Raw genomic sequence first — 57,671 nt, 5'->3', positions numbered from 1 at the left:
ACGACGCGGCGGCTTGACCCCCGGGCGGGCCTCCGCAACAGGGGGGAAGCCATCCGGCGGGCGTCGGCCCAGGCGCCACCGTCCGTCCCGGAATCGGCGGAGGGAGCTCGCCGCCGCGCCCGCCGTCGGGCCGGGGCCAGAGGGATGAGGCGGCCGCGGTAGAGGGCGAACACCGACTGCTTGAGGCGTCGCAAGCGAGTGCTGATCCCGTACCCTGTGACGCCCGCCACCCGGGGCGGCTGACCAGCGAGAACGAGGATCGTCCAGGTCCCTGTTCCCGCTCCGGTCAAAGACGCCTTCGGGTGGGCCGGCGCGCTAGGTCGCACTCGCATGCCCACGCCGAGCGGCGGTCGGGCGGGCCGTACGGGGCGGTCAGTCAGCCGCCCTGTATGCGCCGAGGTGGGAACGGTGCCGATCCACGATTCCCTCGATGATCCTCATCAGGCGGTCTCCCGTCTGATCGATGCTTCCGTTCTGTGTGCTGACCTGCGCCCCTTCGAGTACGAAGGTGATCTCCGCCGCGGCCTGTTCGGGATCGGGCATCTGGGCTTCGGCGCACATGCCGATCAGCCTGCGGATCTGGTGGGCCTTGTGGTCCTCGATCACCTGCCGTGCCGGATGAAGGCGGTCGGGCAGCTCGGCGAGGGAGTTGATGAACGGGCAGCCCCTGTACGAGATCGCCGACAGCCCATCGGCGATGAAGCGGGCCAGGCCCAGAATCTGCTCCTCGGGCCGGTCGGGGTGTTCGGTTTCCACGCGGTCGAAGGCCGCCTGATAATCGGCGGCGACGATCCGCAGCCACTCCGCGACCAGTGCGTCCTTCGTCTCGAAGTGCCGGTAGATCGCCATTTTGGTGGTCTCGGCCCTGTCGGCGATCGCCTGGACCCCCACCTGCCGGATTCCTTCTCTCTGGAAGAGCTCTTCTGCCGCGTCCAGGATGCGCTCACGAGGCGGCAGCTTCGCCACTCTGCCCGGCCTGCTGAGGGGCGGTGCCATGACTGCTCCGTCACTCCGATCGTGGGGTTCGCGACCCCTACGGTACCAGCCATACTCCTTCGATACCGGTGGGTATCATTCGGAACTCGACGGTATCGGTCTTGTCAGGGAGCGACAGTGAAAGTTTCTGAATACGTGAGCTTCGACGCGGTCGGGCTGGCGGAGCTGGTGGCCAGGGGCGAGGCGCACCCCGCCGAACCTGAGGCAGCCGCACGCGAGGCTGTACAGGCAGTCGATCCGCGGATCAACGCCGTCGTGGAGAACTGGGCGCCCGACGACGAACCCGTCCCCGGCAGCGCGCCCCTGGCCGGCGTCCCTTTTCTGATCAAAGACATCGCGGTGGCCATGGTCGGCAGGCGAATGGAGCTGGGAAGCCGTCTGGCGGCCGGTAACGTCGTCGGCTCCGACTCCTCATTGATGCTGCGCTTCCGCCGCGCCGGCCTCGTGACGTTCGGGCGCACCGCGACACCGGAGATGGCCTACGGCATCTCGACGGAATCAGTGTTGTACGGGGCGACCCGCAACCCGTGGGACCTGGAGCGGAGCGCGGGCGGGTCCAGTGGAGGCGGGGCCGCCGCTGTCGCCGCGGGGGTGGTCCCGGTCGCCCACGGCACCGACGCCGCCGGATCGCTCCGTGTCCCCGCCGCCTGCAACGGCCTCTTCGGCATCAAACCCACCCGTGGCCGGGTGTCCATGGGGCCCGGCGTCGACGAGGTCTTCAACGGCCTGGCCGTGCACGGCTGCGTCAGCCGTGCCGTACGCGACAGTGCGGTACTGCTCGACCGGATGCGCGGCCCGGAACCGGGCGACCCCTACTTCACCCAGCAGCCTTCACGGCCGTACGCGGAGGAAGTCACCCGTCATCCGGGCCCGTTGCGCATCGGTGTCCTCGCTCAGGCGTGGGGCGGACGCCGCACCACCGCACCGGTGTCCGACGCCCTCTCCCGCACCGTGCGGTTGCTTGAATCCCTCGGTCACCAGGTGGAGGAGGCCGAGGTCGACCTCGGTGCCGACTGGGAGGAATTCGTCCTGGCCAATGCCCGGCTCATGACGGTGAACCTCACCACCCTGGTCGATGAGCTGGCCGCCGCCTTCGGCCGTCCCATCGGCTCCTCGACCCTTGAGCCCGCGACCCTCGCCGGCTACCACTACGGGCAGCGGGTCGGCGGCGCGCAATTCCTCACCGCTCTCGCGATGCGGAACCGGGTCGCGCGAAGCCTGGCGCGGTACTTCGACGCGTACGACATCTCCTCACGCCGACCCTGCCGGAGCCCCCCTTGTCCCTGGGCACTCATACCGAAGGGGTGGAGACGCTGGACGGCCTCGGCTGGATCGAGCGCATCAATGACCTGTCGCCGTTCACCATGCCGTTCAACGTGGCAGGCACGCCCGCCATGTCCGTACCTGTGACGGCCGACGCCAGGACGGGGGGAGTGTCCAATGGACGGCTGATCCGATGATCGAGGAGACGCCTGATGAGCGAGACCATCGCTGAGCACGAGGCCGTGGAGGAGCCGGTCGTCGAGTCGGCTGTGGAGGCGGTGTCGGACGAGCAGCTGGTCGCGATGCTGGTCGAGCGTGCTCGCTCCGAAGGACTGCAGCTGACCGGCGAGGGCGGGCTGCTGCAGCAGCTGGCCAAGAGGGTCCTGGAGTCCGCGCTGGAGGGTGAGATCACCGATCACGTCGGCTATGACAAGCACGACGTGACGGGCAGGAACAGTGGCAACAGCCGCAACGGCACCCGGTCGAAGACCGTACTCACCGATGTCGGTCCGGTGGAGGTGAAGGTTCCCCGCGACACGGCCGGCACCTTCGAGCCGCAGCTCGTAAAGAAGCGTCAACGGTGCCTGAGCGGTGTGGACGAGATGGTGCTCTCGCTGTCCGCGAAGGGACTCACGCACGGCGAGATATCGGCTCATCTGGCCGAGGTGTACGGCGCTGAGGTGTTCAAGCAGACCATCAGCACGATCACCGACAAGGTGATGGAGGGCATGGCCGAATGGCAGGCCCGGCCGCTCGATCGTGTCTGCCCGGTGGTCTTCGTGGACGCGATCAACGTGAAGATCCGGGTTCTGTCGACGATCTTGTGATGTGGACGGTCGAGGCTCACCGTGTGAGCAGGACGCGTTTGCGAAGGAGATCGAGGCTGGCCCTGCCGGACATCTGGCGTTTCAGCATCTTCAGCCGGTTGATGTTGCCCTCGACGGCGCCGGAACTGTGCGACAGAGACAGCCCGTTGCGGACCGCGTCGAAGTCGCGGCGGAGGTTGCGGGCGAAGCCCGCAAGCGGAGCCAGGCTGTCCCGTTCGACGTCGGTGATCCACTCTTCGAGGCGGTCGCCGTGGCGGCCGGTCATCATCGCGGCGAACTTCCTGATGTGAAGAGTGAGCCGGTCGAGTTCTGGATCGCGCTCACGCAGCCGGTGCAGCTTGTCGGCGTCCTCGTCCCGCAGGCGCTCGGGGTGGGTCGTCATCCAGGAGGTGACCTCGCGGACCGACGGAGGCTTCGGTCCCGTGTCGGGTGCGTGTCCGCGCCCGGTCCGGTAACGCCGCAGACGCCGCTGAACAGCCAGTTCGCCGCCGGGATAGCCGAGTTGCTGGATTTCGCGGCAGAGCTGGGCGGCGTTTCTGACGCCCTCATTCCACCGCCGGTGCAAGTAACCGACGTACGGGTCGACGACATGCGCTCGCTGGAGGCTCTTGGCCACGAGATCGTCGGCGGAACGGGCACTGACCAATTTACGAACGGTGGCCTGGTGCAGCCCGAGCTTCCGGCCGATCGCCGCCTTCGACATCCCCTGCTGCCACAGCTCATCGGCGGCAGCATGCTGCTCACGCAGCCGGACCACGACCTTCAGCTCTTTCGGCGGCTGGACCACCTCAGGCATCACCTCCATGTGGTCGGGGCCGGAGGCCGAGCCGGGAGACAGTTCGGCCAGGCGGGAGCGGTGGGCGCCGACCGTCTTCTCGACGGCCTGGCCGAGGTTGGCCCACAGGTGGTAGCGGTCCGCGACCTGTTCGGCCTGCGGCGCCCCGATCCGAGCGCCCTCCGAGTATCCGCTGGAACGGTCCCGGCAAATGACCTCCACCTCGGGGTGATCGCGGAGCCAGGCGGCCACGCCCTCGCCTTCGCGGCCGTCGTAGAGGTGTAGCGGCCGGTGGGTGGTCATGTCGATCAGTACCGTGCCGTAGTGGCGCCCCTTGCGGAAGGCGAAGTCGTCGACGCCAAAGGATCTCCACCTTGCCGATCTCCGGCTCGGGCAGGGCCCTGACCAGCCGCAACAGCGTGTCCTTTCCTATGATGAGGCCGACCGCGGACGCCAGTCGGGCTCCTGCCCGGCCGGCCAGGGCCAGCCCGACCTGCGTCAACACTTCGCGCAGCAGCGGGGTATGCCGACTGTGCGGGGTGGTCAGTCCCAGGACCTGCTCGGCGAACGTCACCGCCGTGCAGGCAGGATTCTCGCAGCGGAAGCGGCGCACGCACCGCTCGATCACGACACCGAGCCCGCCCACGGCGATATCACGCAGCCGGCGTACGTACCGGCCATGCACCCGGGCCGAGCTCTGACCGCACCGACAAGAACCAGTCGCCGACCGCACCCGCGTTCTCAGCACTACCTGGTCCGGCCCCCGCCCGCCCTCCTCGATCAGCAACGCGGACAGGTACGGAAACAGCTCCAGGAGCACATTACGAGAGCACGCAATGCATGATCGCGAACAGGCCGAGCAATGTACTCAGCCGTCCACATCACAAGATCGTCGACAGAACCGAGATCCGTGACGGCAAGGTCGCCAGCCGTCCGATCTACGTCGCCATGGCCGTCACCGTCGACGGCACCCGCGACATCCTCGGCACCTGGGCCGGCGACGGCGGCGAAGGCGCCAAGCACTGGCTCCAGGTCTTCACCGAGCTGAAGAACCGCGGCGTCGAGGACGTCCTCATACTCGTCTGCGACGGCCTGAAGGGCCTGCCGGACGCGGTCGAGACCGTCTGGCCCCGAACTGTCGTCCAGACCTGCATCGTTCACTTGATCCGCAACAGCATCCGGTACTGCGCCCGCCAGGACTGGGACAAGGTCGCCAAGGACCTGAAGCCCGTCTGCACCACACCGAGCGAGGCCGCCGCGACGACACGGTTCCTGGAGTTCTCCGAGAAGTGGGCCACCAAGTATCCGGCCGTGGTCAAGCTGTGGTCCGACGCCTGGGCCGAGATGGTGCCCTTCCTGTCGTCCGACGTCGAGATCCGCAAGGCCATTTGCTCGACGAATGCGATCGAGAGCGTGAACGCCCGCATCCGCAAGGCCGTCCGGGCCCGCGGCCACTTCCCGTCGGAGGGCCCCGCGTTGAAATGCGTCTGCATGGCACTGATGAGCCTGGACCCGACCGGCAAGGGCCGACGCCGCTGGACGATGCGCTGGAAGACGCCGCTGAACGCCTTCCAGATCGCCTTCGAAGGCCGACTCACCCTCACCAGCCACTGACCCTCAACAACCAAGATCAGCCGTCGATTGGACACTCCCACGCGTCGTCGAACTCGAACGGGACATCCGCGGCTGGATCAACGAATGGAACAAGAACCCCAAGCCGTTCGTCTGGACGAAGACCGCCGACGACATCCTCGACACCCTCACCGCATACCGCACACGAATTAACGACTCAGGACACTAGGCCGTGTATCGAAAGTAGATCTTGAGCCGTGAATGATCATGGTTTATGGGGCGGGGTGATCTCACGGATAAACAATGGGCGGTGTTGGAGCCGTTGTTGCCGAAGAGCACGCGGGCGGGGAGGCCGCCCGTCTGGTCCCGGCGACAGCTGATCGACGGCATACGCTTCCGAGTCCGGACCGGCGTGCCGTGGCGGGACGTGCCCGTCGAGTACGGGCCGTGGGGCCGTGTCTACGACCTGTTTCGCCGATGGCAGCGGGACGGCGCCTGGCACCGCATCCTCACCCGGCTTCAGTCCGCGAAGGGCGCGATCAGGTGGGACCTGAGCGTCGACTCCACGGTGTGTCGCGCTCAACAGCATGCGGCCGGAGCCCGTAAGCAGGGCGACCTGCAGAAGGAACCCCCGGGGGCGCCTTCGCCGAGCCCGGTGATCACGGGCTGGGACGCTCGCGCGGCGGTTTCACGACCAAGCTGCACCTGGCCGTCGAACAGGGCCAAAAGCCCCTGGCGATCGTGATCACGGCCGGCCAGCGCGGCGGTTCGCCGCAGTTCGAGCCGGTGCTTGAGAAGGTCCGGGTGCCCCGCATCGGACCAGGTCGGCCACGCGTCCGACCCGATCGGGTCCGTGCCGACAAAGCGTACGCCTCCCGCCAGAACCGGGCCTATCTACGCCGCCGCGGGATCCGCTGCACCATCCCTGACAAGGCCGACCAGGCACGCAACCGCCGAAAGCTCGGCTCCCGCGGTGGCCGGCCGCAGCGCTTCGACCCGGTCGACTACCGCGAGCGTCGTGCGGTCGAGTGCGGGATCGACCGACTTAAGAGGAACCGTGCCGTCGCTACGAGATACGACAAGCTTGCGGTCCGCTACGAGGCAACCGTTCTCATCACGGCCATCAACGAATGGCTGTGACCACTCAGACAGCGCGTTGCATGCACACCAATTGATCCCGCTCATCCCATGAGTCGGTGACGGTGAAGCCGAGTCGTTCGTACAGGGCAATGGCCCCGGTCCGCCATTCCCACACTGAGAGCCGGACGGTGTCCACGCCGTTCTCCGCAGCATGGGCGAGCGCAGCGCCGAGCAAGGCGGACGCAATGCCCTGGCCACGGAATTCAGTGTCGGTCCAGAGCCTCTTGATCTCTGGTGGCTCGTTGGCCGGGGAGGTCAGCACCAAACAGCCCACAGCGGCATCCCGCAGGAGAGCCACCAGCACGATGTCACCGGCAAACGCGGTCCCAGGGTCGGTGATCTCTGCTCGGTAGCGATCCGGCAACCTGTCCACATGGGCAACCGGTTCCCCCTTCTCAGCCTCAGTCCGCAGGTGGTAGGCCGCCAGCAAGGCGGCCAGGCCGTCCTCGATCGGAGGAGTCTGGCCTGGCCAGCGGACGATGGCAACCTCGCGGTGATCAGTCATGACACCAGGATCACACGACAGAGACCACGTTCCGTGGGAGCCCCGGAGGAGCACTTCCGACACACGCCCTAGCGTGTCGGCCATGTGGACGGAGGACTGGTTGATCGACACCTGATCGTCGGCCAACGCGGAACCCCGCTTGCCGTCACGCCAACTGGCGGGAACCGGCACGACGTCACCCAGCTCCTGCCGCTGCTCAAGGGTCACCGTCCGGGACGTCCGGTGGCGGGGTGCCAGGCGTGCCCGTCCTTCGCTCCGGCTCACCGAGTGCGAACGCGTTCGTTACGATCGATGTTATGAGTGGAAGAAGAGAGCCGGTCAGTCGCCGGGATCGTCCGGCGAAGCCGCCCCTGTCCCGCCGCTGGATCGTGGAGACGGCCGTACGGATCATGCGGACGCAGGGGCTGGAGAAGGTCACCATGCGCCGCCTGGCGCAGGAGCTGGACACCGGTCCGGCCTCCTTGTACGTCTACGTCGCCAACACCGCCGAGCTGCACGCGGCCGTGCTGGACGCGCTGCTCGGCGAGGTGGACCTGAGCGGCCGGGGCGGCGGCGACGACTGGCGGGGGCAGCTCCGCGCGGTCATGACGTCGTACACCCTGGTGCTGTTCCAGCACCCGCAGCTCGCCCGGTCCGCGCTGGTGGCCCGGCCGAGCGGCGAGAACTACCTGCGGCTGGTGGACCGCGTCCTGGACCTGCTCGCCCGCAGCGGCGCACCCCGGGCCCAGGTCGCCTGGGGGGTGGACAAACTGCTCCAGGAAGCCACGGCCACCGCCGCGGAACAGTCGGCCCACGACCACGACCCCGCCGCCGAGGACGACTGGAACGCCACCGTGCGCGCACTGCGCGCCGTCGACGCGGCCACGCACCCGGCGATCACCGCCCACATGCCGGACCTGGTCGGCGGCGCGGTCCGGGACCGGATGCGCTGGGCCTTCGACGTCCTCGTCAACGGGATCACGGGCACTGCGGTGCCTCACCAGGTCGACTGACCCCGTGCGGGGCCCGGTGCGCGCCGGACTCACCGGGCCGTGACGGCATGCACGGGCTGGGAAGAATTTGTTCGCTACGAACATGTTCGTTACGGTGGAAGTGGCCGGAGAGACCGCCGCGACACCCGTGCGCGGCACGTTCCCGCCGTGCCGGCAGCCGCCCGCCCGGCGCGTATCCGCGCCCCCTTCCGTCAGAGGTCCACCATGAGCACCCCCCACTTCCCCGTCGCGATCATCGGCGGTGGCCTCGGTGGTCTGACCACCGCCCGCGTCCTGCACGTCCACGGCATCGAGTCGGCGATCTTCGACCTGGAGGCCGGCCCGGAGGCCCGCACCCAGGGCGGCATGCTCGACATCCACGTGGAGAACGGGCAGCAGGCCCTGCGTGCCGCCGGCCTGTACGACGACTTCCTCAAGCTCGTCCACGAGGGCGGCCAGGCGATGCGCCTGCTCGGCCCCGACGGCACCGTCCACGTCTCCAGCGAGGACGACGGCGACGGTGACCGCCCCGAGGTCGACCGCGGCGACCTGCGCGACCTGCTGCTGGGTTCTCTGCCCGAGGGCACGGTCCGCTGGGGCCACAAGGCCACCGCCGCCCGGCCGCTGGGCGACGGCCGCCACGAGGTGACGTTCGCCGACGGCTCGGTCATCACCACCGACCTCCTCATCGGCGCCGACGGCGCCTGGTCCCGCGTCCGGACGCTGCTCTCCGAGGCCAAGCCTGCCTACGGGGCCACGCTTCACACCCCGCGAGCCCCCGGAGCGGGACCTGACCGCCTATGTCACCAAAGGCGTCGACGCCGCGCTGACCCGCTACCGCGCGCGGGTGAGGGTGCACAAACCGGCTACCGAACTGGTGCAATGGCTGACCCCGGCCACAGTGGTCGAAGCCGTCGACGACCAGACCTGTCTGGTCCACGTCGGCGCGGAGAATCCGCACATGCTCGCCGCGCACATCCTGGTCATCGACGCCGACTTCGAAGTCGACGGGCCTCCGGAACTGCTCGACGCCCTCCGCACGATCGGCAACCGCTGCCACGCGACGCGACAGTGGCGATGAGAGGGCAGCGGCTCGCCGACGTGCTCGCTGCGCTGGAGGAGGGCAACACAGACCGCCCGGCTCGTAGCCCCTCGCGGGCCCGAAGTCCCAGAGGAGTCCCAGAGATGGCGCCGCACCCCTCCCTGACCCGCTGAGCCACGGGTCGGGCGGGGTGCGGCGGCATCCTCGCATCAGATGTCGCGGAAGATCTCGATCTGCGCGCCGACCGAGTTGAGGCGCTCAGCGAGGTCCTCGTAGCCGCGGTTGATGACGTAGACGTTGCGCAGGACCGAGGTCCCCTCGGCGGCCATCATGGCGAGCAGGACCACCACCGCGGGGCGCAGTGCCGGCGGGCACATCATCTCGGCGGCGCGCCAGCGGGTGGGGCCTTCGACCAGGACGCGGTGCGGGTCGAGGAGTTGGAGGCGCCCGCCGAGGCGGTTGAGGTCGGTCAGGTAGATCGCCCGGTTGTCGTAGACCCAGTCGTGGATCAGGGTCTGGCCCTGGGCCATCGCCGCGATCGCCGCGAAGAACGGCACGTTGTCGATGTTGAGGCCGGGGAACGGCATCGGGTGGATCTTGTCGATCGGCGCCTCCAGCTTCGACGGGCGCACCGTCAGGTCGACCAGCCTGGTGCGGCCGTTGTCCGCCGCGTACTCGGGCGTCGTGTCGTGGTCGAGGCCCATCTCCTCGAGGACCGCGAGCTCGATCTCCAGGAACTCGATCGGGACCCGGCGGATCGTCAGCTGCGACTCCGTGACGACCGCCGCGGCGATCAGGCTCATCGCCTCGACCGGGTCCTCGGAGGGCGAGTAGTCGACGTCGGTGTCGATGGACGGCACACCGTGCACCGTGAGCGTCGTGGTGCCGATGCCGTCGACCCGCACGCCCAGCGCTTCGAGGAAGAAGCAGAGGTCCTGGACCATGTAGTTCGAGGAGGCGTTGCGGATGACCGTGACGCCGTCGTGGCGCGCGGCGGCGAGCAGCGCGTTCTCGGTGACGGTGTCGCCGCGCTCGGTCAGGACGATCGGCCGGCTCGGGGCGACCGTGCGGTCCACCTGCGCGTGGTACAGCCCCTCGGTCGCGGCGATGTCGAGGCCGAAGCGGCGCAGCGCGATCATGTGCGGCTCGATCGTGCGCGTGCCGAGGTCGCAGCCGCCGGCGTACGGCAGCCGGAAGGAGTCCATGCGGTGCAGCAGCGGCCCCATGAACATGATGATGGAGCGGGTGCGGCGGGCCGCGTCGGCGTCGATGGCCTCCATGTCGAGGTCGGCGGGCGGCACGATCTCCAGGTCGACGCCGTCGTTGATCCAGCGGGTCCGCACGCCGATGGAGTTGAGGACTTCCAGGAGCCGGTAGACCTCCTCGATCCTGGCGACCCGGCGCAGCACCGTGCGGCCCTTGTTGAGGAGGGAGCCGCACAGGAGGGCGACACAGGCGTTCTTGGACGTCTTGACGTCGATGGAGCCGGAGAGCCTGCGGCCGCCGACCACCCGCAGGTGCATGGGGCCCGAGTAGCCCAGGGAGACGATCTCACTGTCGAGGGCCTCACCGATACGGGCGATCATCTCAAGGCTGATGTTCTGATTGCCGCGCTCGATGCGATTGACCGCGCTCTGGCTGGTTGCGAGTGCTTCGGCCAGCTGTGTCTGCGTCCAGCCCCGGTGCTGCCTGGCGTCGCGGATGAGCTTGCCGATGCGTACGAGGTAGTCGTCTGCCATAGATGAAAGGCTATATCACCTATGAGATAAGTGCCGACTCGGGGTGGTCCGTTCGGGTGAGGCGTCGTGTCGGCGCCGCCGTACGGGCGCGCGGCCACGGAACAGGGATACCGGAACCCGCCCCGCCGACCGATCATCGACCCGCGCGTGTCGCCGCCGCAACCGGAAGCGGAACCTGGAGCGGAGGGGCGGGGGAGTGGCGGCAGGGCGTGCTGCCGGCGGCGGCCGGGGGCGGCCGGGGGCGGGCGCTGCTGCCCCGCCCCGTGGCTCCCGCGCCCCGGTCCCGCTCAGTGGCCCCTGTGCCGTTTCGTCGTGGTCTTCCGCCAGCCGAAGGGGCCCGGCAGGTCCATCGACGTCGTGCTCCTGCCGGTGCTGCTGTGCGTGTGGTGCGGCCCGTGGTCGCCGCCGCCCGTGGTGAAGGACCATGAGCGGCGGTTGATGTTGAGGCGTACCCCCGGGAGGATGCGGAAGCTCTTGCGGAACGTGATCGGCATGGCGTACCCCTCTCTTCCTTCGTGGTATCCGTGTTGCCCCGGCGGCCAGGACCATGCCCCGCCGCGCGCGGCGGGGGTGACGAGCCGTCACCGCACGGCGGCCGTGAGCGGTAACACGATCGTCACGCCCCCGTGCCGCGAAGCCGCCGCACCGGAGGTTCGATGGCTTTGGTCTAGTCCAAGTTATTGACGTGCCGGAGGACGTGCCCGATTCTGAGCTGCGTTCGCAGATTCGCGCTGCGTTCTCCGGCCCCCTCCACCTCACCGGGAGATCGCCCATGAAGCGTCTACGTGCCCTCCTCGGCGGCGCGGCAGCGGTCGCGCTCGCCGGCGCGGGCCTCGCCGTGGCGTCGCCGACCGCCTTCGGCTCGGCCGGCGCCGTCCACACCGCCGCGCACAGTGGCGCGGCGTCCACCGCCAAGGCCGCCGCGCTCAGCGACAGGTGGTACGCCGCCGCCCCTTATCTGATGCCTCTCGACAACACCCCGCCGAGCGCCACCGAGATCATGGACGCCTCCGGGCTCAAGGCGTTCCAGCTGGCGTTCATCCTCGCCCCCAACGGTGGTGGCTGCTCGCCCACATGGGGCGGCACCGCGCCCGTGTCGAGTGACACCTCCGTCGCCTCGACCATCAGCGCCATCCGGGCCAAGGGCGGCGACGTCTCCGTCTCCATCGGCGGCTACGGCGGTACGAAGCTGGGCCAGGCGTGCTCCGACGCCGCGTCCACGGCCGCCGCGTACCAGCAGGTCATCGACAAGTACCAGCTGCACGCCATCGACTTCGACCTGGAGGAGCCGGAGTACGAGAACACCGCGGCCGTCTCCCACGAGATCGGCGCCGCCAAGATCCTCCAGCAGAACAACCCCGGTCTCTACGTCTCCGTGACCACGGCCGGCACCGCGGCGGGCACCGGCTGGTTCGGCCAGCAGATGCTCAACGAGGCCAAGTCGCAGGGCTTCACGCCCAACAACTTCTCCATCATGCCCTTCGACGGCGGCTTCAACGGGGCGGCCTCGCAGACCTCGGCCCTCACCGCCTTCAACAAGCTGCTCCAGACCACCTTCGGCTGGAACGAGTCCACCGCGTACGCGCACGAGGGCTTCTCCGGCATGAACGGCCGCAGCGACACGGGCGAGATCTTCACCCAGTCCGACTTCCAGACCGTGCTGGACTACGCGACCGGCCACGGCATGGACCGCTTCACCTTCTGGTCCCTCAACCGCGACCGGCAGTGCTCGCCGCCCGACAACAACGGCACCACCTCGGGCGCCTGTTCGAGTGTGCCCCAGTCGGCCTGGGACTTCGCCAAGTACTCGGTGAAGTTCGCGGGCGCCACCCCGCCGAGCACCACGCCCACCGACCCGCCGACCGACCCGACGGGCCCCAGCGACCCGAGCGGCTGCGCCGCCGCCGCGTGGAACGCCGCCACCGCCTACACCGCGGGCAACGAGGTCTCGTACGGCGGCCACGCCTGGAAGGCCAAGTGGTGGACGCAGAACGAGAAGCCGGGCAGCACCGGCGAGTGGGGCGCCTGGGAGGACGAGGGCGCCTGCTGACGGCGGCGGCGCCCGGCGCCGCCCCCCTGGCACGGCGGCGCGGCCCGGCGCTCCGGCCGTGCCGCCGTGCGGGATGCAGCCGCCGTGCCGGAAGCCACCGCCGCGTCGCACCGCCGTGCCGGGGGGCTCGCCTCGGCCGTGCCGGGGGCCGGCCCGTGGGGGCAGGCAGGCCCGGCCGGGTGGCCGCGGCCCGCCCGCGTCAGACCGGTTGCGTCAGCGCCGCGAGCAGCGCGCCGACCTGCCCGGTCTCGACCAGGAAGCCGTCGTGCCCGTGCGCCGACGTGATCACCCGCGGCGGCCGGGCGCCCCGGATTCCCTCGGCCAACTCCCGCTGCTGGTACAGCGGGTAGAGGCGGTCCGAGTCGACGCCCGCCACCACGGTACGGGCCGTCACCCGCCGCAGCGCGGCCCGCGTGCCGCCGCGTCCCCGCCCCACGTCGTGCCCGTTCATGGCCTTCGTCAGCACCACGTACGACGCCGCGTCGAAGCGGCGCACCAGGCGGTCGGCGTGGTGGTCGAGATAGGACTCCACCTGGTACCTGCCGCCGCGGTACGGGTCCTCGGCGCCCTGCGGCAGCCGGCCGAACCGCTCCTGGAACTCCGCCTCGCTGCGGTAGGTCACCTGGGCGAGCCGCCGGGCGAGCCCGAGCCCGGTGTGCGGCCCCCGGCCCGGAGCCGCACCGTGGTAGTCGCCGCCGTGCCAGTGCGGATCGGCCCTGATGGCCCCCAACTGGACGCGGGCCCAGGCGATCTGCTCCGCGCTCGCCGCGGCAGGACACGCGAGCACCAGCAGCGACCGCACGCTCTCGGGGCGGGACACGGCCCACTCCAGCGCGCGCATGCCGCCCATCGAACCGCCGACCACGAGCGCCCACCTGCGGATGCCGAGCGCCCAGGCCAACTCCGCCTCGGCCGCGACCTGGTCACGCTGTGTCAGGTCAGGGAAGGCCGAGCCCCAGACCCGGCCGTCCGGCCGGAGCGACGCCGGGCCCGTGGTGCCCTGGCAACCGCCGAGCACATTGGGCGCCACGACATGGAACCTGTCGGTGTCCAGCGCGCGACCGGGGCCGATCAGGCCGTCCCACCACCCCGCCGTGGGATGGCCGGGCCCGGCAGGGCCCGCCGCATGGCTGTCGCCGGTCAGCGCGTGCAGGACCAGCACCGCGTTGGAGGCGTCGGCGGCGAGGCGCCCCCAGGTCTCGTACGCGATCCGCACGCCCGGCAGTTCGCCGCCGGACTCCAGCGGCAGGGGCCGCTCCAGCGCGTGCCAGCGACGCCGCCCCGGCGGGTCCCCCGCCCGCCAGGCCCCGGAGGCCGGCGGCGGGTCCGCCGGCCGGGGGCCGCTCAGGAGGCGCCCTTCCCCGCGCCCGTGCCCTTCGCGGCGCGGAACCCGGCCTCCAGATCGGCCTTCAGATCGGCGAGGTGCTCGATCCCGACCGACAGCCGCACCAGCCCAGGAGCGGTGCCCGTGGCCCTCAACTGCTCCTCGTCCAGCTGGCTGTGGGTGGTGGACGCGGGATGGATGACGAGGCTGCGCACGTCCCCGATGTTCGCCAGATGGCTGAAGAGTTCGAGGCCGTCCACGAACCGCTTGCCCGCCTCGATGCCGTCGCGCAGCTCGAACGCCACCACCGCGCCCGCGCCGTTCGGCAGGTAGCGCAGGCCCGCCTCGTACCACCGGTTGGACGGCAGCCCGGGATAGTGCACCACCGCGACCTCGTCGCGCCCCTCCAGCCACTCGGCGAGCGCCTGCGCGTTGGCCGAGTGCCGCTCGATGCGCAGGCTCAGCGTCTCCACGCCCTGGAGCAGCAGGAACGCCGAGTGCGGCGAGAGCGCGGGGCCCACGTCGCGCAACAGCTGCACCCGCAGCTTCACCGCGAACGCGCCGGGGCCGAGGTCGGGCCAGTACCGCAGCCCGTGGTAGCTGGGGTCCGGCTCGTTGAAGTCGGGGAAGCGGCCCGGCTCTGCGCCGAAGTCGAAGGTGCCGCCGTCGACCACCACGCCCGCGATGGTGGTGCCGTGCCCGCCGAGGAACTTCGTCGCCGAGTGCACGACGAGGTCGGCGCCGTGCTCGACCGGCCGCAGCAGGTACGGAGTCGGCACCGTGTTGTCCACGATCAGCGGCACCCCCGCGGCGTGCGCCGCGTCGGCGACCGCGCGCACGTCCAGGACGTTGCCGCGCGGGTTGCCGAGTGTCTCCGCGAACAGGGCCTTCGTGCGCGGCCCGATCGCGGCCCGCCACGCGTCGATGTCGTCCGGGTCGTCGACGAACGTCACGTCGATCCCGAACTTCGGCAGCGTGTGCCGGAAGAGGTTGTACGTGCCCCCGTACAGCGAGGTGCTGGAGACGATGTGGTCCCCGGCGCGCGCCACCGTCAGGATCGCCAGCGTCTCCGCCGCCTGCCCGGACGCCAGCGCCACCGCGGCGACACCGCCCTCCAGCGCGGCGACGCGCTGCTCGAAGACGTCCTGCGTGGGGTTGTGCAGCCGGGTGTAGATGTTCCCGGGCTCGGCGAGCGAGAACAGGTCCGCGGCGTGCCGGGTGTCGCGGAAGACGTACGAGGACGTCTGGTAGATCGGGACGGCGCGGGCGCCGGTGGCCGGGTCGGGCGCGGCGCCCGCGTGCACCTGCTTTGTCTCGAACGACCAGGCGGAGGTGTCGGGCCCGGCCGCGGCCCCCTCGGGGACGTCGGCGGCTGCGGGTTCGGTGGACCGGGTCATGGTTCTCCCTTGTGCGGACGGGGGTACGGGGGTACGGGGAAGCAGCCCCGGGGGCGCGCACCGGCGGGGCGGTGGAGGACGTCGGGGCCCGCGGGACGCGCGGTGCGGCGGACGGCCGCCGGACGCGCGGGCAGGGCGACGCACGGCGGCGGGGCACCCGGCCGGTGCGACGCACGGCCGTAGGCACCGGGCGGGCAGGGGGCCGCCCTCATGGCGGACCGTGCCTGCCTGCCCGCCGTCAGCCGTCCGTGGTCAGCCGTCCGTGGCGCGGCGCCCGCGGGGACCGGGGCAGCGGCCCCAGGAGCGCGGTGTCAGCGCGCGGCGGGACACCCTGCGCTGCTGACACGCATGTAGTCCACGTGTCGACGGATCACCAGCACGGCCATGGCGCCAGCACACCACGGACCCTTTCCACCGGGCCAGCGTCCCGCCGTGACAAGTGTGTGAACTCGCCTGGCCGTACGCCCCACTTCACGCCCGAGCGGGTCCCGTGCGCGCTCTGCCCGGCTTGACACCGGTGGGGGCCGCGTCTGTAATCACGGACGTGGTGACGTCTGACACGAGCGTGGCGGCGGCGCCGCCACGGTGCCCGGTCCCCGGGCACGAGCAGAGCAAGGTCGTCCTCGGCGGACGGTACGGTACGCCGGGGCGGCGGCGGCAGCTCTATGTCTGCAACATGCCCAAGCCCGGCTCCACGGCCTCCTCCCACCGCTTCTCCGCGCCGCTGACCGTCCCGTATCCGGGGGCCGAGCCGACCGGGACGCAGACGGAGGAGGAACGGGCCAAGGAGGCCGAGGAGCTGCGCACCGCGCGCAAGTACCAGTTCACGGCGTACGACATCGCTTCGGGCCTCGTCCTGGTCAGCCGCGGCACGAGTTACGCCCAGGCGGGCCACGACGTGCGCGAGCGGGCGGCCCGCCGCTGGGACCCGGCCGCCGCGGGCGACGCGGCGCGTAGGCACGGCACCCTCGTCTCCGACTGGGTCGAGGTCTACGCGGAGGCGCTCTGGCGGGCCCAGGCACCCTGCCAGGACGCCTGGCCCGACACGGTCCTCGTCGGTGTGCTGCCGCTGCTCGCGCCAGGGCCTGGCGGGCGTGGGGGCGCGCCCGCACTGGCGTTCTCCGTCTTCGTCGCCCTCACCCACCAGCCCGGCGCCCGGCCCGCGATCTTCGCGATCCGCCTGTCGACCGGCACGGGCGCCGTCCACTGGGCCTCGTTCCTGCGGGAGTTGGACCGGGAGCGCGCCGGGGCGCCGGCCCGGATCGTGGGCGACGGCTCGCCCGCGCTCGCTACCGCCGTGCGGCGGGTGTGGCCCGCAGGGGAGGGCGCGCCCCGTCCCGCCCTCTGGTACGACGAGCACCTGCTGCGCGAGGAGGCCAGGCGCATCTGCCAGGACCGCGGCCTCGACCGCAGGGAGGGCCGCCTGTGGCAGGCGCTCCAGCGGGGCTGGCGCGCCCGCGTCGACTGGGACCGCTTCGCCGCGGAGGTGCGCCGCCACGCCGTCCCCGAGCTGGACCGCTGGCTCGCCGTCGCCGGGCCCGTGATGGAGCGCCAGCTCGCGGAGCGGGACCGGGGCAGGCCCGTGTCCCGCCGCCCGGTACGCGCCGCGCTCGCCGAGCTCGAACGGCGGCTCGGCGCCCGCCGCGCCGCCTTCGGCAACCGGGCGCGCACCGAACGGCTGCTGCGGCTGATGGCACTCGACGTCTCCGGCATGGCGCGGGTGCACGCCTGGACCGACCTGATCTGCGTCTGGCTCGAACGCTCGGGCGGGCGTCCCACCTCTTCGCAGCGCCGCATCGCCGACCGCGGCGGACGGTCCTCGCTGCGCTCCCGGGCCGGTACGGGCGGTGCCCCCCATCACCCTGCTCCCTGAGGGAGTTGGGACACCCTTCACGGCCGGGCCGCCGGGCGCGCAGCCGCACCGTGCTGTCCAGGGGCGGCGCGGGAAGGGGCTCTCACCGTCATGTCAATGAAATGCGATGCCTGTTGACACCCGGAAAGGCCCCCGCGCATACTCGTTCGCATGAACCCGGTTGCTGACCTTCTCGTGCGGCGACGGTACCTGGACTTCGTTCTCTACAGCGGGGCCGTCTGTCGCTGACCGCGCACGCCCGGCGCGCACCTGCGCGCCGCGGCCCGATCCCCTACCGCCGCGGCGGACCGCTGGGATCCTGGACCTTCGAAGCGTCCCGCGCATCCGGCGACCACGGCTCCCGCGGGCGCCCGCGCGCCGCTGACCGGGCCTTCAACGACCGCCGTACGGCCGGGAATCACCCTTCACCGTGCGGTACAGCTCCGTGCCCTCACGCCTCCGTGCGGACGGCGGCCACCGCCCCTGCCCGTACCCACCGCGTCCCGCACGCCGCCCCTGCCGGCGCCCCACCGCACACACCGGTGGCGGGCGCCGCGCCAGGCGGTGCGGTCCCCGCCGCATCTTTCCGTGCCCTTCCCGTGCCCTTCCCGTGCCCGCGTACCCGGGTGACCGGCCCGCTCCGGGCCCCGGCCCCTCCCACCATCCGACCCCCGTCCGCCGCAGCGCCCGAGCAACGGAGGATTTCCCGTGCCCGCTTCAGCCGAGACCCCGAGGGGCTCGCGGAGCAGCCGTGTCCGCAGGCTGGTACTGCCCCTGGTCTCCATCGCGGCCGGCCTCGCGGTGTGGCAGCTCGTGATCACCGTCTTCAGCCCCAACCCGCTCGCCGTGGTCGGCCCGGCCCAGATCGCCAGGGACGCCGCCGGCCTGTTCGGCGCGGGCACGCTCGGGCCCGACATCGGTCTCAGCCTCGCCCAACTGCTCATCGGCCTCGCGATCGCCACAGCGGTGGGGGTGCCCGCAGGACTGCTGCTCGGCACCAGCCGCCCGCTCGCCGCCGCGCTCGGGCCCTGGGTGACCGCGCTCTACACGATCCCCGTGATCGCGGTGGCGCCGCTGGTCATCGTCGGCCTCGGCTTCGGCTTCACCGCCAAGGTCGCGATCGTCGCGGCCTCGGGGTTCTTCCCCCTCGTCATCAACACCCAGGCGGGCGCGGCCTCCGTCGTCGGCGGCGGACTGCGGGACGTGACCCGCGCGTTCCGCGCCAACTCCTTCGAGACGCTGTGCTTCCTCACCCTCCCCGGCACCACGCCCCACATCCTCACCGGGCTGCGACTGGCCATCGGCCGCGCCCTGATCGCGCTCGTCGCCGCGGACCTGTTCGGCTCCACCTCGGGCCTCGGCTACCTCATCATCTCCGGCCAGCAGAACCTCAAGACCGACGACGTCTACGTCGGTGTGGTCACGCTCAGTGTGATCGGCATCGTCCTCACCGCACTCGTCGCGTTCTTCGAACGCCGCGTGAACGAGGCCCGTACCGCCCGGACGGAGCAGGCATGAACACACTGGACGAACCGACCGCCGCCGCGGAACCGGTCATCGAGGTGCGCGGGGCGCACGCACACTACAGGACCGCCTCCGGGCCCCTGCCCGTGCTCGACGGTGTGGACCTGACCGTCGGACGGGGCGAGGTGCTCGCGGTCGTGGGCCCGAGCGGCTGTGGCAAGACCACACTGCTCAAGTCCCTCCAAGGCCTCGCCGCGCTCGACCGGGGCAGTGTCACACTCCAGGGGCGGCCGCCCGACGCGGGCAGCACCGACACCGGATACGTGTTCCAGCAGCCCTCGCTGTTCCCCTGGTGGAGTGTGCGCAAGAACATCGAGTTCGGGCTGCGGCTGCGGGCGCACAGCGGCCGGCCGAGCGCAGCGCGGCGCCGGGCGCGCGCCGACGAACTGCTCGAACTCGTGGGCCTCACCGGCTTCCACGACTTCAGGCCCGCCGCGCTCTCCGGCGGCATGCAGCAGCGGGTCAACCTCGCCCGCGCGCTCGCCACCGACCCGGTGGCCCTGCTGCTCGACGAACCGTTCAGCGCCGTGGACACCCTCACCCGCGAACGGCTCCAGCGCGTACTGTCCGAAACCCTGCACGCCCTCGGCACCGCGGCCGTCATCGTCACCCACGACATCCACGAGGCGGTGTTCCTCGGCGACCGCGTCGCGGTGATGAGCGAACGGCCAGGACGCATCGTGGAGACCTTCGAGGTCGACGGGAAGCGCCCGCGCACCGGGGAGTTCCAGCACGGCGAGTACCTCGCCGCCGTCAGCGCCCGTGTCTACCAGCGCCTACGGAGCGGTGACGAGCGGGCCAGCGCCTCCGAACTCGCCACGACCCGGGGACCGGTGGCCGCGCGGTCGCCGGAGCCCCGCCTACCTCTGAGAAAAGGCACCGCCGATGCGTGAACCGCATGCACCCGACGCAACGCCCCCACGGGCCGCCCGCCTCCCCGGCGGACCACGTGCCCGCGGCGCCCTCGCCCTCGCCGCGGCGGGCGCGTTGTCCGCCCTGCTCGCCGGCTGCGGTTCGGGCTCCGCCGCCTCGGACCATACCGGCGCGAAGGGCTCCGCGACCCGCCTCACGGTGCCCACGGCTTCCGTCTCCGCGGCCCAGGGAGCCTTCCAGTACACCCTGAAGAAGGGCTTCTTCCGGGGGAACGGGCTCTCCGTCACCACCCCGCTCTCCGCCGAGGGCCAGCTCAAGGCGGCCTTCGTGGCGGGCTCCGTCGCCTTCGACCAGCTCGCCGGCGGCGACGTGCTCGACCTGTACGCCAAACACGTGCCGATCACCACGATCGGCTGCGTCGCGAAGAACAACGGCTACTACGTCTACGCCCGCAAGGGGACCTCCTCGCTCGCCGCGCTCAAGGGCAGCACCGTCGGCGTGCCCTCGCTCGGCGGCGCGCCGCAGGTCGCCCTCCAGGCGTACCTGCGCTCCAAGGGACTCGCCCCTGACGCCGTGAAGTTCGTTGCGCTGGGCTCGATCCCCAATGTGCTCACCGCGCTCACGAGCGGGAAGGTCGACAGCGGCCTGCTCTCCACGCCCTTCAACTTCCGCGCGGACAAGGCGGGTCTGGCCAAGCTCGGCTACGCGCTCGGACCGCCGAGCCCCTACGTGGTCTCCACCGACTGGGCGAAGAAGAACCCCGAGGCGGTGACCGCGATCCTCAAGAGCCTGGCCGAGGGCGCCTGGTCGTACCAGACGCACAAGGCCGACGGGGTGAAGACGCTGGGCGCGTTCCTCCACCTCGACCCCGCCGAGCCGGCCGACGCGGCCACACTCGGCAAGAGCTTCGACGCCTACCTGCCACCGGTCCAGGCACCCGTCGGCCGGTGCGACACGGCGGACTTCGCACCGTACGTTCGCTACCAACCGGCCGCACAACAGGCCGCGTTGAAGAACCTCACCCCGCTCGTCGACAACTCCTACGTCAACGCCCTCGCCAAGCAGGGCTTCTACCAGGGCCTGCAGAAGACGTACGGCCCGCTGCCCAAGAACACCACCGTCGCGCAGGTCCTGCGCTGACGCCCGCGCCACCCGCGCGGTGCACGGCGCGCGGCGCACCCCACCCGTCCACCGGTTCAAAGGAAGGCCAGCCACCATGGCACTCAAGAAGATCGTCAGTGAGACGTCGAGCCCCGTCTTCTCCCTGCCCTACTTCGTCGCACGCGACGAGGGCTACTTCGCCGAGGAGGGGCTGGATGTCGAGCTGGTGCGCAAGGGCCGGCGCGAGGCGGTGCTCAAGCCCGTCGAGGACCACACCCTGATCTCCGCGTTCAGCGGCAACTCCGCCTTCGAGGCCGGTGACGCGTCCCTCTACCGCGCCTGCGAGTGGGGGCAGATCCGCCGCTCGTACGACAGCGAGGCGGGCGGCCAGGTCGTCAGCAAGCGCGCCGCGATCGGCAGCCAGGCCATCTTCGTCAGGCCCGACGACCCGGCCAACCACCCGCAGGACCTGGCGGGCCGCACCGTCGGGGTCAACTTCCACCACGGGTCCCACTACATCGGCATCCAGACCCTGGAGGGCTTCCTCAGGAAGGAGGAGATCAACATCGTCCATGTCGGCGGCCCGAAGGAGCGGTTCGAGGCGCTGCGCGACGGCAAGGTCGCGGCGGCCGCCGTGATGGAGCCGTGGATCACGGTCGCGGAGAAGCTCGGCTACAAGCTGATCGCCGAGGCGTTCTACGTCGGCGCCGAGATCGCCGCCCCCGGCATGGACCCGGAGACCTTCACGGCGATCCAGCGCGCGGTGATCAAGGCCGTGCACAAGATCAACGAGGACCCGAAGCCGTACCTGCACTACCTCATCGCGGACGTGCCCGAGGAGATCGTGCACCTCGACCCGTCCGACTTCCGCCGCGACCGGCTGCGGTACGCGGAGCCGGCGCCGTACCCGGTCGCCGAGTTCCAGCGCACGTACGACTGGATGGTCGACTGGGACCTCATCCCCGAGGACGCCGACTTCGGGCAGATCGTCGACAACCGCCTCCAGATCGCGCTCTGACGGCGGAGCCGGCGGCCGGGGCCGGCGCGCGAGGTCCGGTCGCCGGCCCCGTCAGCCAGGTCCCGCGCCGCACCACCTGCCCGCCCCTGGCAGAGAGCCGCGCGGTGAACGCCCGTACCGCCGCGAGCCCCACCCCCACCAGGAGCCTCACGAGCAGCATCGCCGCGTCGTGCCCCGACAGCGGCTGGTGCCCGGCGAAGGCGAGCGTCTCCACCGCGCTGAGCGGACCCGGCGCGACCGGCGGCCCCCTGCCGCCCGGCGGCCACGGGATCGCCGGGATGCGGGAGAGGGCACGCCTGGTCGGCGGCACGCCCGACGCGGGCGGACGAGAGGGAGTGCGGGGCGTGGAGTGCCGGTGCCCTATGAGTGGGCGGCCCGTCCGGGGGGTGGTGGCGGACGACCAGGCCGCCGTGCGCGACGGCCTCGTCACCGTCCTCGAACACGAGGGAGGAGGAGATCGAGGTCGTCGGCGCCGCGGCGGACGGCGCACAGGCCGTCACCGAACGCGCCGCCTCGCCCCCGCCGTGGTCCTGATGGACTTGCGGATGCCGGGCGTCGACGGCGTCGAGGCCACGCGGGCGATCGCGGGCTTCCCGCCGCCCGCGCCCGCGGTGCTGGTCCTGACCACCTACGCGGACGACGAGTCCCTCGTCGGCGCGCTGCGCGCGGGCGCCGCGGGATACCTCACCGAGAGCGCGGGCCGGGCGCAGACCGTCTCCGCGATCACCGCGACCGCGGACGGGCACAGGACCTTCGCGCCCGGGATCGCGTCGGTCATGGTGCGGGGCCGCTCGGTGCGCAGCGCCCTGGAGCGGGTCGCGGCCCGCCGCTTTCTCACCGTGCAGGAGACCAGGGTGCTCGAACTGATCGCGGACCGCCGTGGCGACCGTTCCGTGGCCGAGACCCTCTACGTCTCGGTCGCGACGGTGAGGACCCCTGTCAACAACCTGTTCGCGAAGCTGGGCGTGGCCAACCGCGCCGAGGCCGCGGCCCTGCTCGACCTTGAGCGGAACGCCGGCGCCTGACCCGCGCCGTACGCGGGGCGTGCGTACCCGGGGCGCCCGTGTCCGTACGCGGGGCGTCCGTACGCGGCTGTGCCCGTACGCGGGCCTCCCGCACGCGGACCGGGCACGCCTTGGGCCGTGGCCGCCCGGGTGCGAGACGCCCCGGGGCCCGCCGCGACGGCGTCGTGGATCCGGCCCGGGCGCGGGCGGCACCGAGCAGCCGGTACGCCTGCGCACGGCCATGCCGGACTCCGCGGCGCGGTACGACTCCCACGAGCCCGCTCTGCCGAGCCGAGCGTGGATGAGGCAAGCGGCACCCCTCCAGGTCTGTGCCCCCGTGGTGGTCCGTACCCGCGCACCCGGTTTCGAAAGGGTCGCGGCCGGCGCCGACATGATCGCGACGCAGGCGGCGATCACCCCGCTCGGCCGCTTGGCCGCGTCGGAGGAGGCGGCAGCGGTCTGGCTCTGCTCGGACGCCGCGGCCTACGCACCGGGACGGCGCTGTCGGCGGACGGCGGGAGGCGCGCGTGAAGGTCGTCGGGCGGCGCGGGCTGCCGCCGCGGTCCTGACCGCGCACGCAGGCCGGGGAGTCCGCCGACGCGGTGGTCGGGCGCCGGCGGGACAGGGCGCCGGACGTCGCCCTGCGCCTCGCGCGGCACGGCCGCCGCTCCCGGCCCCGCTCCGCTCCGCGGCAAGCGGCCGGTGGCGGCCGGGAGCAGGGCGCACGGAAGCGCGGGACGGGCCGGCGGCCGTACGCGCATGACCGCGGCGCGGCCATGTACTAGAGTTATCTCGACATCGAGATACTTGTCGAAGACGTACCGCGGCCTGCGACAAGGTAAGGCGACCCTAACTAAGTCTTACCTTAGCGGATCGGTGACGACTCGTGGCGGCAGCATGGCGGTAGTACGCGCACATCAAGAAGGAGACTGTCGTGTCGGCCAACAGCTTCGACGCCCGCAGCACGCTGCGCGTGGGCGACGAGTCGTACGAGATCTTCCGGCTGGACAAGGTCGAGGGCTCCGCGCGCCTCCCTTACAGCCTGAAGGTGCTCCTGGAGAACCTGCTGCGCACCGAGGACGGTGCGAACATCACCGCGGACCACATCCGCGCGATCGGCGGCTGGGACTCCCAGGCGCAGCCCAGCCAGGAGATCCAGTTCACGCCCGCCCGGGTGATCATGCAGGACTTCACCGGTGTGCCGTGTGTCGTGGACCTCGCCACCATGCGCGAGGCCGTCAAGGACCTCGGCGGCGACCCGGCGAAGATCAACCCGCTGGCCCCCGCCGAGCTGGTCATCGACCACTCCGTGATCGCCGACAAGTTCGGCACCAGCAACGCCTTCCAGCAGAACGTCGAGCTGGAGTACGGCCGCAACAAGGAGCGCTACCAGTTCCTGCGCTGGGGCCAGACCGCCTTCGACGAGTTCAAGGTCGTCCCCCCGGGCACCGGCATCGTCCACCAGGTCAACATCGAGAAGCTCGCCCGCGTCGTGATGGTCCGCGACGGCAAGGCGTACCCCGACACCCTGGTCGGCACCGACTCGCACACCACCATGGTCAACGGCCTCGGCGTCCTCGGCTGGGGCGTCGGCGGCATCGAGGCCGAGGCCGCGATGCTCGGCCAGCCCGTGTCGATGCTCATCCCGCGCGTCGTCGGCTTCAAGCTGACGGGTGAGCTCAAGCCCGGTACCACCGCCACCGACCTGGTGCTCACCATCACCGAGATGCTGCGCAAGCACGGCGTCGTCGGCAAGTTCGTCGAGTTCTACGGCGAGGGCGTCGCCGCGACCTCGCTCGCCAACCGCGCCACCATCGGCAACATGTCGCCGGAGTTCGGCTCCACCGCCGCGATCTTCCCGATCGACGACGAGACCCTGAACTACCTGCGCCTGACCGGCCGCAGCGACCAGCAGGTCGCGCTCGTCGAGGCGTACGCCAAGGAGCAGGGCCTCTGGCTCGACCCGAAGGCCGAGCCGGACTTCTCCGAGAAGCTGGAGCTCGACCTCGCGACGGTCGTCCCGTCGATCGCAGGACCGAAGCGCCCGCAGGACCGCATCGTCCTCGCCAACGCCGCCGAGCAGTTCAAGACGGACGTCCGCAACTACGTGGACACCGTGGACGAGGCGGGCAAGGAGTCCTTCCCGGCCTCCGACTCGCCGGCCGCGGCCAACGGAGTCCCGTCGAACCCGGTCAGCGTGACCTCGCCCGAGGGCGTGACGTACGAGCTTGACCACGGCGCGGTCACCGTCGCCGCGATCACCTCCTGCACCAACACCTCGAACCCGTACGTCATGGTCGCCGCGGCGCTCGTGGCCAAGAAGGCGGTCGAGAAGGGGCTGACCCGCAAGCCCTGGGTCAAGACCACGCTCGCGCCCGGCTCCAAGGTCGTCACCGACTACTTCGACAAGGCGGGCCTCACCCCGTACCTCGACAAGGTCGGCTTCAACCTCGTCGGCTACGGCTGCACCACCTGCATCGGCAACTCGGGTCCGCTGCCCGAGGAGGTCTCCAAGGCGGTCAACGAGCACGACCTGGCGGTCACCGCGGTGCTCTCCGGCAACCGCAACTTCGAGGGCCGGATCAACCCCGACGTCAAGATGAACTACCTGGCGTCCCCGCCGCTGGTCGTCGCGTACGCGCTGGCCGGCTCGATGAAGACCGACATCACCAGGGAGGCGCTGGGCCACGACGCCGAAGGCAACCCGGTCTTCCTCAAGGACGTCTGGCCCACCGAGGCCGAGGTGAACGAGGTCGTCGCCAGCGCCATCGGCGAGGACATGTTCAACAAGTCCTACGCGGACGTCTTCGCGGGCGACGCCCAGTGGCAGGCGCTCCCCATCCCGACCGGCGACACCTTCGAGTGGGACGCGGAGTCGACCTACGTCCGCAAGCCCCCCTACTTCGAGGGCATGGCGCACGAGCCGGCCCCGGTCGAGGACATCACGGGCGCCCGCGTCCTGGCGAAGCTCGGCGACTCGGTCACCACTGACCACATCTCCCCGGCCGGCGCCATCAAGGCCGACACCCCGGCCGGCCAGTACCTCACGGAGCACGGCGTCGAGCGCCGCGACTTCAACAGCTACGGCTCGCGCCGCGGCAACCACGAGGTCATGATCCGCGGCACGTTCGCCAACATCCGCCTGCGCAACCAGATCGCGCCGGGCACCGAGGGCGGCTACACCCGCGACTTCACCCAGGCCGACGCGCCGGTCTCCTTCATCTACGACGCTTCCCGCAACTACATCGAGCAGGGCATCCCGCTCGTCGTCCTGGCGGGCAAGGAGTACGGCTCAGGCTCCTCGCGCGACTGGGCCGCCAAGGGCACCGCCCTGCTGGGCGTCAAGGCCGTCATCGCCGAGTCCTACGAGCGCATCCACCGCTCCAACCTCATCGGCATGGGCGTCCTCCCGCTCCAGTTCCCCGAGGGCCGCACCGCGGAGTCCCTCGGCCTCACCGGCGAGGAGACCTTCTCCTTCACCGGCGTGACCGGCCTCAACGACGGCACCATCCCGTCCACGGTCAAGGTCACCACGGACTCCGGCGTGGAGTTCGACGCGGTCGTCCGCATCGACACCCCCGGAGAAGCGGACTACTACCGCAACGGAGGCATCATGCAGTACGTCCTCCGCAGCCTGCTGCGCAAGTAATCCCAGCCCCGCCCCGGCGCCCCCGCACCCCCAGGGTGCGGGGGCGCCGTGTCGGGTTCCCGAGGGGGCGGGTGGTCATCGGGTGTAGACATCGAGCGTGGACATGAGGCGTAGCCTGATTGTATGACCCATGGACTTTCGCGTCAGGACGCTCCGCCCGCACCCGCGCACCGGTTCCTCGTGCCGGGACTCGTGTTCATGGGCATGGTGGTGGCGGTGGTCAGCAGCCTCGGGGCGCCGCTGATCCCGACCATCGCGGAGACCGACCACATCTCGGTCAACGACGCCCAGTGGGCGCTCACCGTGACCTTCCTGGTGGCCGCGGTCGCCACGCCGCTGACCGGACGACTGGGGGACGGACCGCACCGGCGGCGCGTGATCATCGTGTCCCTGGCCGCGGTCACGGTGGGCGCGGTCCTCGCCGCGCTGCCGCTCGGCTTCGCCTACCTGCTCGTCGGGCGGGCGCTCCAGGGCATCGGCCTGGGGCTGACACCGCTCGGCATCACCGCCGTGCGCGACGCGCTGCCCGCCGAGCGCGCGCGGCCCGCCGCGGCCGTGCTCTCGGTGACGACGGTCGCGGGCGTGGGCCTCGGCTACCCCGTCACCGGGCTCGTCGCCCGGTTCGGCGGGTTGCACGCCGCGTTCTGGTTCGGCGCCGTCGTCAGCGCGCTCGGGCTGGTGGTCGCCGCCGTCGTCGTACCGTCCTCCGCGCACCGGCCCCGCAGGCCCGTCGACCTGGCGGGCGCCGTCCTGCTGGGTACCGCCCTCGTCGGGCTGCTGCTCTCGCTGAGCGAGGGCGAGAGCTGGGGGTGGACCTCGCCGCTGCTGGTCTGCGTCGTGGCCGGCTCGGTCCTGGTGCTCGCAGGCTGGGTCGTACGGGAGCTGCTCGCCGCCCACCCGCTCGTCGACCTGCGCCTGCTGCGCCGCCCCTCCATCCTCACCGCCGACGTCTCGGCGCTGCTCGCGGGCGTCGGGATGTACCTGCTGATCTCCCTGGTGACGCGCTTCGTGCAGACGCCGGTCAGCAGCGGGTACGGCCTCGGCGCCTCCGTCTTCGTCGCGGGCCTCGTCCTCGTGCCGTTCTCCGCCGCGAGCGTCGTCGCCACGCGGGTCACCCGCGCCCTGGTGACCCGGATACCCGCGGGCTCCGCCCTGGCGCTCGGCGCCGTCCTGATGCTGCTCGCGATGGCGGTGTTCAGCTACGCGCGCTCCACCATGGTGGAGGTCCTCGTCGTGATGGCGCTCGCGGGCCTCGGCGTGGGCGCGATCTTCGCGGTCATGCCCGGTCTCATCGTGGGTTCGGTGCCGGCGCAGGAGACCGGAAGCGCCACCAGCTTCAACCAGGTCATCCGGTACATCGGCTACGCGGCCGGCAGTACCATGAGCGCCGTGGTGCTTGAGGCCCACACCGCCCAGGGCCGCGACCTGCCGAGCGGCGCCGGCTACACCGACGGAGGGCTGATCGCGTGCGCGATGTGGATCGCCACCGCCCTCGCCGCCGTCCTGCTGCCCAGGCTGCGCGCCCGCACGTCGGCGGCCGTAGGGACCACCGGCGCACAGCACACTCCGCGGTCCGCCGCGGCGGACCCTGTACTCGCCGACGAGGGCCTCGCAGGCGCGGTGCCTGCCACCCCCGACCTGCCCCCGGCCGGCGGCCCGCGCTCGCGGGCCATGGAGGGCGCGGCGCCCGCCCCGTACGACCCCAGCGAGGACTGACCCCGTGACCGAACCGACCGGGCCCCGGCCCACCGCCGCCGAGGCCGCACCGCACGCCACCGAGCCCGCCGCAGGGCGTACCGCCCCGCGCCGCCGGGACGCGGCGGCCAGCCGCGAGCGACTGCTGCGGGCCGCGGGGGAGTTGTTCGGCGAGCGGGGCTACGACCGCACCACGGCCAGGGACATCGGCGAACGCGCCGGGGTCGACCCGGCGATGATCGCCCGCTACTTCGGCGGCAAGGCGCTGCTGTTCGTCGCCGTCCTGCGGGCCGAGGACCGCTCGGAGAGCTTCGCCGACCTCTTCGACGCCGACCGCCTCGCCGGGCTGGTCAGCCGCTTCGACCGGCAGGGCCCAGGGCCCGTCGCGCAGGTGGCGGTGCGGCCCTACGAGGACCCGGACGCGTACGCCGCCGCGGCGGCCGAGCTGGACCGCAGGGTCGTGGGACCACTGCGGGAGCGTTTCGTACAGGAGGGCGACGAACAGGCCGCGCTGCGCGCCGAACTGCTCACGGCCGCCTTCGTCGGCGTCGTCCTCGCGCGCCGCGCGGGCACCCTGCCGCACCTCGCCGCGGCCGACCGGGACGAGCTCCTGCCGCTGATCCGCCGCCTGCTCGACTGACGCCCGGCAGCGGGCCTCTCGGACCGCGCTGCCGCGCTCAGCACGTCCCGCCGCCGCGCCCGCTGACGGTCCAGGCCCACACGGCGCAGGCGAGGCCGAACAAGGCCAGAACCGCGCACAGCACCGTGTACGCCCCCTGGAAGACCATGACGCGCCCCCTCGGCGTGACAGATCGCTGCGGTCCCCGGCACCGGGACCCCGGGAAGTCCATTGTCCTCCCTTACGGAGGCCGTGTCCCCACGGTTCAGCGCTCCACACCTCGGATTGTGGTCAATCCGCTACCCGTTCACCGTCCGTTCAGCGAACCGAACCTTCCGGTCGGCCGCCTCCGGGGCTCCCGCGGCCTTGGCACCGGCGGCGGCACCGCGGCCGGCGAGGCCCGCCGCGCCGCCCGTGCGGCACGCTGCCGGCGCCCCGGGTCCCCTCCCACCATGCGCTCCGGCCCTTTTCCATGATCCGTAAAACGAAAAACGGATCCGTGAACACCGGTGGCGGGGATACGCGGGGAGGGGGATTCGTTGCCAGGACGCCCCTTTCTCCCCCTTTCCCGCCTTCCCTCCTTTCTCGCGCCCGCCGAACGCTTGGGCGGCGCTTTGCCTGCGCCGTATGTGTCCGGCACGCTTCTCCGGCGTTCGGCATACCGTCCGCGCCGGGGTGGGGCCGAACCCCGGGAGTGAGGCGCGGAGCATGATCGACATCCGAAGGGGCAGCGATGTCAAGGGTGTTGCAACGGGAAGATTTCACGAAACCGGGAATTCCGGAGGTGATTCGCGCCGAATCATTCATTCATCGGCCCACATTTCCGCGAGGTCTCGAACAGGGAAAGACTGCCGTCCGACTTTGCTTTCGATCTTGCTCACCCGGCGGGAAGTGGACTATACCTGTCGGCGTCCGCCCTGGTGTTTTCGCTGTGCGGACGGGGCCGGGGGAGGACCCGGGTGGACTCTGCCCGCAATCCGCCGGGCGGACCGGACCGCGCCCCGCGGCAGACCTTTTGGCGGTTCACCGCCCACGGACACCTGGGCACCCGGCACGACCAGCTTCGTAGACCCGCGGTGGCGGGGCCTTCGCCTCAGATGAGAAGGACGGCCGCGCGGCACACCGCCAGAGTCCTGGAGAAGGCGAGGACTAGAGCATGGCATCCACCTCCGCTCAGAGCGACGGGGGCCTCGGCCGCCGCGACGTGATCAAGCGGTCGGCGGCGCTCGGCGTGATCGGCGTGCCGGCGGTGAGCTTCCTGAGCGCCTGCGCGAGCGGCGGCGGGGACGACGGCGCGAGCAAGCCCGACAAGGGGAAGACGAGCGCGAAGAACCCGCTCGGGGTGAACGACACCGCCCCGCTCGACTTCGTGATCTTCGACGGCGGCTTCGGCACCGAGTACGCCAAGGACGCCACCGCGCTCTACCGCAAGAGCTTCCCCGAGGCGAAGATCACCCTCACGCCCACCCAGAAGATCCAGACCCAGCTCCAGCCCCGCTTCAACGGCGGCACCCCGCCCGATCTGATCGACAACTCCGGTGCCGAGCAGATGGACATGGGTGTCCTCGTGGGGCAGAAGCAGCTCTCCGACCTCACCCCGCTGATGGACGCGCCCTCGGTCGACGACCCCTCCAAGAAGGTCCGCGACACGCTGCGGCCCGGCGTCCTGGAGATGGGTCAGTTCAACGGCGAGCAGGTCTACGTCATGAACTACGCGTACACGGTCTACGGCGTCTGGTACTCCCAGACCGCGCTCGACCGCTTCGACGCGCGGTACCCCGAGACCTGGGACGACATGCTGGCGCTGTGCGCCAAGGCCAAGAAGAAGGGGGTCGCGGGCTGGACGTACGCGGGCAAGTACCCCTACTACATCCCCTTCTCGCTGTTCCCCTTCATCGGCAAGATCGGCGGCCGAGAGGTACTCGACGCGATCGACAACCTGGAGCCGAACTGCTGGAAGGCGCCCGCCGTGAAGGCCGCCTTCGACGCCTACTACGAGCTGTACGCCAAGGGGTACATCCTCAAGGGCACCCCGGGGCTCGACCACATCCAGTCGCAGACGGCGTGGACCCAGTACAAGGCGCTGTTCATCCCCAACGGCTCCTGGGTGGAGAACGAGGCGGCGAAGACCACGCCCAAGGACTTCCGGATGAAGGTCTCCGCGCCCTCCAGCCTCGACGCCCACGACAAGCTGCCCTTCGGCACCATCTGGGCCGCGGGCGGCGAGCCGTACATCGTCCCGGCGAAGGCGAAGAACCCGCTCGGCGGGATGGAGCAGCTGCGCGTCATGCTCAGCGAGGCGTCCTCGCGGAACTTCACGCGGAAGGTGAAGTCGCTCAGCTCCTTCAACGGCGGCACCGAGGGACTCAGGCTCACCAGCGCCCTCCAGTCCGGCGTGGACGCGCTGAAGAAGGCGGGTTCCAACGTCCTCAACCCCCGCCTCCAGGACTGGTACGTCGACCTGATGAAGCAGAAGATCGGCGTCGGCGCGCTCGGCGAGATGATGGCCGGCCGGATGACCCCGGCCGAATGCGTCAAGAAGTGCCAGGAGTTCACCGACGCGGCCGCCAAGGACTCGTCCATCACCCACTACAAGCACCAGTAGGGCGGTACGCCGGGCCGGGGTGCCCCGAGCGCGCCCCGGCCCAGGGACCGTACCGGTCCCCGGCCGCCGCGGTGCCCGGCAGCTCCCGGGCACCGCGGCGCGCCGTCGGGCGGTGTCCGCACAGGATTCGGGGTCGGGAGACATGCAGCACGGCAAGTACCGGTTCATCGCGGGGTTCCTGATCGTGCCCCTGGCGTTGTACGCCATCTTCGTCATCTGGCCGTTCATCCAGTCGATCTACTACTCGTTCACCGACTGGACCGGCCTCAGCCCCCAGTTCTCGGTGACCGGACTCGACAACTACCGGCGGATGATCCACGACAGCACGTTCTGGGCGTCGTTCCGGCACAGCGTGGTCTATGTGCTGGTGCTTCCCGTGGTGGTGCTGGCGATCGCCCTGTTCCTGTCCTTCATGCTCAACGTCGGGGGCCGCAGGCGGAAGGGCGCGGCCGTCTCCGGCGTCCGGGGCGCGCCCTTCTACAAGATCGTCTACTTCTTCCCGCAGGTGCTCTCCATCGCCATCGTGGCCCTGCTGTTCCAGTTCCTCTACAACCCCGACAGCGGGGCGCTCAACGCCTTCCTGAGCGCGGTCGGCCTCGACGGCGTGCAGCCGGAGTGGCTCGGCGACCCCGGGCTCGCGCTGTGGTGCGTGATGGCGGTCCTGATGTGGAGCCAGATCGGCTTCTTCGTGGTGCTGTTCTCCGCGGGCATGTCGTCCATCCCGAAGGACTTCTACGAGGCGGCGCTGCTCGACGGCGCGGGACGGGCCACCACGTTCTTCCGGATCACCCTGCCGCTGCTGTGGGACACCGTGCAGTCGGGCTGGGTCTACATGGGCGTGCTGTCCCTGGGCGCCGAGGCGTTCGCGGTCACCCAGATCATGACCGTGGGCCCCGGCGGACCCGCTGATTCCACCAACGTCCTGAGCCTGTACGTCTACCAGAAGGCGTTCCGCGACGGCCAGGCCGGCTACGCGACCTCGATCGGTGTCGCCCTGCTCATCGTCACCCTGGTCTTCGCCGGCGGTGTGCTGCGCCTGGGCCGACGCGAACGGCTGGAGTACTGAATGACGACCGATGCCTCCCCCCAGCCCGCCGAGGCCGCGCCGCCCGCGCCGGGGACGCGGCCGGTGCCCCGCGGCGCGGACCGCGAGAAGAAGACCGGCGGGGGGCTGAACGTCTTCTCCCACGGCATCCTGGTGCTCTGGGCCGTCCTGGTGGTGATGCCGCTGCTGTGGGCGGTGATGACGTCGTTCAAGGACGACAAGTCCATCTTCACCTCCCCCTGGTCGCTCCCCGACCGCCTGCACTTCGAGAACTGGTCGCGCGCCTGGGAGCAGGCGCACATGAGCGACTACTTCCTCAACACCGTGATGGTCGTCGCCTGTTCGCTTTTCGGCACGCTGCTGCTCGGCTCGATGGCGGCGTACGTGCTGGCCCGGTTCGAGTTCCCAGGCAACAGGTTCCTCTACTTCCTGTTCATCGGCGGGATGAGCTTCCCGGTGATCCTGGCGCTCGTGCCGCTGTTCTACGTGATGCAGAACCTGGCGGTCCTCAACACGATCCACGGGCTGATCCTGGTCTACATCGCGTACTCGCTGCCGTTCACGGTCTTCTTCCTCACGTCCTTCTTCCGGACGCTGCCGACCTCGGTCGCCGAGGCGGCGATCATCGACGGCGCCTCGCACACCCGCACGTTCTTCCAGGTCATGCTGCCGATGGCCCGGCCCGGTCTGATCAGCGTGGGAATCTTCAACTTCCTCGGGCAGTGGAACCAGTACCTGCTGCCCACGGTCCTGAACACCAGCCCCGACCACAAGGTCCTCTCCCAGGGCCTGGTCGAACTCGCCACGAGCCAGGGGTACAAGGGCGACTACTCGGGTCTGTTCGCCGGGCTGGTCATGGCGATGCTGCCGGTGCTCGCCGCCTACATCGTCTTCCAGCGGCAGGTGGTCGCGGGACTGACCGCGGGCGCGTTGAAATAAGGTCAGGCGCGACAACGCCCACCGGCCGCGGTCGGCGGGCGTTTCGCCGCGCTCCGGGCGTTTCGTCCCGCACGGGCGTCGCTCAAGGTCTTGACGGGAGGCCGCACCAAACGCTGAGCTAAGGGTTCACAAGTTGGAGATACGTCGGGGTCTCAGTGACGCGGCCCCGCGAAAGGCGGCCGTCGCGTCGCCCGCCAGGGGCAGGAGTGGATGAGCCGTGGAGACTCCGGGGTCGCAGTCGTCGCTGCACCGGGCCAACCTCGAACGGGTCGTGCGCGCGGTGCGCATGGCCGGCTCGCTGACGCAGGCCGAGATCGCCAGGAGCACCGGCCTGTCCGCCGCCACGGTCTCCAACATCGTCCGGGAGCTCAAGGACGGCGGCACGGTCCAGGTCACCCCCACCTCGGCGGGCGGCCGCAGGGCGCGCAGCGTCTCGCTCAGCGCCGACGCGGGCATCGTGCTCGGCGTCGACTTCGGCCACACCCACCTGCGCGTGGCGGTCGGCAACCTCGCCCACCAGGTGCTCGCGGAGGAGTCGGAGCCGCTCGACGTCGACGCCTCGTACGTGGACGGCTTCGGCCGCGCGGAGACCTGGTCGAGCGGCTGATCACGACCACCGGCATCGACCGCACGAAGATCGTCGGCGCCGGGCTCGGCGTCCCGGGTCCGATCGACGTCGAGTCGGGCACGCTCGGCTCCACCGCCATACTCCCCGGCTGGAGCGGCATCAACCCGAGCGAGGAGCTCGCCGCGCGCCTCGGCGTCCCGGTGTACGTGGACAACGATGCCAACCTCGGCGCCCTGGGCGAGATGGTGTGGGGCAGCGGGCGGGGCGTGCGGGACCTCGCGTACATCAAGGTCGCCAGCGGTGTCGGCGCGGGCCTCGTCATCGACGGCACCATCTACCGGGGCCCCGGCGGTACCGCGGGCGAGATCGGGCACATCACCCTGGACGAGGCGGGCCCCGTGTGCCGCTGCGGCAACCGCGGATGCCTGGAGACCTTCACCGCGGCCCGCTACGTGCTGCCGCTCCTCCAGCCGAGCCACGGGACGGAGCTGACCATGGAGCGGGTGGTCCAGCTGGCCCGCGACGGCGACCCCGGCTGCCGCCGGGTCGTCGCCGACGTCGGCCGGCACGTCGGCAGCGGCGTCGCCAACCTGTGCAACCTCCTGAACCCCTCCAGGGTGGTGCTCGGCGGCGATCTGGCGGAGGCTGGGGAACTGGTGCTCGCGCCCATCAGGGAGTCCGTGTCGCGCTACGCCATTCCCAGCGCGGCCCGCCGCCTTTCCGTGCTCCCCGGCGCCCTGGGCGGGCGGGCCGAGGTGCTCGGCGCGCTGGCCCTCGTACTGAGTGAGATGGGCGATTCGACCCTGCTGGAAAGCGCCCTTCCGGCCTCCACTCCTGCCTTCACTTAGATAACGAATGGCACCGTTGTCATCTCGTTAAGGATTTACTCCTTGACGCCGCCCGTTTGGCCGAGTTGACTTCCTGCCACCTCGGCCGCAGCGACGCGGCCTCGTCAGGGAGGTTTTTCGAAGTGAACGCTCAGATGCGTCGTGCTGCGATGGCCGCGTCGGCCACCGCGATGGCCGTCCTTCTCGCCGCCTGCGGCAGCGCCAAGCAGTCCGGCGGCAGCGGCGGGGACTCGGGCAAGAAGAAGTCCTCCTCGGACGCCATCACGGTCGGCCTGCTGCTCCCGGAGAACAAGACCGCGCGCTACGAGGCGCTCGACCGCCCGCTGATCACCAAGCGCATAGCCGACCTCACCGACGGCAAGGGCAAGGTCGTCTACGAGAACGCCCAGCAGGACGCGACGACCCAGACACAGCAGATGTCCACGCTGATCACCCGCAAGGTCGACGTGATCATCCTCGACTCGGTGGACTCGAAGTCGATCGCCTCCTCGGTCCAGAAGGCCAAGGACGCCGGCATCCCGGTCGTGGCCTACGACCGCCTCGCGGACGGCCCCGTCGACGCGTACACCTCCTTCGACAACACCGAGGTCGGCCGCGTACAGGCCAACGCGCTGGTCAAGCAGCTGGGCTCGAAGGCCAAGAGCGGCAAGATCGTGATGATGAACGGTGCCATCACGGACCCGAACGCGAAGCTGTTCAAGAACGGCGCGCTGCCGATCCTCCAGAAGGCCACGAGCATCGGCAAGCAGTACGACACCCAGGACTGGGACCCGAACAACGCCAACGCCAACATGGCCGCGGCCATCCAGGCCCTGGGCAAGAACAACATCGTCGGCGTCTACTCCGCCAACGACGACATGGCCGGCGCCATCATCCAGGCCATGAAGTCCGCGGGCATCGACCCGGAGAAGGTCCCGGTCACGGGCCAGGACTCCACGCTCACCGGTGTGCAGCGCATCCTCGCGGGCACGCAGTTCATGAGCGTCTACAAGTCCTACCCGCAGGAGGCGGCCATCGCCGGCCAGCTGGCCGTCGCGCTCGCCCAGGGCAAGTCCGTGGACTCCATCGCCCCGGACTCCAGCAACAGCGACACCACGAAGAACGTGCCCACCAAGATCGTCCCGGTGGTCGCCCTGACCAAGTCCAACATCAAGGACACGGTCCTGAAGGACAAGATCTACAAGCTGTCGGACATCTGCACCCCGACGTACGCCGCCGCCTGCAAGGCCAACGGCCTCCAGTGAGCCGGCCGTGAGGGCGCGGGGACCCCGTCCCCGCGCTTCTCCGCACAGCCTGTCCGGCGCCCCGCTCGACCACCGCCCCGCAAGCAGCAGCGACGGGGCGCCGGACGGAACTCCCCACCCCCTGCCGCCGCGTACCGGCGGTGGGCTCGCGCATGCTCTGCTCGACCTCCGCGCCACACCCCCGGCGCGGCATCCCCGCCGGTCAGGCGGCGAAGGAGATGGTTCACGTGACCGCTACGCCCGTGCTGGCGTTGCGAGGGGTCTACAAGCGGTTCGGTGCCGTACAGGCGCTCACCGACGTCGACCTTGAGATCCATGCCGGCGAGGTGGTCGCCCTGGTGGGCGACAACGGCGCCGGAAAGTCCACGCTGGTCAAGACGATCGCCGGCGTGCACCCCATTGACGAGGGTGTCATCGAGTGGCAGGGCGAGAAGGTCGCCGTCGACCGGCCGCAGGACGCCCAGCACCTGGGCATCGCGACCGTCTACCAGGACCTCGCGCTCGCCGACAACATCGACGTCGTGGGCAACCTCTTCCTCGGCCGGGAGATCCGCCGCTGGGGCGTGCTCAACGAGGTCGAGATGGAGCGCCGCTCGCGCGAGCTCCTCGACTCGCTCTCCATCCGCATCCCGAGCGTGCGCATCCCGATCGCCTCGCTCTCCGGCGGTCAGCGCCAGGTCGTGGCGATCGCCCGCTCGATGCTCGGTGAGCCGAAGCTCGTGATCCTCGACGAGCCCACCGCCGCCCTCGGCGTGGAGCAGACCGCCCAGGTGCTCGACCTCGTCGAGCGGCTGCGCGCCCGCGGCCTCGCGGTCCTGCTCATCAGCCACAACATGGCCGACGTCAAGGCGGTCGCCGACCGGGTCGCGGTCCTGCGCCTCGGCGGCAACAACGGCGTCTTCGACGTCAGGACCACGTCGCAGGAAGAAATCATCGCCGCCATCACCGGCGCCACGGACAACGCCGTGACCCGGCGCGCGTCCCGTACCGCGGAGGTTCAGAAGTGAGCATCGACAAGACCTCCGCGCCGCGGCACGAGGCCGTCGACGCGCCGGAGGCCGCCCAGGGCGCCGTCACGGCCGTCGACCCCCGGCTGCTCGTGCAGGAGCAGGGCATCAGCGGGTACGTCACCGAGTTCAAGCGCAAGATCAAGGCCGGTGAGCTGGGTTCCATACCCGTCATCATCGGTCTGATCCTGATCGCGGCGATCTTCACCAGCCTCAACTCCAGCTTCCTCGGGGCCGGGAACATCACCGACATCCTCGTGCAGATGAGCGGTACCGGGCTGATCGCCACCGGCATCGTCTTCGTGCTGCTGCTCGGCGAGATCGACCTGTCCGTCGGCTCCGTCAGCGGTCTGGCGAGCGCCATCTTCGCGGTGCTCGGCGTCACGCACGGGATGAACAACGTCCTGGCCCTGGTCATCGCGCTGGCCTCCGGCGCGGTCGCCGGCGCCATCCACGGCTTCTTCTTCGCCCGTATCGGCGTCCCCGCGTTCGCCGTGACCCTGGCGGGCCTGCTGTTCTGGAGCGGCCTGATGCTCCAGGTGCTCGGCCCGGCCGGCACCATCAACATCCCGAACGACAACATCGTCTACAAGCTGGAGAACTACTTCTTCAGCGACGTGGCGGCGGCCTACATCCTGGCCATCGTGGCCGTGGCCGTCTACTTCTGGGCGTCGTTCTCGCAGAACCGCAGCAGGCAGAAGGCCGGCATCCCCTCCCGCCCGCTGAGCGACACCATCCTGCGCACGGTCCTCGTCGCCATCGCCGCCTTCGGCGTCGCGGTCATCTTCAACCAGTACAAGGGCCTGCCGCTGGCGGTCGTGATCTTCATCGGCCTGCTGGTGATCACCGACTTCGTGCTCCGCAGGACCACGTACGGCCGGAAGATCTTCGCGCTCGGCGGCAGTGTCGAGGCGTCGCGCCGCGCCGGTATCAACGTGACCCTGATCCGGATCTCGGTCTTCACGATCTCCGGCGGCTTCGCGGCGCTCGGCGGCCTGTTCCTGGCCTCCCAGATCGCCGCCGCCAACCAGGGCGCGGGCGCGGGCAACCTGCTGATGAACTCGATCGCCGCGGCGGTCATCGGCGGCACCAGCCTCTTCGGCGGCCGCGGCCGGACGTGGAACGCCCTGCTGGGTGTCCTCGTGATCATCTCCATCCAGGTCGGCCTGGGCATCCAGGGCGTCGCGGCGCCCATCGTGTCCATGGTCACCGGCGCCGTCCTGCTGGCCACCGTGGTCATCGACGCGATCACCAGGAAGACGCAGAGGAGCGCGGGTCGCGCCTGACCGCGGTCCCGCAGCCCGTGCCCGGCGCCCCGCAGGCGCCGGGCACGGGCATGTCCGGGGCACGTGCCCCCGCCGGGGTCCGACGGGGCACGCGCGTTCGAATGGTGATGCACAAGAGCACCCGTGCCCGCAAGGGATTCCCGCCCTCTACAACCGATGGTGTGACACACAAACGCGCCGCCCGGCCGACGCCGCCTCCGGCGGAACATTAGAATCAGCGGATCGGCAGAGCTCGACCGGTTCAATCGCAAGGAGGCACGGGTGCCGTTGCTGACCCACATCAAGGGACCGCGGGATCTGGACCGCCTCGACCCCGAGCAGCTCAGGCAGCTCGCGGACGAGATCAGGACGTTCCTCGTCGACGCGGTCTCCAAGACCGGCGGCCACCTCGGGCCCAATCTGGGTGTCGTGGAACTCACCATCGCGCTCCACCGGGTGTACGACTCGCCGAACGACAGGATCCTGTTCGACACCGGCCACCAGTCCTATGTGCACAAGCTCCTCACCGGCCGTCAGGACTTCACCAAGCTCAAGGGCAGGGGCGGCCTCTCCGGCTACCCCTCGCGCGCCGAGTCCGAGCACGACGTGATCGAGAACTCGCACGCCTCCACGGTCCTCGGCTGGGCCGACGGACTCGCCAAGGCCAACCGCGTCCTGAAGAAGGACGACAGCGTGGTCGCCGTCATCGGCGACGGCGCGCTCACCGGCGGCATGGCCTGGGAGGCGCTGAACAACATCGCCGCGGCCAAGGACCGTCCCCTCGTCATCGTCGTCAACGACAACGAGTGGTCGTACGCGCGCACCACCGGCGGCCTCGCCAACCACCTCGCGACCCTGCGCATCTCGGACGGCTACGAGCGCTTCCTCGCCCGCGGCAAGGACCTCCTGGAGCGCACCCCGGTCGTCGGCAGGCCGCTCTACGAGACCCTGCACGGCGCCAAGAAGGGCCTCAAGGACTTCGTCGCCCCGCAGGGCATGTTCGAGGACCTCGGGCTCAAGTACATGGGCCCCATCGACGGCCACGACGTCGAAGCGGTCGAATCGGCGCTGATGCGGGCGAAACGCTTCGGCGGGCCCGTCATCGTCCACTGCATCACCGAGAAGGGCCGCGGCTACACCCCGGCGGAACAGGACCCGACCGACCGCTTCCACGGAATCGGCCCGATCCACCCGGACACCGGCCTGCCGATCTCGGCGGGCGGCGCCGACTGGACCTCGGTGTTCGGCGAGGAGATGCTCAAGCTCGGCCAGGAGCGCGACGACATCGTCGCCATCACCGCCTCGATGCTGCACCCGGTCGGCCTGACCAAGTTCGCCGAGGCGTTCCCCGACCGCGTCTACGACGTCGGTATCGCCGAGCAGCACGGCGCGGTCTCCGCGGCGGGCCTCGCCACCGCGGGGCTGCACCCGGTCTTCGCCGTCTACGCGACCTTCCTCAACCGCGCCTTCGACCAGGTCCTGATGGACGTCGCGCTGCACCGCTGCGGCGTCACCTTCGCGCTCGACCGGGCCGGCATCACCGGCACCGACGGCCCCTCGCACAACGGCATGTGGGACATGTCGATGCTCCAGGTCGTGCCGGGCCTCAGGATCGCCGCGCCGCGCGACGCCGACCAGGTGCGCGCCCAACTGCGCGAGGCCGTGCAGGTCGAGGACGCGCCGACCGTGGTGCGGTACTCCAAGGGTGCGGTGGGGCCCGCTGTCGCGGCGGTCGGCCGGATCGGCGGCATGGACGTGCTGCACCGCCCCGCCGAGGGCACCGGCACGCCCGACGTGCTCCTCGTCTCGGTGGGTGCCCTCGCGCCGATGTGCCTTGAGGTCGCCGCGCTCCTGGACAAGCAGGGCATCTCGACCACGGTGGTCGACCCGCGCTGGGTCAAGCCCGTCGACGAGGAGATGGTGCCCCTCGCCGAGCGCCACCGCGTCGTGGTGACCGTCGAGGACAACATCCGCACCGGCGGCGTCGGCGCCTCGGTCGCGCAGGCGCTCAGGGACGCGGGTGTCGACATGCCGCTGCGGGACTTCGGCATCCCCGAGCGGTTCCTCCAGCACGCCTCCCGTAAGGAGATCATGGCCGAGATCGGCCTGACGGCACCGGACATCGCCCGCCAGGTGACCGGCCTGGTCGCGCGCCTCGACGGCAGGCTGATCGAGACGGGCGAGATCGCCCGCGACTGACCGCGCCCACCCCCGGCCGCCGTGCGGACAGGCACTCGCTGTCCGCACGGCGGCCGGGGTCTTTTCCGCGTCCCCGCGTCCCCGCGTCCCCGCGTCCCCGCGTCCCCGCCGTGGCAGGGCCCGCCCCGCTCGCCGTACGGGTGGTCCGTCCGGTCCGAACGTGTGAATTCCTGCCTTTTCCGCGGGATGCGAGTCCCCGGCTCTCGATCATTACCGGGTTGGACGCGCACACGGAAGGACGTACGTGAGTACTCAAGGTGGAACGAATGAGACGCGCAGCGCTCTCTTCCGCACCAAAACGGTCGAGCAGTCCATCAGGGACACCGAGGAGCCCGGCCAGCGGCTCAGGAAGTCCCTCTCCGCGCTCGACCTCACCGTCTTCGGTGTCGGCGTCATCATCGGAACGGGCATCTTCGTCCTGACGGGCCAGGTCGCCAAGGAGAACGCGGGCCCCGCGACGGCGCTCGCCTTCGTCGTCTCCGGCATCGTCTGCGCGCTCGCGGCACTGTGCTACGCGGAGTTCGCGTCGACGGTGCCCGTCGCGGGATCCGCCTACACCTTCTCGTACGCCTCACTCGGCGAGCTGCCCGCCTGGATCATCGGCTGGGACCTCATCCTCGAACTCGCCCTCGGCGCCGCCGTGGTGGCCGTCGGCTGGTCCGGCTACATCCAGTCCTTCCTGAGCAACGCGGGCTGGAACATGCCGGCCGTGCTCACCGGCACGCACGACGGGCGCTTCGGCTTCGACGTGCTCGCCTGCGCCCTGATCCTCGTGCTGACCGGCATCCTCGTGGTGGGCATCAAGCTCTCCTCGATGGTCACCAACGTCATCGTCGCCGTGAAGATCGTGGTGGTCCTCCTCGTCATCGTCGTCGGCGCCTTCCTGATCACCGGCTCCAACTACCACCCCTTCGTCCCGCCGACCCAGCACCCCTCGGGCCTCAAGGGCTTCGATGCGCCGCTGATCCAGCTGATGGCCGGCTTCACACCCGGGAACTTCGGCGTCTTCGGCATCTTCAGCGCAGCGGCGATCGTCTTCTTCGCCTTCATCGGCTTCGACATCGTCGCCACGGCGGCCGAGGAGACCCTGCGGCCCCAGCGCGACGTCCCGCGCGGCATCCTCGCCTCGCTGTTCATCTGCACCCTGCTGTACGTCGCCGTCTCCGTCGTGGTCACCGGGATGCAGAAATACACCCGCCTCTCCGTGGACGCGCCCCTGTCCGACGCCTTCAAGGCCACCGGGCACCCGTTCTGGTCCGGCGTCATCAGCTTCGGGGCCGCGGTCGGGCTGACCTCGGTCTGCATGATCCTGCTGCTCGGCCAGAGCCGGGTGTTCTTCGCGATGAGCCGCGACGGGCTGCTGCCGAAGGCGTTCTCACAGATCCACCCCCGCTTCGGCACGCCGTACCGGACCACCATCCTGCTCGGTGTCGTGGTCGCGGTCGTCGCCGGCCTCACCTCCATCTCCGAGCTGGCCAACCTCGTCAACATCGGCACCCTCGCGGCCTTCGTGGTGGTCGCCGTCGGCGTCATCATCCTGCGCCGCACCCGCCCCGACCTGCCCAGGGCTTTCCGCACCCCGCTCGTGCCGTGGGTGCCGGTCGCCTCGGTCGCCGCCTCGCTGTGGCTGATGCTCAACCTGACCGCGGAGACCTGGCTGCGGTTCGCGATCTGGATGGCCGCGGGCTTCGTCATCTACTTCCTGTACGGCATCAGGCACAGCCGCGCGGGCCGCGGCCTGCCGCCCGCGCCCGAGGCCCCGCCGCGCCCCTGAGGAAACGCCGGCGAAAGCCCCCGGGGCAGGTCAGGGCACCCGCACCTCCGCGAGCAGCGCCCGCGCCTTCTGGGCGGACAGCCCGTCCCCGAGCGGCGCGAAGAACGCGTCCGAGGGCGCCGCCTCCAGGGCGAGGCGCTCACCGCCCCGCCAGTCCGCGTCGAAGCCGAGCCGCCACGAGTGCAGGAAGGTCCGCGACCCTGCCTGCGCGGCGGCCCGGTCGAACAGCGGGTCGCCGAGCACCGGATGGCCGGTCCACGCCAGGTGCACCCGGATCTGGTGCCGCCGCCCCGTCACCGGCCGCGCCACGAGCAGCGAGTGCCGCGGCCCCTCGTACACCCGCCGGAACAGCGTGGTCGAGGGATACCTGCGGGTGTCGAGGAGATCCTCATCCGCCGCCCACCACCGGCCGTGCGGCCCCTCGCGCTCCGTGCGGATCGCCTCGCGCGGCGCCGCGATCCTGACGCGGTTCTTGCGGCCGACGCTCAGCGGCAGCTCGATCGTGCCCTCGTCGGGCAGCCCGACCGTCTCCGTCACCACCAGATAGGCCTTGTCGACCGTCCGCTTGTTGAACTGCCGGGTCAGACCGCCGTGCCGGGACAGGTCCTTCGCGAACAGGATGACGCCCGACGTGGCCTTGTCGATCCTGTGCACGGGAAAGAGCCGCTCACCGGCCTCCCCGGCCAGCTCCACGACGTCCGTGTCGTGCCGCTCGCCCATCACGGAGATCCCGGACGGCTTGTCCAGGGCGAGGATCGCCTCGTCCTCGGCCAGGAGCGAGGACGTCCGCAGGTCGCGCCAGTTCCAGTCGGTCGTGCCCATGTTCAGTAGCGTACGCCGCGCGGCCCCACCCGCCCGGCGCCGTGCGCCGCCACCCTGCGCAGCAACTCCCGGTCCGCCGTGGCCACCAGGCAGGGCCGCCCCTCGGCCGCGGCGGCCGCGGCGAGCTCCACGATCAGGTCGTCGCCGCTGCCGGGCGCCGACGCGACCCGCACCCCCGGCACCGGCTCCACACCGCGCGCCGCGCCCTCCACCACGAGCAGCCGCTCCACGGGACCCGGATGGCCCGGCACACCGCGCCCCTCGGCGGCGGCCGACGCCAGGGCGTCGCGCAGCCGCTCCGCCGCGCCCCTGCGGTCCCGCCACCAGCCGTCGGGAACGGAACCCACCACGTTCGCGCCGTCGACGATCAACAAGGTCAGCACCCCGGCAGCCTGACACACCGCCGTGCCGCGCCCCCGGTTAGGATCGGCTGACTCACAACCACCGCCCCGCCCCGACCGGGCAGGGGAGGCGGTATCCACGGGAAGGTGGTGGCGGCGGGCCATGGCGCTGCGGTCGGCACGTACGTCGAAGAGAGCGGACGGCGGGAGCCGGGCACCGGCCGGACAGCAGCCGCACACCAGGGGCCGCGGCGCCCCCGCCGGCCCCGGCGACCTCCCCGAGCCCGTCTCGGGTGCCTGGCTGCTGCGCGGCAAGACCGGCAGGCTCACCGCGTACGCGCACACCGGCGACAGCCTCCTGTGGTGGACCGAGACGGCCGTCGGCGGCCCGCGGTGGACGGGCCCCGGGCGGCTCGGGCTCCCCAGCCGGGGCACCGTGCTGAGCATGGCGGCGACCCAGACGACCGAGGGGTACGTGCACCTGGTGGCGCTGCGCCGCCGCCCCGCCCCCGAGGGCGGCACGGCGCCCATCGACTTCGTGCACGCCGTCCAGTACCAGACGGGGCGCGCGCTGCGCGACTGGCAGAGCATCGGCAGCCCCTACCGCGACCACGCCAAGGCGGCCCGCATGGGCGCGCCGTCCGCGCTCACCGACGCCAAGGGCAGCCTGCACGTATACGTGCGCAACGCCGAGGGCCGCGTCTCCTACCGGCAGCAGAGCCCCAAGGGCCGCTTCGAGAACTGGGAGAGCGCCCGCGTCGAGGGTGTCCCCGTGACCGGGCAGGTCCACACCGCGCTGCGCGACGACGGGGTCATCGAGGTCTACGGCCCCGCCGCGGGCCGGGTCCTGCACTGGCGGCGCCCCACCCACGACGCCGCGTTCGCCCGCGTCGAGGACGAGGAGCCCGGGGCCGCGCTCCAGCCAGGATCGCTCTCCTCCGAGCGCACCGGTCCCGGCCGCCTCACCTGCTACTGGCGCGACGGCGCCACCACCCGGGTCCGCGCCTGGCGCCCCGGTGCTGACCCCGCCGACCTCGGCGGCCCCGGCAGCGGCCCGCTGTCCGTGCTGCGCACCCCGGTCGACGGCGTGGACTGCGTGATCCTCGCCGGGCAGGGCAAGGACGGCAGGCCCGCGCTGGCCGCGTACCCCACGGAGGACGAGGCCGCGGGCCTCACCTGGGTCCCCTCGGGCGAGCCCTGCCGCGGCACCCCCGCGCTCGCCCTGGACGGCGAGGGCCGGGTGGCGCTCGCCGCGATCGGCGCGGACGGCAGCCTCCGCGTCACCCGGCAGAAGCCCGAGCAGGGGCTCGCCCTTGAGGCGTGGGCGACCGTCGGCACGCTCTGAGCCCGCCGCCCGGGTCACGGGCCCGTCCCGAACATACGGGTGGTGTCCCCAGGGCGCCCCCGCGGGTTTGGGCGCGGCGTCCGCGGTGATGCCCTACCCGAGAACGCACGCGAACGGGCGGACGCAGCGCGCCCGGACGGGGGGAGACCATGACCACGGACACACCGCGCACGCCCGGCCGGGCCCCCGCGCCCGGCGCCACGCGCCCCCACCACCTCGGCACCGGCATCGGCTGGCGCCCCGAGATCGCCGGCACCGTGGAGGCGCTCCCCGGCCTCGACTGGGTCGAGGTCGTGGCGGAGAACCTCTGCGGCCACCGGGACCACCTGCCCGCATCCCTGCGCCGCCTGCTCGACCGGGGCGTCACCGCCGTGCCGCACGGCGTCGGCCTCGGCCTCGGCGGCGCGGAGCGCCCCGACCCGGGCCGCCTCGCCCTGCTGGCCGAGCGCGCGGAGCTGCTCGGCGCGCCGCTCGTCACCGAGCACATCGCCTTCGTGCGGGCCGGCGGCGGTCCCACCGCGTCCGCGCCGCTCGAAGCCGGCCACCTGCTGCCGGTGCCCCGCACCCGGGACGCCCTGCACGTGCTGTGCGAGAACGTGCGCGTGGCGCAGGACAGCCTGCCCGTCCCGCTCGCCGTGGAGAACATCGCCGCCCTGGTCAACTGGCCGGGGGAGGAGATGACGGAGGGCCGGTTCCTCGCGGAACTCGTCGAGCGCACCGGCGTCCGGCTGCTCATCGACGTCGCCAACCTCCACACCAACCACGTCAACCGAGGCGAGGACCCCGCACGGGCGCTCGACGAACTGCCCGTCGAGGCCATCGCGTACGTGCACGTCGCGGGCGGGGTCGAGCGGGACGGCGTCTGGCACGACACCCACGCGCACCCGGTGACCCGGCCCGTGCTCGACGTGCTCGCCGAGCTGTGCTCGCGTGTCGCGCCGCCCGGCGTGCTGCTCGAACGCGACGACGACTTCCCGCCGGGCGGCGAACTCGCCCGGGAGGTCGAGGAGATCAGGGCCGTCGTCGGTGCGACAGGCAAGGGCGGCCCTGCCCTGCCGCTGCCCGCGGCCGTGGCACCCGCCCAGGACGAGGCCCGCGAGCGGGTCGCGCACGCGCAGACCGCGCTGCTGGCCGCCCTGGTGGCAGACGCCCCGGTGCCCGGGGGGTTCGACGCGCGACGCGTCGGCGTGCAGCGCCGAGCCCTCGCCGACAAGCGCGCGGCCACCGTCGCCCGCACCGCCCCCGAGCTGCCGGAGATACTCGGCGCCGCGTACCGTCCGCTGTTCCTCGCCTACGCGGCCGGCCGGCCGATGCGCGCCGGATACCGCAGGGACGCCCGCGACTTCGCCGCGCACCCGCTCGCCGCGCACGAGCCCGCGCGGCCCGCGGCGCGGCGCGCGCTGCACCTGTGGTGGCAGGAGCGGGCGGGCGCGCGCCCGCCGCGCCGCGCGACCCGCGACGTGCGGGCGGCCCGCGCGGCGCTCACCATCCGCTGAGCCGGGCCCGACGAGCACACTCCGCGCTCCTCCGCACGCCGGGAGCGGCCCCCCGGGTGGCCCGGCCGCGCATCGGGGTCACGCGCCACGACACCGGGGCGCCGCCCTTGGGAATGCCAGGCGCCGCTGTTCATGATCGCCTCCCCACTGCCCGAAGGGAACGCGATGAGAGCAGTTGTGAAGTACGGGACGCTGACCGCGCTCGGCTCCCTGGTCCTGTCCGCCGCCGTGGTCGCGCCCGCAGGCAGCGCGGACGCCGCGCGCGGGCCCGCCGGGTCGCCGCGTCCGCCGTACGAGCAGGCAGGCCTCGAAACCAGTGCGGACGCCGCCGCCCCGCTCGCCGCGCCGGAGACCCGCGGGGTCGTCATGGCGGCCCACCGCGCGGCCAGGGCGGGCATCGCCTTCGGCGCCTGCCCGAAGGAGGAGATGCTGCCGAAGCCCGTCACCTGCGGCACCGTGCGGGTGCCGCTCGACTACGCGCACCCCGAGGGCCGCACGATCGCCCTGACCGTCAGCCGGGTGCCCGCCACCGGCGTCGCGGCGAAGCGGCAGGGCGCGCTCGTCTACAACCCGGGCGGCCCCGGTGGCTCCGGCATGTCCTTCCCGATGGCGGGCGAGCTGCCGGAGTGGAAGAAGATCGCCGCGGCGTACGACCTGGTCGGCTACGCGCCGCGCGGAGTGGGACGCTCGGCGCCGCTGTCGTGCGAGAGCCCGGAGGAGTTCGCCAAGGCGCCGACCGACGCGCCCGAGCACCCCTCCCCGGCGTACAAGCGCGAGCGGATCGCCGAGGCGAAGGCGTACGCGGCGGGCTGCGCGAAGAACGCGGGCGACGCGCTGCCGTACTACACCTCGCTCAACAACGCCCGCGACCTCGACGTGCTGCGCGCCGCGCTCGGCCAGCGGAAGCTGACCTTCGTGGGCGCCTCGTACGGCACCTACTTCGGCGCGCTCTACGCGACGCTGTTCCCCTCGCACGTGCGGCGGATGGTCTTCGACTCGGCCGTCGACCCCGACCCCTCGCAGGTCTGGTACGGGAACAACATGGAGCAGTCGGCCGCCTTCGAGCGCCGCTGGGCGGACTTCCGCGCCTGGGTCGCGCAGCACGACGACGCCTACCGCCTCGGCAGCACCCCGGCCGCCGTGCAGCGCAGCTACGAGAAGGTCAGGGCGGACGTCGCGCGGCACCCCGCGGGCGGCAAGGTCGGCCCCGGGCAACTCCAGGCGGCGATGCTGTCCGCCGGCTACTACGACGACTACTGGGCGATGCGGGCCGCCGCCCTCTCCGCGTACCTCAAGGGCGACCCGAAGCCGCTGGCCGACCAGGCCGGCCCGCCCACGCTGCCGCTCGCGGCCCGCGACGCGGAGAACGAGAACGCCGTCTACACGGCCGTCGAGTGCAACGATGCGCCCTGGCCCACCCGTTGGCGCGACTGGGACCGCGACAACACCGAACTCGCACGCACCGCGCCCTTCGAGACCTGGGACAACGCCTTCATGAACCTGCCGTGCGCGTACTGGCCCGCGCCCCGGCAGCAGCCCCTCGACGTGCGGACCGCGCCGGGACAGCTGCCGCACACCCTGATCCTGGCCGCCGAGCGGGACGCGGCCACCCCGTACGCGGGCGCGCTCGACCTGCGGCGGCGGCTGGCGGGCGCCGCGCTGGTGACCGAGCGCGGCGCGGGCACGCACGGCATCGCGGGCGGCCCCAACGCCTGCGTCAACGGATACGTCGACGACTACCTGCTCACCGGCAGGACCCCGGAACACGGCGCGGCCGAGTGCGCCCCGCACGCCGCCCCGAACCCGGTGACGCTGCCCGGCGACCGGGCGCTGCCGCGGGTGCGCTGAGCCACCGTCCGCCCGCCGCGGGACACCCCGCGGCAGGCGGCCCCGGCGCTATGCCAGGCCGGCGACCAGGTCGGCGACCGACTTGCGGCGGCCCGTGAAGAACGGCACTTCGAGGCGCACGTGGCGGCGCGTCTCGGAGCCGCGCAGGTGGCGCATGAGGTCCACGATCCGGTGCAGTTCGTCCGCCTCGAACGCGAGGATCCACTCGTAGTCGCCGAGCGAGAACGACGCCACGGTGTTCGCCCGCACGTCCGGGTACTCGCGCGCCATCATGCCGTGCTCGGCGAGCAGCCTGCGGCGCTCGGAGTCCTCCAGCAGGTACCACTCGTACGACCGCACGAAGGGGTACACGCTGACGTAGTCGCGCGGCGTCTCGTCCGCGAGGAACGCCGGGATGTGCGACTTGTTGAACTCGGCGGGGCGGTGCAGCGCCATGTTCGACCAGACCGGTTCGAGGGCACGGCCGAGGCGCGTGCGGCGGAAGCGGTTGTAGGCGTCCTGGAGCTCGTCCGAGGTCTCCGCGTGCCACCAGATCATCACGTCGGCGTCGGCCCGCAGGCCCGAGACGTCGTAGGAGCCGCGCACCGTGACGTCCTTCGCGGCCAGCTGGTCGAAGAGGTCCTGGACCTCGTCCGCGTAGCCCGTACGGTCCTCGGGCAGGGCGTCCCGCAGCTGGAAGACGGACCACAGCGTGTAGCGGACGACGTCGTTGAGGTCCCGTGCCTTCTTGCCCGCGTTGGGGGCCTTCTCCGGAGAGGGTGAAGCAGTCATGCCGCCATTCTCGCGCGCCCCTCCCCCCGCCCCCGAGCAGGGGTGGTCCGCACCGGCGGGGCGCCCGCGCCGCGCGTCTGCTCAGGCGTCCTGCGGCCCGGCGGCCCCCGTGACACCGTCCGCCGCGCGCGCCGCGCTCGCGATCACCGCAGGCACGCCGACACCGTCGTACGCGGCCCCGCACACCGCGAGCCCCGGCAGCGCGGCGACCGCGTCCCTGATCCGCGCGACCCGCGCCCCGTGGCCCACCGGGTACTGCGGCAGGCCGCCCACCCAGCGGGTGACCCGGCTGGCCACCGGGCCCGCCGCGAGGCCGACCGCGTCGCCGAGGTCCCGCAGCGACGCGTCCACCAGCTCGCCGTCCTCGCGCTGGAGGTGCTCCTCCTCGCCGTAGCGGCCCACCGAGGTGCGCAGCACGAACAGGTCGGGCGCGGCCCTGTCGACCCACCCCCACTTGCGGGTCGAGAACGTCGACGCCTTGATCGTCCTGCCGTCCACGGGCGGCACGAGGAAACCGCTGCTGCCCTCGGGCAGCGAGACCACGTCCGCCCGCCGGAACGCCATCGTGACCAGCGCCATCGACGCGTACTCGATCTCCGCGAGCTCGGCCGACGCCTTCGGCGCGAGCTCGGCGAGGAGCGCGGAGGCCGACCAGGCGGGCGTGGCGAGCACGACGCCGTCGGCGCTGAGCACCTCCTGGTCGGTGCGCACGTGCCAGCCGTCGGCGGCCCGCGAAAGGCCGAGGACCGGCGTGCGGGTGCGGATGCCGCCGCCCTGCGCCCTCACGGCGTCCGCGACGGCACCGGGCAGCCGTCCGATGCCGCCCTCGATCCCGGCGAACACCGGCCCGCCCGACGGCAGCGACACGCCCGCAGGCGCGGGCGCCGCGGGCGCCGCCTGGAGCGAGCGCACCGCGTCGAGGAGCGACCCGTGGCGCCGGGCCGCCGCGTACAGCTGCGGCACCGCCGCGCGCATCGAGATGCGGTACGCGTCGCCCGCGTACACCCCGCCGAGCAGCGGCTCCACCAGCCGGTCCACGACCTCCCGGCCGAGCCGCTGCGCCACGTAGGCGCCGACCGCGACGTCCTCGCCGACGTCGCCCGGCGGCAGCGAGCGCTCCTCGGCGATCCTGGCGAGGCCCTCGGGCGAGAGCAGGTCCGCGAGGACCGCGGGGTCGCCCGGCACGCCCATCACGTGCCCCTTCGGCATGGGGCGCAGCGCGCCGCGGGTCCACACCGAGGACGTCGTCGCGTTCGGCGAGGTGAGCAGGCCGCCGAGGCCGACCGCGCGGGCCAGTTCGACGCCCTCGGGGCGGCGGGCCAGCATCGACTCGGCGCCCAGGTCGACGCCGACGCCCGCGATCTCGCCCCCGTGCAGCTTGCCGCCGAGCCGGTCGCTGCCTTCGAGGACGGTGACGGAGGCGCCCGAGGCCAGCAGCCGGTGGGCGGCGGCGAGCCCCGCGATGCCGCCTCCGACGACCACGACACGCCCGGGAGAGGTGCCAGGGAGGTGTCCGCTGTGCCTGTGCTGCGTGCTCGACTCCATGGCGCACACTCTCTCAAACGCGGGCCGCCCGCGGTGCGCCGCGTAGCGTGCTGTCGGCCCGGACCACGGGCGGCACACGGCGGCGAAGGGGAGTGCGGTGGCAGCGGAGCGCATGGTGGTGGTCGGCGGGGACGCGGCGGGCATGGCGGCCGCGTCGCAGGCACGCAGGCTGAAGGGGCCCGACCGGCTGGAGATCGTGGCGTTCGAGCGCACCGGCTTCACCTCGTACTCCGCCTGCGGTATCCCCTACTGGGTCGCCGGCGACGTCTCGGACCGGGACGCGCTGGTGGCGCGCACCCCGCACGAGCACGCGGAGCGCGGCATCGACCTCAGGATGCGCACCGAGGTCACCGAACTCGACGTGGCGGGGCGGCGGGTGCGCGCCCGGGAGCTGGAGACCGGCAGGGAGTACTGGACCGGCTACGACAAGCTCGTCCTCGCGACGGGCGCGAGCCCGCTGCGCCCGCCGCTGCCCGGCATCGACGCGCCGGGCGTGCACGGCGTGCAGACCCTCGACGACGGCCAGGCGCTCCTCGACACGCTGGCGCGGACGAAGGGCCGGCACGCCGTCGTCGTCGGCGCGGGGTACATCGGCGTCGAGATGGCGGAGGCGCTGGTGCGCCACGGCTACGAGGTCACCGTCGTGCACCGCGACGAGCAGCCGATGTCGACCCTCGACCCGGACATGGGGCGGCTGGTGCACGAGGCGATGACCGGCATGGGCATCACGGTGGTCGGCGGCCAGGCCGTGACGGAGATCAGGACGGGCGAGGGAGGCCGGGCCTGCGCCGTGGTGACGCGCGACGCCGCGTACCCGGCGGACGTGGTGGTGCTCGGCATCGGCGTCCGCCCCCGCACCGGGCTCGCGCGCGCCGCGGGCCTGCCGCTCGGCGACTCCGGCGGGCTGCTGACCGACCTGTCGATGCGGGTGCGCGGCTACGAGGAGATCTGGGCGGGCGGCGACTGCGTCGAGGTCCTCGACCTGGTCTCGGGCCGCACCCGGCACATCGCGCTCGGCACGCACGCCAACAAGCACGGCCAGGTCATCGGGGCCAACGCGGGCGGCGACTACGCGACGTTCCCCGGCGTGGTGGGCACCGCGGTCAGCAAGGTGTGCGACCTGGAGATCGCGCGCACGGGCCTGCGGGAGAAGGACGCGCACGCGGTGGGGCTGCGGTTCGAGACGGTGACCGCGCAGTCCACCAGCCGGGCCGGCTACTACCCGGGCGCCGAGCCGATGACGGTGAAGATGACCGCGGAGCGGCGCACCGGCCGGCTGCTCGGTGTGCAGATCGTGGGCCGCGAGGGCGCAGGGAAGCGGGTGGACGTGGCAGCGGTCGCGCTGACGGCGGGCATGACGGTGGAGCAGATGAACGCCCTGGACCTCGGCTACGCGCCCCCGTTCTCGCCGGTGTGGGACCCCGTCCTGGTGGCGGCGCGCAAGGCGGCGAAGCAGATCCGCACGGCCGACTGAGCGCGGCGGCACGACCGGACGGCGCGGGGAGCAGCCCCAACAGGGCCGCCCGCGCGGTGTGTTGACGCACGGTCGGCGATCGGCGCCGGCGCTCTGGCGCGGTCCGGCCGCCCCGGCCCCGGGGAACGGACGGCGCCCGCCCCCTTGACGGCCACTTTGGTCTAGTCCAACTATGGTCTGCGCGTCGCCGGTTGGCCCCACCCTCCGGCCGGCGCGTTCCTTCGGCCTCCCCACAGCCAGTGAAAGGGCATCACCATGCGCAGACTCCGCCGTGCCGCCACCGCCCTCGCCGCCACCGCCCTCGCCGCCTCCGCCGCCGTCGCCGCGGGCGGCGCCGCCTCCGCCGCGCCCGCCGCGGGCTCGCCCACCTTCGCCCCGTACACCGACATGTCGAACGGTCAGGAGGGGCTCCTCGACACCGCGATCACGCAGCACGGGGTGAAGACCTTCACCGCCGCCTTCGTCATCGGCGCGGGCTGCGACGCGATCTGGGGCGACACGCTGCCCGTCGGCGGCGACTCCTTCACCGACCCGCTGATCAAGAAGGCGCAGGACGAGGGTGCCTCCGTCATCGTCTCCAACGGCGGTGCCGCCGGCTACCCGCTGGGCTGGACCTGTACCGACGAGAACGCCATCAAGGCCGGGTACCAGAAGATCATCGACTCCTACGGCGTGAACTCCCTCGACTTCGACATCGAGGGCGGGGCCGTCGCCGACCAGACCTCCGCCACCCGCAACTGGACCGTGATGAAGGAGCTGAAGGCCGCCAACCCGGGCCTGACCGTCTCCGCCACCCTGCCCGTCCTGCCCAGCGGCCTCACCCAGGACGGCGTCAACATCCTCAAGTCCGCCAAGAGCGCGGGCCTCAAGCTCGACGTCGTCAACGCCATGACGATGGACTACTACCAGGGCGACCAGGACATGGGACAGGCCGCCATCAAGGCGGGACAGGCGACCCTGGCGCAGATGCAGTCCGTCGACTCCAGCTACAGCTATGCCAACCTCGGCATCACGCCCATGATCGGCACCAACGACGACGGCTCCACCTTCACCCTCGCCGACGCCGCCACCGTCAAGAACTGGGCCGCGAGCAACGGCGTGGGACGGCTGTCCCTGTGGTCCGTCAACCGCGACCAGGCGTGCGCGGGCGGCAGCGGCGGCGGCGCCTCCTCCACGTGCAGCGGCGTCAGCCAGAACCAGCTCGCCTTCACCGACGCCCTCAAGTGAACGGGCCGCTGCGCCTCCCCTGAACCCCGCGCACCCCCACCCACCCCCGCGTTCCGCACCCGCGGCCGGACGGCCTCCGTCCGGCCGCGGGCACGCGCGGGTCCCGGCTCAGCGCTCCGTGCGCGCGTGGACGAACTCGACAAGCCGGGTCAGCGCGTCGGGGTCCGTCGTCGGCAGCACGCCGTGGCCCAGGTTGAACACGTGCCCCTCAAGGCCTGCCGCAGCGTCGAGCACCGACTGTGCCTTCGCCTCGACCGCGGCGGACGGCGCGAAAAGCACCGTGGGGTCGAGGTTCCCCTGGAGCGCCCGGCCCGGACCGACCCGCCGGGCCGCCTCGTCCAGCGGTACCCGCCAGTCGACGCCCACCACGTCGGCGCCCGCCTCGCCCATCGGGCCGAGGAGTTCGCCCGTGCCCACCCCGAAGTGGATGCGCGGCACGCCGTACGGCGCCACCTCGGCGAACACCTTCGCCGACGCAGGCATCACATGGCGCCGGTAGTCCTCGGGCGACAGCGCTCCCGCCCACGAGTCGAACAGCTGGACCGCGCTCGCGCCCGCCTCGATCTGCACCCGCAGGAACGCGCCGGTGATCGCGGCGAGCCGGCCCACCAGGTCCGACCAGAGCGCCGGGTCGCCGTACATCATCGCCTTGGTGCGCTCGTACGTCCGCGAGGGACCGCCCTCGATCAGGTAGCTGGCGAGCGTGAACGGCGCGCCCGCGAAGCCGATGAGCGGGGTCGCGCCGAGCTCGGCCGTGAGCAGGCCGACCGCCTCGGTGACATACGGGACGTCGTCGGGGGTGAGCGGACGCAGCCTGTCCAGGTCGGCGCGGGTGCGCACCGGCTCGGCGACGACCGGGCCTACGCCGGGCTTGATGTCGAGGTCGAGGCCGATGGCCTTGAGCGGCACGACGATGTCGCTGAAGTAGATGGCCGCGTCCACCTTGTGGCGGCGCACCGGCTGGAGCGTGATCTCCTTGACCAACTCGGGCCGCATGCACGACTCCAGCATCGGCACGCCCTCGCGGACCTTCAGGTACTCGGGCAGCGAGCGCCCCGCCTGACGCATGAACCAGACCGGGGTGTGCGGGGTGTCCTCACGTCTGCACGCCCGCAAAAAGGCCGAATCGGACACGGCGGTCTGCGTGGTCTGCTGGCCCGAGGGGCGGCGCTCTGTGCTCACGCCCAGAATCTTCGCATGTGCGGCCAAGCCGGGGGCCCGGCACGGGTGTCCCTCCCTGCGCGCGGGCCGTGTTCGGCCTAGTCTTCCCCGCATGGCCGCGGCTCAGGGACAGTTCTCCGATCATTCGAACAACGCAGGTGGCACGGACGGTTCGCCCGGCGCGGCGCTACCGCCGCCGTTCCGGCTCGCGGTCGAGGCGCTGCGCGGGGCGCGGCTGCGTCCGGAGATCGAGATCGAGCCGACGCGGCCGCCGCAGCGGCTCGCCCCGCACGCGTACGCGCTGGAGGCGACGGTCGTCGACGGTGAGGACGACCTGGCCGACGGCCGCCTCGTGCTGCTGCACGACCCGGCGGGGCACGAGGCCTGGAACGGCACCTTCCGGCTCGTCACACTGGTCCGCGCGGAGCTGGAGCCCGAGATGGCGGTGGACCCGCTGCTGCCCGAGGTGTCGTGGTCCTGGCTGACGGGCGCCCTGGAGGCGCGCGGCCTGACGTACGGGGAGCCGAGCGGCACCGTCACACGCGCGGGCTCGCACTACTTCGGCGGACTCGCGGAGCGCCGTCCCAGCAGCCAGATCGAGATCAGGGCGTCCTGGACGCCCCGCGAGGGGCACGGCGGCGCCCCGGACTCGGTGGCCCACCTGGCCGCCTGGTGCGACCTGCTCTGCCAGATCGCGGGCCTGCCGCCCGCCCCCGGTTCCGGTGCGGCGTCCGCGGGCGCCGAGGGCGGTTCCGGTGGGGGAGTGGTGTCCCTGCCGCAGCGGCGCGGGCCGCAGGCGCCCTGACGCTCCGCCGACCGCCCGCCTGACGGCCCCGACCGGTGCCCGGGCCCCTCCCACCAGGGGCTCAGATGCCGGACACTCGATCGACTGTCCGAATTGCACCAATTGTTACTCACTAGATCGTGATCTTTCCCTAAAGGCGGATGCGCGAGCTGCCGAAGAGGTCAGTGACCCTGTCACCCACGGTTCGCCCCGGCACACTCCCCCCGGCCGGCCCGTCCCGCACCTTCCCCTCAGGAGGTTTGGTGTCCGTTCTCCTCGAACAGCCCGCAAGCCTGAACGCCTACCGCCCGAACAAGCCGACGGCGATGGTGGTCGTCGCGGACCCGCGCGTCCGCTCCACCGTCACCCGCCACCTGTGGGCCCTCGGGGTGCGCGACGTCATCGAGGCGTCCTCCATCGCGGAAGCCCGCCCCCGCGTCGCAAGCCCGCGCGACATCTGCGTCGCCGACGTCCACCTGCCTGACGGCTCCGGCCTCACGCTGCTCTCCGAGACCCGCGCGGCGGGCTGGCCCAACGGGCTCGCCCTCTCCGCCGCCGACGACATCGGCGCCGTGCGCAACGCCCTCGCGGGCGGGGTCAAGGGCTATGTCGTCACCGGTACCCGCACCAACATCGGCCACCCCTCGCGCCCCGGCGCCGCGCCGATCGGTGCAGGCGGCAGGATGCACCGCCGCCCGCCGGGCGCCCCCGGCGGCCCCGGTCACCCCGGCGGCTACCGCGAGCTCTCAGGCCGCGAGGTCGAGGTCCTCCGGCTGGTCGCGGAGGGCCAGTCGAACAAGGCCATCGGCGTCTCCATGGGTTTGTCGGCGCTGACCGTCAAGAGCCACCTCGCGCGCATCGCCCGCAAGCTCGGCACGGGCGACCGCGCGGGCATGGTCGCAGTCGCCCTGCGCACCGGCATCATCCACTGATCCCGGGAAGCGCAGGTGCCTGCGGGCCCGGCCGCCCGCCGACGGAACGTTCCGTCGGCGGGCGGCTCTGTTTCACGGATACCCTTGACAGGTGACCGACGCCCAAGAGACCGCAGCAGACCCGGACCTGCGCACCACGGGGGACCCGCGGCGAGAACCGTGGGAGTCGCAGCCCCCGGACGGTGTCACCCCGGCGCCGACCCCCTTGCTCGAACCGCGGGAGGGCATCCCGCCCGTCGTGGCCGACGAGGAGGCACTCGCCGAGGTCGTGGCCGCGTTTGCCGCGGGCAGCGGCCCGGTCGCCGTGGACGCGGAGCGCGCCTCCGGCTACCGCTACGGGCAGCGCGCCTACCTGGTCCAGCTGCGGCGCGCGGGCGCGGGCACGGCGCTGATCGACCCGGTCGGCTGCCCCGACCTCACCGCGCTCGACAAGGCGATCGGCGACGCCGAGTGGATCCTGCACGCTGCCACCCAGGACCTGCCGTGCCTGCGGGAGATAGGCATGCGCCCCGCCCGGCTGTTCGACACCGAGCTCGCGGGCCGGCTCGCCGGCTACCCGCGGGTCGGGCTCGGCGCCATGGTCGAGACCGTCCTCGGCTACGCCCTGGAGAAGGGGCACTCCGCCGTCGACTGGTCGACCCGCCCACTGCCCGAGCCGTGGCTGCGCTACGCGGCGCTCGACGTGGAACTCCTCGTCGACCTGAGGGATGCGCTGGAGAAGGAGCTGGACCGGCAGGGCAAGCTCGACTGGGCCCTCCAGGAGTTCCACGCCATCGCCACCGCGCCGCCGGCCCCGCCGCGCAAGGACCCCTGGCGCCGTACCTCCGGCATGCACAAGGTGCGCAGACGTCGCCAGATGGCGGTCGTGCGCGAGCTGTGGACGGCCCGCGACCGGATCGCGCAGCGCCGCGACGTCTCCCCGGGCAAGGTGCTCGGCGACGCCGCGATCGTGGAGGCGGCGCTCGCGCTCCCGCCCAACGTGCACGCCCTCAGCGCGCTGCCCGGTTTCGGGCACCGCACCGGCAAGCGGCAGCTCGAACAGTGGCAGGCGGCCGTGGACCGCGCCCGTGCCCTGTCCGAGCGCGAGCTGCCGCAGCCGGGGCAGGCGCTTCAGGGCCCGCCCCCGCCGCGTTCCTGGGCCGACAAGGACCCGCAGGCGGCGGCGCGGCTCTCGGCCGCGCGGGCCGCGGTGACGGCCCTCGCCGAGGAGCTGCACCTCCCGCAGGAGAACCTGATCACGCCGGACACCGTGCGCCGGCTGTGCTGGGAGCCCCCCGCGCCCGCCACCGCCGAGGCGGTGGCGGAGGCCCTGCGCGGGTACGGCGCGCGGCCCTGGCAGGTGGAGCTGGTGACGCCGCTGCTGGTCGACGCGGTGGCGGCGGGCTGAACCGCCCCGCGCGGCGGCCCGCATCGCGGCCCCGCCGCCGCCGGCCCGCCCTGTGACCGCGCCGCCCGCCGGCGCCGCTGCCCCATCTGCGCCTGGACGCGGCGCAGA

At 72.0% G+C, this 57,671-nt stretch carries 41 protein-coding genes and 9 pseudogenes (1 of these 50 running past the window's edge); 37 read left to right on the top strand and 13 right to left on the bottom strand.

Annotated elements, in window-relative coordinates:
- On the top strand, nucleotides 1-17 hold the 3' end of the coding sequence (locus tag ABEA77_RS00240) for a cation:dicarboxylate symporter family transporter (protein ID WP_345639675.1). It extends 1,291 nt beyond the left edge of the window; 17 of the gene's 1,308 nt are visible here — the last part of the coding sequence; its start codon lies off the left edge, out of view; the stop codon is at nucleotides 15-17.
- A gap of 355 nt (nucleotides 18-372) precedes the next feature.
- On the opposite strand, the gene ABEA77_RS00235 is transcribed toward ABEA77_RS00240, so the two are convergent.
- The gene (locus tag ABEA77_RS00235) at nucleotides 373-996 is read right to left on the bottom strand and encodes a TetR/AcrR family transcriptional regulator (RefSeq protein WP_345639673.1); all 624 of its coding nucleotides are present in this window, start codon (nucleotides 994-996) and stop codon (nucleotides 373-375) included.
- Nucleotides 997-1,113: 117 nt separating this feature from the next.
- On the opposite strand from ABEA77_RS00235, the pseudogene ABEA77_RS00230 reads away from it, so the two are divergent.
- Both ABEA77_RS00230 and ABEA77_RS00225 read left to right on the top strand, forming a co-directional pair.
- Nucleotides 1,114-2,426, top strand: a pseudogene (locus tag ABEA77_RS00230) (amidase); the annotation flags it as partial.
- Between the two features lie 135 nt (nucleotides 2,427-2,561).
- Nucleotides 2,562-3,065: pseudogene (locus ABEA77_RS00225) on the top strand (transposase); the annotation flags it as partial.
- A gap of 37 nt (nucleotides 3,066-3,102) precedes the next feature.
- Here the strand turns inward: ABEA77_RS00225 and ABEA77_RS00220 are convergent.
- Nucleotides 3,103-4,224: pseudogene (locus tag ABEA77_RS00220) on the bottom strand (ISL3 family transposase); the annotation flags it as partial.
- A gap of 238 nt (nucleotides 4,225-4,462) precedes the next feature.
- Nucleotides 4,463-4,594, bottom strand: a pseudogene (locus tag ABEA77_RS33880) (transposase family protein); the annotation flags it as partial.
- Nucleotides 4,595-4,764: 170 nt separating this feature from the next.
- Here ABEA77_RS33880 and ABEA77_RS00215 point away from each other — a divergent pair.
- The 3 genes and pseudogenes from ABEA77_RS00215 to ABEA77_RS00205 form a co-directional block, all read left to right on the top strand.
- Nucleotides 4,765-5,475: pseudogene (locus ABEA77_RS00215) on the top strand (IS256 family transposase); the annotation flags it as partial.
- A 43-nt stretch (nucleotides 5,476-5,518) separates the two neighbouring features.
- Nucleotides 5,519-5,662, top strand: a pseudogene (locus ABEA77_RS00210) (IS630 family transposase); the annotation flags it as partial.
- 45 nt (nucleotides 5,663-5,707) lie between these two features.
- Nucleotides 5,708-6,573 (top strand): IS5 family transposase gene (locus ABEA77_RS00205; RefSeq protein WP_345639671.1). Its coding sequence is split into 2 segments (ribosomal slippage): nucleotides 5,708-6,080 and nucleotides 6,080-6,573, totalling 867 coding nucleotides; the frame shifts between segments, so codons are not numbered across the junction.
- Between the two features lie 4 nt (nucleotides 6,574-6,577).
- Here ABEA77_RS00205 and ABEA77_RS00200 read toward each other — a convergent pair.
- Entirely contained in the window at nucleotides 6,578-7,078 is a 501-nt protein-coding gene (locus tag ABEA77_RS00200) for a GNAT family N-acetyltransferase (protein WP_345639669.1), read from the bottom strand.
- Between the two features lie 108 nt (nucleotides 7,079-7,186).
- Between ABEA77_RS00200 and ABEA77_RS33875 the strand changes: the two are divergent.
- From ABEA77_RS33875 to ABEA77_RS00185, 4 genes and pseudogenes are all read left to right on the top strand, one after another.
- Nucleotides 7,187-7,309 (top strand): annotated as a pseudogene (locus ABEA77_RS33875) (IS5/IS1182 family transposase); the annotation flags it as partial.
- Nucleotides 7,310-7,374: 65 nt separating this feature from the next.
- Nucleotides 7,375-8,070 carry a TetR/AcrR family transcriptional regulator gene (locus ABEA77_RS00195; protein ID WP_345639667.1) on the top strand — a complete coding sequence of 232 codons (696 nt, stop codon included), beginning with the start codon at nucleotides 7,375-7,377 and terminating at the stop codon, nucleotides 8,068-8,070.
- 204 nt (nucleotides 8,071-8,274) lie between these two features.
- Nucleotides 8,275-8,799 (top strand): annotated as a pseudogene (locus ABEA77_RS00190) (FAD-dependent oxidoreductase); the annotation flags it as partial.
- 103 nt (nucleotides 8,800-8,902) lie between these two features.
- On the top strand, nucleotides 8,903-9,130 hold the full coding sequence (locus ABEA77_RS00185) for a WCX domain-containing protein (protein WP_486389437.1): 228 nt from the start codon (nucleotides 8,903-8,905) through the stop codon (nucleotides 9,128-9,130).
- 170 nt (nucleotides 9,131-9,300) lie between these two features.
- Here the strand turns inward: ABEA77_RS00185 and ABEA77_RS00180 are convergent, their stop codons facing one another.
- Together ABEA77_RS00180 and ABEA77_RS00175 are read right to left on the bottom strand one after the other, a co-directional pair.
- Complete coding sequence (locus ABEA77_RS00180; RefSeq protein WP_345639665.1) at nucleotides 9,301-10,830, bottom strand: helix-turn-helix domain-containing protein; 1,530 nt, start codon at nucleotides 10,828-10,830, stop codon at nucleotides 9,301-9,303.
- A 287-nt stretch (nucleotides 10,831-11,117) separates the two neighbouring features.
- Nucleotides 11,118-11,324: a DUF4236 domain-containing protein gene (locus tag ABEA77_RS00175; RefSeq protein ID WP_345639664.1), complete on the bottom strand. Its 207-nt coding sequence runs from the start codon at nucleotides 11,322-11,324 to the stop codon at nucleotides 11,118-11,120.
- A 278-nt stretch (nucleotides 11,325-11,602) separates the two neighbouring features.
- Between ABEA77_RS00175 and ABEA77_RS00170 the strand changes: the two genes are divergently transcribed.
- Nucleotides 11,603-12,880 (top strand): carbohydrate-binding protein, encoded by a 1,278-nt coding sequence (locus ABEA77_RS00170; protein WP_345639662.1) that lies wholly within the window; start codon nucleotides 11,603-11,605, stop codon nucleotides 12,878-12,880.
- A 199-nt stretch (nucleotides 12,881-13,079) separates the two neighbouring features.
- Here the strand turns inward: ABEA77_RS00170 and metX are convergent, their stop codons facing one another.
- A complete protein-coding gene (metX, locus tag ABEA77_RS00165; protein ID WP_345640179.1) occupies nucleotides 13,080-14,228 on the bottom strand; it encodes a homoserine O-acetyltransferase MetX in 1,149 nt (382 codons plus the stop codon).
- Nucleotides 14,225-15,601, bottom strand: a complete 1,377-nt coding sequence (locus ABEA77_RS00160; RefSeq protein ID WP_345639660.1) for a bifunctional o-acetylhomoserine/o-acetylserine sulfhydrylase — start codon at nucleotides 15,599-15,601, stop codon at nucleotides 14,225-14,227. The genes metX and ABEA77_RS00160 overlap by 4 nt, the downstream gene beginning before the upstream one ends.
- Before the next feature lie 544 nt (nucleotides 15,602-16,145).
- Between ABEA77_RS00160 and ABEA77_RS00155 the strand changes: the two genes are divergently transcribed.
- From ABEA77_RS00155 to ABEA77_RS00070, 18 genes and pseudogenes are all read left to right on the top strand, one after another.
- On the top strand, nucleotides 16,146-17,474 hold the full coding sequence (locus ABEA77_RS00155; protein ID WP_345639658.1) for a hypothetical protein: 1,329 nt from the start codon (nucleotides 16,146-16,148) through the stop codon (nucleotides 17,472-17,474).
- Between the two features lie 687 nt (nucleotides 17,475-18,161).
- Nucleotides 18,162-18,971 (top strand): ABC transporter permease, encoded by an 810-nt coding sequence (locus tag ABEA77_RS00150; protein WP_345639656.1) that lies wholly within the window; start codon nucleotides 18,162-18,164, stop codon nucleotides 18,969-18,971.
- The gene (locus ABEA77_RS00145) at nucleotides 18,968-19,870 is read left to right on the top strand and encodes an ABC transporter ATP-binding protein (protein ID WP_345639654.1); all 903 of its coding nucleotides are present in this window, start codon (nucleotides 18,968-18,970) and stop codon (nucleotides 19,868-19,870) included. Before ABEA77_RS00150 ends, ABEA77_RS00145 begins: the two co-directional genes overlap by 4 nt.
- Nucleotides 19,863-20,990: an ABC transporter substrate-binding protein gene (locus ABEA77_RS00140; RefSeq protein ID WP_345639652.1), complete on the top strand. Its 1,128-nt coding sequence runs from the start codon at nucleotides 19,863-19,865 to the stop codon at nucleotides 20,988-20,990. Before ABEA77_RS00145 ends, ABEA77_RS00140 begins: the two co-directional genes overlap by 8 nt.
- Before the next feature lie 76 nt (nucleotides 20,991-21,066).
- Nucleotides 21,067-21,969, top strand: a complete 903-nt coding sequence (locus ABEA77_RS00135) for an ABC transporter substrate-binding protein (protein WP_345639650.1) — start codon at nucleotides 21,067-21,069, stop codon at nucleotides 21,967-21,969.
- Between the two features lie 104 nt (nucleotides 21,970-22,073).
- The gene (locus ABEA77_RS00130; protein ID WP_345639648.1) at nucleotides 22,074-22,994 is read left to right on the top strand and encodes a response regulator; all 921 of its coding nucleotides are present in this window, start codon (nucleotides 22,074-22,076) and stop codon (nucleotides 22,992-22,994) included.
- Between the two features lie 913 nt (nucleotides 22,995-23,907).
- Nucleotides 23,908-26,622, top strand: coding sequence for an aconitate hydratase AcnA (gene acnA / locus ABEA77_RS00125; RefSeq protein ID WP_345639647.1), 2,715 nt, complete (start codon nucleotides 23,908-23,910; stop codon nucleotides 26,620-26,622).
- A 123-nt stretch (nucleotides 26,623-26,745) separates the two neighbouring features.
- Nucleotides 26,746-28,338 (top strand): MFS transporter, encoded by a 1,593-nt coding sequence (locus ABEA77_RS00120; protein ID WP_345639645.1) that lies wholly within the window; start codon nucleotides 26,746-26,748, stop codon nucleotides 28,336-28,338.
- 4 nt (nucleotides 28,339-28,342) lie between these two features.
- Nucleotides 28,343-28,957: a TetR/AcrR family transcriptional regulator gene (locus ABEA77_RS00115; protein ID WP_345639644.1), complete on the top strand. Its 615-nt coding sequence runs from the start codon at nucleotides 28,343-28,345 to the stop codon at nucleotides 28,955-28,957.
- A 1,135-nt stretch (nucleotides 28,958-30,092) separates the two neighbouring features.
- A complete protein-coding gene (gene ngcE / locus ABEA77_RS00110) occupies nucleotides 30,093-31,541 on the top strand; it encodes an N-acetylglucosamine/diacetylchitobiose ABC transporter substrate-binding protein (protein WP_345639642.1) in 1,449 nt (482 codons plus the stop codon).
- A gap of 142 nt (nucleotides 31,542-31,683) precedes the next feature.
- Nucleotides 31,684-32,607, top strand: coding sequence for a carbohydrate ABC transporter permease (locus ABEA77_RS00105; RefSeq protein WP_345639641.1), 924 nt, complete (start codon nucleotides 31,684-31,686; stop codon nucleotides 32,605-32,607).
- Nucleotides 32,608-33,525, top strand: coding sequence for a carbohydrate ABC transporter permease (locus ABEA77_RS00100; RefSeq protein WP_345639640.1), 918 nt, complete (start codon nucleotides 32,608-32,610; stop codon nucleotides 33,523-33,525).
- Nucleotides 33,526-33,742: 217 nt separating this feature from the next.
- Nucleotides 33,743-34,941: pseudogene (locus tag ABEA77_RS00095) on the top strand (ROK family transcriptional regulator).
- Nucleotides 34,942-35,075: 134 nt separating this feature from the next.
- The gene (locus tag ABEA77_RS00090) at nucleotides 35,076-36,185 is read left to right on the top strand and encodes a substrate-binding domain-containing protein (protein ID WP_345639638.1); all 1,110 of its coding nucleotides are present in this window, start codon (nucleotides 35,076-35,078) and stop codon (nucleotides 36,183-36,185) included.
- Nucleotides 36,186-36,403: 218 nt separating this feature from the next.
- Nucleotides 36,404-37,192, top strand: a complete 789-nt coding sequence (locus ABEA77_RS00085; protein ID WP_345639636.1) for an ATP-binding cassette domain-containing protein — start codon at nucleotides 36,404-36,406, stop codon at nucleotides 37,190-37,192.
- Nucleotides 37,189-38,478, top strand: a complete 1,290-nt coding sequence (locus ABEA77_RS00080) for a sugar ABC transporter permease (RefSeq protein WP_345639634.1) — start codon at nucleotides 37,189-37,191, stop codon at nucleotides 38,476-38,478. Before ABEA77_RS00085 ends, ABEA77_RS00080 begins: the two co-directional genes overlap by 4 nt.
- A gap of 261 nt (nucleotides 38,479-38,739) precedes the next feature.
- A complete protein-coding gene (dxs, locus tag ABEA77_RS00075) occupies nucleotides 38,740-40,656 on the top strand; it encodes a 1-deoxy-D-xylulose-5-phosphate synthase (protein ID WP_345639633.1) in 1,917 nt (638 codons plus the stop codon).
- A 244-nt stretch (nucleotides 40,657-40,900) separates the two neighbouring features.
- Nucleotides 40,901-42,430: an amino acid permease gene (locus ABEA77_RS00070; RefSeq protein WP_345639631.1), complete on the top strand. Its 1,530-nt coding sequence runs from the start codon at nucleotides 40,901-40,903 to the stop codon at nucleotides 42,428-42,430.
- A gap of 30 nt (nucleotides 42,431-42,460) precedes the next feature.
- Here the strand turns inward: ABEA77_RS00070 and ABEA77_RS00065 are convergent, their stop codons facing one another.
- Entirely contained in the window at nucleotides 42,461-43,252 is a 792-nt protein-coding gene (locus tag ABEA77_RS00065; RefSeq protein ID WP_345639629.1) for an RluA family pseudouridine synthase, read from the bottom strand.
- Between the two features lie 2 nt (nucleotides 43,253-43,254).
- Nucleotides 43,255-43,635, bottom strand: a complete 381-nt coding sequence (locus tag ABEA77_RS00060) for a PIN domain-containing protein (protein WP_425588173.1) — start codon at nucleotides 43,633-43,635, stop codon at nucleotides 43,255-43,257.
- A 121-nt stretch (nucleotides 43,636-43,756) separates the two neighbouring features.
- On the opposite strand from ABEA77_RS00060, the gene ABEA77_RS00055 reads away from it, so the two are divergent.
- The 3 genes from ABEA77_RS00055 (at nucleotide 43,757) to ABEA77_RS00045 (ending at nucleotide 48,282) form a co-directional block, all read left to right on the top strand.
- Nucleotides 43,757-44,938: a PLL family lectin gene (locus tag ABEA77_RS00055; RefSeq protein WP_345639627.1), complete on the top strand. Its 1,182-nt coding sequence runs from the start codon at nucleotides 43,757-43,759 to the stop codon at nucleotides 44,936-44,938.
- A gap of 149 nt (nucleotides 44,939-45,087) precedes the next feature.
- Nucleotides 45,088-46,434, top strand: coding sequence for an MbnB/TglH/ChrH family RiPP precursor modification enzyme (locus tag ABEA77_RS00050; protein ID WP_345639625.1), 1,347 nt, complete (start codon nucleotides 45,088-45,090; stop codon nucleotides 46,432-46,434).
- A gap of 165 nt (nucleotides 46,435-46,599) precedes the next feature.
- Nucleotides 46,600-48,282: an alpha/beta hydrolase gene (locus tag ABEA77_RS00045; RefSeq protein WP_345639623.1), complete on the top strand. Its 1,683-nt coding sequence runs from the start codon at nucleotides 46,600-46,602 to the stop codon at nucleotides 48,280-48,282.
- A 48-nt stretch (nucleotides 48,283-48,330) separates the two neighbouring features.
- On the opposite strand, the gene hemQ is transcribed toward ABEA77_RS00045, so the two are convergent.
- Both hemQ and hemG read right to left on the bottom strand, forming a co-directional pair.
- Entirely contained in the window at nucleotides 48,331-49,053 is a 723-nt protein-coding gene (hemQ, locus tag ABEA77_RS00040) for a hydrogen peroxide-dependent heme synthase (RefSeq protein WP_345639622.1), read from the bottom strand.
- Nucleotides 49,054-49,134: 81 nt separating this feature from the next.
- Nucleotides 49,135-50,598 carry a protoporphyrinogen oxidase gene (hemG, locus tag ABEA77_RS00035; protein WP_345639620.1) on the bottom strand — a complete coding sequence of 488 codons (1,464 nt, stop codon included), beginning with the start codon at nucleotides 50,596-50,598 and terminating at the stop codon, nucleotides 49,135-49,137.
- Nucleotides 50,599-50,710: 112 nt separating this feature from the next.
- Here hemG and ABEA77_RS00030 point away from each other — a divergent pair, with 112 nt between their 5' ends.
- The gene (locus ABEA77_RS00030; RefSeq protein ID WP_345640175.1) at nucleotides 50,711-52,072 is read left to right on the top strand and encodes an FAD-dependent oxidoreductase; all 1,362 of its coding nucleotides are present in this window, start codon (nucleotides 50,711-50,713) and stop codon (nucleotides 52,070-52,072) included.
- Between the two features lie 255 nt (nucleotides 52,073-52,327).
- Nucleotides 52,328-53,299, top strand: a complete 972-nt coding sequence (locus ABEA77_RS00025) for a chitinase (RefSeq protein WP_345639619.1) — start codon at nucleotides 52,328-52,330, stop codon at nucleotides 53,297-53,299.
- 108 nt (nucleotides 53,300-53,407) lie between these two features.
- Here ABEA77_RS00025 and hemE read toward each other — a convergent pair whose 3' ends face one another.
- Nucleotides 53,408-54,481 carry a uroporphyrinogen decarboxylase gene (gene hemE / locus ABEA77_RS00020; RefSeq protein WP_345639617.1) on the bottom strand — a complete coding sequence of 358 codons (1,074 nt, stop codon included), beginning with the start codon at nucleotides 54,479-54,481 and terminating at the stop codon, nucleotides 53,408-53,410.
- A gap of 91 nt (nucleotides 54,482-54,572) precedes the next feature.
- Between hemE and ABEA77_RS00015 the strand changes: the two genes are divergently transcribed.
- The 3 genes from ABEA77_RS00015 to ABEA77_RS00005 all read left to right on the top strand — a co-directional run bounded on the left by ABEA77_RS00015 (nucleotide 54,573) and on the right by ABEA77_RS00005 (nucleotide 57,563).
- On the top strand, nucleotides 54,573-55,265 hold the full coding sequence (locus ABEA77_RS00015; protein ID WP_345639615.1) for a DUF3000 domain-containing protein: 693 nt from the start codon (nucleotides 54,573-54,575) through the stop codon (nucleotides 55,263-55,265).
- Between the two features lie 242 nt (nucleotides 55,266-55,507).
- A complete protein-coding gene (locus tag ABEA77_RS00010) occupies nucleotides 55,508-56,176 on the top strand; it encodes a LuxR C-terminal-related transcriptional regulator (RefSeq protein WP_345639613.1) in 669 nt (222 codons plus the stop codon).
- A 91-nt stretch (nucleotides 56,177-56,267) separates the two neighbouring features.
- Nucleotides 56,268-57,563: an HRDC domain-containing protein gene (locus ABEA77_RS00005; RefSeq protein WP_345639611.1), complete on the top strand. Its 1,296-nt coding sequence runs from the start codon at nucleotides 56,268-56,270 to the stop codon at nucleotides 57,561-57,563.
- Nucleotides 57,564-57,671: the final 108 nt, after the last annotated feature.

It is taken from the genome of Streptomyces tremellae (assembly GCF_039540215.1).
Classification (GTDB): Bacteria; Actinomycetota; Actinomycetes; order Streptomycetales; family Streptomycetaceae; genus Streptomyces; species Streptomyces tremellae.
The sequence above is the reverse complement of the archived record's forward strand: the minus strand, read 5'-3'. Positions and strand labels throughout refer to the sequence as shown.

What these genes read in the sequence shown, in the direction of transcription:
- hemG (WP_345639620.1), bottom strand. Translation starts at nt 50,598, where the DNA reads ATGGAGTCGAGCACGCAGCACAGGCACAGCGGACACCTCCCTGGCACC.
- ABEA77_RS00180 (WP_345639665.1), bottom strand. Translation starts at nt 10,830, where the DNA reads ATGGCAGACGACTACCTCGTACGCATCGGCAAGCTCATCCGCGACGCC.
- ABEA77_RS00085 (WP_345639636.1), top strand. Translation starts at nt 36,404, where the DNA reads ATGGTTCACGTGACCGCTACGCCCGTGCTGGCGTTGCGAGGGGTCTAC.
- hemQ (WP_345639622.1), bottom strand. Translation starts at nt 49,053, where the DNA reads ATGACTGCTTCACCCTCTCCGGAGAAGGCCCCCAACGCGGGCAAGAAG.
- ABEA77_RS00065 (WP_345639629.1), bottom strand. Translation starts at nt 43,252, where the DNA reads ATGGGCACGACCGACTGGAACTGGCGCGACCTGCGGACGTCCTCGCTC.
- ABEA77_RS00045 (WP_345639623.1), top strand. Translation starts at nt 46,600, where the DNA reads ATGAGAGCAGTTGTGAAGTACGGGACGCTGACCGCGCTCGGCTCCCTG.
- ABEA77_RS00160 (WP_345639660.1), bottom strand. Translation starts at nt 15,601, where the DNA reads ATGACCCGGTCCACCGAACCCGCAGCCGCCGACGTCCCCGAGGGGGCC.
- ABEA77_RS00030 (WP_345640175.1), top strand. Translation starts at nt 50,711, where the DNA reads ATGGTGGTGGTCGGCGGGGACGCGGCGGGCATGGCGGCCGCGTCGCAG.
- ABEA77_RS00055 (WP_345639627.1), top strand. Translation starts at nt 43,757, where the DNA reads ATGGCGCTGCGGTCGGCACGTACGTCGAAGAGAGCGGACGGCGGGAGC.
- ABEA77_RS00025 (WP_345639619.1), top strand. Translation starts at nt 52,328, where the DNA reads ATGCGCAGACTCCGCCGTGCCGCCACCGCCCTCGCCGCCACCGCCCTC.
- ABEA77_RS00105 (WP_345639641.1), top strand. Translation starts at nt 31,684, where the DNA reads ATGCAGCACGGCAAGTACCGGTTCATCGCGGGGTTCCTGATCGTGCCC.
- ABEA77_RS00135 (WP_345639650.1), top strand. Translation starts at nt 21,067, where the DNA reads ATGGCACTCAAGAAGATCGTCAGTGAGACGTCGAGCCCCGTCTTCTCC.
- ngcE (WP_345639642.1), top strand. Translation starts at nt 30,093, where the DNA reads ATGGCATCCACCTCCGCTCAGAGCGACGGGGGCCTCGGCCGCCGCGAC.
- ABEA77_RS00015 (WP_345639615.1), top strand. Translation starts at nt 54,573, where the DNA reads ATGGCCGCGGCTCAGGGACAGTTCTCCGATCATTCGAACAACGCAGGT.
- ABEA77_RS00235 (WP_345639673.1), bottom strand. Translation starts at nt 996, where the DNA reads ATGGCACCGCCCCTCAGCAGGCCGGGCAGAGTGGCGAAGCTGCCGCCT.
- ABEA77_RS00195 (WP_345639667.1), top strand. Translation starts at nt 7,375, where the DNA reads ATGAGTGGAAGAAGAGAGCCGGTCAGTCGCCGGGATCGTCCGGCGAAG.
- ABEA77_RS00050 (WP_345639625.1), top strand. Translation starts at nt 45,088, where the DNA reads ATGACCACGGACACACCGCGCACGCCCGGCCGGGCCCCCGCGCCCGGC.
- ABEA77_RS00090 (WP_345639638.1), top strand. Translation starts at nt 35,076, where the DNA reads ATGCGTCGTGCTGCGATGGCCGCGTCGGCCACCGCGATGGCCGTCCTT.
- ABEA77_RS00140 (WP_345639652.1), top strand. Translation starts at nt 19,863, where the DNA reads ATGCGTGAACCGCATGCACCCGACGCAACGCCCCCACGGGCCGCCCGC.
- ABEA77_RS00175 (WP_345639664.1), bottom strand. Translation starts at nt 11,324, where the DNA reads ATGCCGATCACGTTCCGCAAGAGCTTCCGCATCCTCCCGGGGGTACGC.
- ABEA77_RS00100 (WP_345639640.1), top strand. Translation starts at nt 32,608, where the DNA reads ATGACGACCGATGCCTCCCCCCAGCCCGCCGAGGCCGCGCCGCCCGCG.
- ABEA77_RS00170 (WP_345639662.1), top strand. Translation starts at nt 11,603, where the DNA reads ATGAAGCGTCTACGTGCCCTCCTCGGCGGCGCGGCAGCGGTCGCGCTC.
- ABEA77_RS00145 (WP_345639654.1), top strand. Translation starts at nt 18,968, where the DNA reads ATGAACACACTGGACGAACCGACCGCCGCCGCGGAACCGGTCATCGAG.
- ABEA77_RS00200 (WP_345639669.1), bottom strand. Translation starts at nt 7,078, where the DNA reads ATGACTGATCACCGCGAGGTTGCCATCGTCCGCTGGCCAGGCCAGACT.
- ABEA77_RS00120 (WP_345639645.1), top strand. Translation starts at nt 26,746, where the DNA reads ATGACCCATGGACTTTCGCGTCAGGACGCTCCGCCCGCACCCGCGCAC.